The sequence below is a fragment of the Actinacidiphila guanduensis genome (genome assembly GCF_900103985.1).
Taxonomy (GTDB): Bacteria; Actinomycetota; Actinomycetes; order Streptomycetales; family Streptomycetaceae; genus Actinacidiphila; species Actinacidiphila guanduensis.
The window spans coordinates 1-57,671 of the sequence record NZ_FNIE01000010.1 but is presented as its reverse complement, the minus strand read 5'-3'; the positions used below and the strand labels follow the sequence as shown (position 1 = coordinate 57,671).

45 protein-coding genes (1 of these 45 running past the window's edge) are annotated in these 57,671 nt (G+C 74.8%); 24 read left to right on the top strand and 21 right to left on the bottom strand.

The features are described 5' to 3' along the window. Positions 1–890, top strand: the 3' end of a protein-coding gene (locus BLR33_RS22095; RefSeq protein WP_322987180.1) for an MFS transporter. Its footprint begins 1,729 nt before the window's first position; the window shows 890 of its 2,619 coding nt (coding positions 1,730–2,619); its start codon lies beyond the left edge, outside the window; its stop codon occupies positions 888–890. Between the two features lie 181 nt (positions 891–1,071). Here the strand turns inward: BLR33_RS22095 and BLR33_RS22090 are convergent, their stop codons facing one another. Next, complete coding sequence (locus BLR33_RS22090) at positions 1,072–2,766, bottom strand: MFS transporter (RefSeq protein ID WP_245771582.1); 1,695 nt, start codon at positions 2,764–2,766, stop codon at positions 1,072–1,074. A 533-nt stretch (positions 2,767–3,299) separates the two neighbouring features. On the opposite strand from BLR33_RS22090, the gene BLR33_RS22085 reads away from it, so the two are divergent. The 4 genes from BLR33_RS22085 to BLR33_RS22070 are packed head-to-tail and all read left to right on the top strand — an operon-like array spanning position 3,300 to position 8,515. Continuing rightward, positions 3,300–4,136 (top strand): M55 family metallopeptidase, encoded by an 837-nt coding sequence (locus BLR33_RS22085; RefSeq protein WP_093786306.1) that lies wholly within the window; start codon positions 3,300–3,302, stop codon positions 4,134–4,136. Then, the gene (locus BLR33_RS22080) at positions 4,129–5,535 is read left to right on the top strand and encodes a M20/M25/M40 family metallo-hydrolase (protein ID WP_093786305.1); all 1,407 of its coding nucleotides are present in this window, start codon (positions 4,129–4,131) and stop codon (positions 5,533–5,535) included. Before BLR33_RS22085 ends, BLR33_RS22080 begins: the two co-directional genes overlap by 8 nt. After that, complete coding sequence (locus BLR33_RS22075; protein WP_093786304.1) at positions 5,532–7,535, top strand: S9 family peptidase; 2,004 nt, start codon at positions 5,532–5,534, stop codon at positions 7,533–7,535. Before BLR33_RS22080 ends, BLR33_RS22075 begins: the two co-directional genes overlap by 4 nt. Then, complete coding sequence (locus BLR33_RS22070) at positions 7,532–8,515, top strand: S66 peptidase family protein (RefSeq protein WP_093786303.1); 984 nt, start codon at positions 7,532–7,534, stop codon at positions 8,513–8,515. The genes BLR33_RS22075 and BLR33_RS22070 overlap by 4 nt, the downstream gene beginning before the upstream one ends. A 416-nt stretch (positions 8,516–8,931) precedes the next feature. Here BLR33_RS22070 and BLR33_RS22065 read toward each other — a convergent pair whose 3' ends face one another. Both BLR33_RS22065 and BLR33_RS22060 read right to left on the bottom strand, forming a co-directional pair. Further along, positions 8,932–10,056: a sensor histidine kinase gene (locus BLR33_RS22065; RefSeq protein WP_093786302.1), complete on the bottom strand. Its 1,125-nt coding sequence runs from the start codon at positions 10,054–10,056 to the stop codon at positions 8,932–8,934. Beyond that, positions 10,049–10,912: a response regulator transcription factor gene (locus BLR33_RS22060; RefSeq protein WP_093786301.1), complete on the bottom strand. Its 864-nt coding sequence runs from the start codon at positions 10,910–10,912 to the stop codon at positions 10,049–10,051. Before BLR33_RS22060 ends, BLR33_RS22065 begins: the two co-directional genes overlap by 8 nt. 948 nt (positions 10,913–11,860) lie before the next feature. Between BLR33_RS22060 and BLR33_RS22055 the strand changes: the two genes are divergently transcribed. Beyond that, positions 11,861–13,099: a M14 family zinc carboxypeptidase gene (locus tag BLR33_RS22055; RefSeq protein ID WP_245771581.1), complete on the top strand. Its 1,239-nt coding sequence runs from the start codon at positions 11,861–11,863 to the stop codon at positions 13,097–13,099. A gap of 62 nt (positions 13,100–13,161) precedes the next feature. On the opposite strand, the gene BLR33_RS22050 is transcribed toward BLR33_RS22055, so the two are convergent. Beyond that, on the bottom strand, positions 13,162–14,604 hold the full coding sequence (locus BLR33_RS22050; protein ID WP_093786300.1) for an MFS transporter: 1,443 nt from the start codon (positions 14,602–14,604) through the stop codon (positions 13,162–13,164). Positions 14,605–14,664: 60 nt separating this feature from the next. Between BLR33_RS22050 and BLR33_RS22045 the strand changes: the two genes are divergently transcribed. Further along, positions 14,665–15,165 carry a winged helix-turn-helix transcriptional regulator gene (locus BLR33_RS22045; RefSeq protein WP_093786299.1) on the top strand — a complete coding sequence of 167 codons (501 nt, stop codon included), beginning with the start codon at positions 14,665–14,667 and terminating at the stop codon, positions 15,163–15,165. Between the two features lie 166 nt (positions 15,166–15,331). Here the strand turns inward: BLR33_RS22045 and BLR33_RS22040 are convergent, their stop codons facing one another. Next, positions 15,332–15,808: a GNAT family N-acetyltransferase gene (locus tag BLR33_RS22040; RefSeq protein WP_176930379.1), complete on the bottom strand. Its 477-nt coding sequence runs from the start codon at positions 15,806–15,808 to the stop codon at positions 15,332–15,334. A 101-nt stretch (positions 15,809–15,909) separates the two neighbouring features. Here BLR33_RS22040 and BLR33_RS22035 point away from each other — a divergent pair, with 101 nt between their 5' ends. Continuing rightward, positions 15,910–16,710 carry an exodeoxyribonuclease III gene (locus tag BLR33_RS22035; RefSeq protein ID WP_245771580.1) on the top strand — a complete coding sequence of 267 codons (801 nt, stop codon included), beginning with the start codon at positions 15,910–15,912 and terminating at the stop codon, positions 16,708–16,710. A gap of 237 nt (positions 16,711–16,947) precedes the next feature. Continuing rightward, entirely contained in the window at positions 16,948–17,706 is a 759-nt protein-coding gene (locus tag BLR33_RS22030) for a Mut7-C ubiquitin/RNAse domain-containing protein (RefSeq protein ID WP_245771579.1), read from the top strand. Positions 17,707–18,118: 412 nt separating this feature from the next. On the opposite strand, the gene BLR33_RS34420 is transcribed toward BLR33_RS22030, so the two are convergent. The 3 genes from BLR33_RS34420 to BLR33_RS22020 form a co-directional block, all read right to left on the bottom strand. Further along, positions 18,119–21,070 (bottom strand): hypothetical protein, encoded by a 2,952-nt coding sequence (locus tag BLR33_RS34420; RefSeq protein ID WP_245771578.1) that lies wholly within the window; start codon positions 21,068–21,070, stop codon positions 18,119–18,121. Further along, positions 21,070–22,905: an HSP90 family protein gene (locus tag BLR33_RS22025; protein WP_107408907.1), complete on the bottom strand. Its 1,836-nt coding sequence runs from the start codon at positions 22,903–22,905 to the stop codon at positions 21,070–21,072. The genes BLR33_RS34420 and BLR33_RS22025 overlap by 1 nt, the downstream gene beginning before the upstream one ends. Positions 22,906–23,066: 161 nt before the next feature. Beyond that, a complete protein-coding gene (locus tag BLR33_RS22020) occupies positions 23,067–23,990 on the bottom strand; it encodes a hypothetical protein (protein ID WP_093786500.1) in 924 nt (307 codons plus the stop codon). A 321-nt stretch (positions 23,991–24,311) separates the two neighbouring features. Here BLR33_RS22020 and BLR33_RS22015 point away from each other — a divergent pair, with 321 nt between their 5' ends. After that, positions 24,312–25,028: a winged helix-turn-helix domain-containing protein gene (locus BLR33_RS22015; protein WP_093786297.1), complete on the top strand. Its 717-nt coding sequence runs from the start codon at positions 24,312–24,314 to the stop codon at positions 25,026–25,028. Next, positions 25,021–25,752 (top strand): SRPBCC family protein, encoded by a 732-nt coding sequence (locus tag BLR33_RS22010; RefSeq protein WP_093786296.1) that lies wholly within the window; start codon positions 25,021–25,023, stop codon positions 25,750–25,752. Before BLR33_RS22015 ends, BLR33_RS22010 begins: the two co-directional genes overlap by 8 nt. Positions 25,753–25,839: 87 nt before the next feature. Here BLR33_RS22010 and BLR33_RS22005 read toward each other — a convergent pair whose 3' ends face one another. Next, positions 25,840–26,643, bottom strand: a complete 804-nt coding sequence (locus BLR33_RS22005) for a polysaccharide deacetylase family protein (protein ID WP_093786295.1) — start codon at positions 26,641–26,643, stop codon at positions 25,840–25,842. Between the two features lie 344 nt (positions 26,644–26,987). Here BLR33_RS22005 and BLR33_RS22000 point away from each other — a divergent pair, with 344 nt between their 5' ends. After that, positions 26,988–28,040 carry a glycoside hydrolase family 11 protein gene (locus BLR33_RS22000; RefSeq protein WP_093786294.1) on the top strand — a complete coding sequence of 351 codons (1,053 nt, stop codon included), beginning with the start codon at positions 26,988–26,990 and terminating at the stop codon, positions 28,038–28,040. A gap of 306 nt (positions 28,041–28,346) precedes the next feature. Next, positions 28,347–29,183, top strand: a complete 837-nt coding sequence (locus BLR33_RS21995) for a L,D-transpeptidase family protein (protein WP_093786293.1) — start codon at positions 28,347–28,349, stop codon at positions 29,181–29,183. 99 nt (positions 29,184–29,282) lie between these two features. Here the strand turns inward: BLR33_RS21995 and BLR33_RS21990 are convergent, their stop codons facing one another. Then, positions 29,283–30,371 (bottom strand): phosphatidylinositol-specific phospholipase C domain-containing protein, encoded by a 1,089-nt coding sequence (locus BLR33_RS21990; protein WP_093786292.1) that lies wholly within the window; start codon positions 30,369–30,371, stop codon positions 29,283–29,285. 435 nt (positions 30,372–30,806) lie between these two features. On the opposite strand from BLR33_RS21990, the gene BLR33_RS21985 reads away from it, so the two are divergent. The 3 genes from BLR33_RS21985 to alc all read left to right on the top strand — a co-directional run bounded on the left by BLR33_RS21985 (position 30,807) and on the right by alc (position 34,009). After that, positions 30,807–31,586, top strand: a complete 780-nt coding sequence (locus BLR33_RS21985) for a crotonase/enoyl-CoA hydratase family protein (protein ID WP_093786291.1) — start codon at positions 30,807–30,809, stop codon at positions 31,584–31,586. A gap of 117 nt (positions 31,587–31,703) precedes the next feature. Next, on the top strand, positions 31,704–32,663 hold the full coding sequence (locus tag BLR33_RS21980) for a LysR family transcriptional regulator (RefSeq protein WP_093786290.1): 960 nt from the start codon (positions 31,704–31,706) through the stop codon (positions 32,661–32,663). A 170-nt stretch (positions 32,664–32,833) separates the two neighbouring features. Beyond that, entirely contained in the window at positions 32,834–34,009 is a 1,176-nt protein-coding gene (gene alc, locus BLR33_RS21975) for an allantoicase (RefSeq protein WP_407639710.1), read from the top strand. A 170-nt stretch (positions 34,010–34,179) separates the two neighbouring features. Here alc and BLR33_RS21970 read toward each other — a convergent pair whose 3' ends face one another. The 3 genes from BLR33_RS21970 to BLR33_RS21960 form a co-directional block, all read right to left on the bottom strand. After that, the gene (locus BLR33_RS21970) at positions 34,180–34,605 is read right to left on the bottom strand and encodes an ankyrin repeat domain-containing protein (protein ID WP_093786289.1); all 426 of its coding nucleotides are present in this window, start codon (positions 34,603–34,605) and stop codon (positions 34,180–34,182) included. Positions 34,606–34,614: 9 nt separating this feature from the next. After that, a complete protein-coding gene (locus BLR33_RS21965) occupies positions 34,615–35,220 on the bottom strand; it encodes a hypothetical protein (RefSeq protein WP_093786288.1) in 606 nt (201 codons plus the stop codon). A 209-nt stretch (positions 35,221–35,429) separates the two neighbouring features. Then, positions 35,430–36,353, bottom strand: a complete 924-nt coding sequence (locus BLR33_RS21960; RefSeq protein ID WP_093786287.1) for a maleylpyruvate isomerase N-terminal domain-containing protein — start codon at positions 36,351–36,353, stop codon at positions 35,430–35,432. Positions 36,354–36,716: 363 nt separating this feature from the next. Here BLR33_RS21960 and BLR33_RS21955 point away from each other — a divergent pair, with 363 nt between their 5' ends. After that, positions 36,717–38,828, top strand: coding sequence for a DUF5107 domain-containing protein (locus tag BLR33_RS21955; protein ID WP_093786286.1), 2,112 nt, complete (start codon positions 36,717–36,719; stop codon positions 38,826–38,828). A 398-nt stretch (positions 38,829–39,226) separates the two neighbouring features. Here the strand turns inward: BLR33_RS21955 and BLR33_RS21950 are convergent, their stop codons facing one another. Then, on the bottom strand, positions 39,227–40,213 hold the full coding sequence (locus BLR33_RS21950; protein ID WP_093786285.1) for a ketopantoate reductase family protein: 987 nt from the start codon (positions 40,211–40,213) through the stop codon (positions 39,227–39,229). Positions 40,214–41,142: 929 nt separating this feature from the next. Here BLR33_RS21950 and BLR33_RS21945 point away from each other — a divergent pair. Further along, positions 41,143–41,565 (top strand): SseB family protein, encoded by a 423-nt coding sequence (locus tag BLR33_RS21945; protein ID WP_093786284.1) that lies wholly within the window; start codon positions 41,143–41,145, stop codon positions 41,563–41,565. 411 nt (positions 41,566–41,976) lie between these two features. Here the strand turns inward: BLR33_RS21945 and BLR33_RS21940 are convergent, their stop codons facing one another. After that, positions 41,977–43,428, bottom strand: coding sequence for a bifunctional phosphatase PAP2/diacylglycerol kinase family protein (locus BLR33_RS21940; protein WP_093786498.1), 1,452 nt, complete (start codon positions 43,426–43,428; stop codon positions 41,977–41,979). A 621-nt stretch (positions 43,429–44,049) separates the two neighbouring features. On the opposite strand from BLR33_RS21940, the gene BLR33_RS21935 reads away from it, so the two are divergent. Further along, on the top strand, positions 44,050–45,270 hold the full coding sequence (locus BLR33_RS21935; protein WP_093786283.1) for an aminotransferase class I/II-fold pyridoxal phosphate-dependent enzyme: 1,221 nt from the start codon (positions 44,050–44,052) through the stop codon (positions 45,268–45,270). A 115-nt stretch (positions 45,271–45,385) separates the two neighbouring features. After that, positions 45,386–46,450, top strand: a complete 1,065-nt coding sequence (locus BLR33_RS21930; RefSeq protein ID WP_093786282.1) for an MBL fold metallo-hydrolase — start codon at positions 45,386–45,388, stop codon at positions 46,448–46,450. Between the two features lie 209 nt (positions 46,451–46,659). Here the strand turns inward: BLR33_RS21930 and BLR33_RS21925 are convergent, their stop codons facing one another. Together BLR33_RS21925 and BLR33_RS21920 are read right to left on the bottom strand one after the other, a co-directional pair. Next, the gene (locus BLR33_RS21925; protein WP_093786281.1) at positions 46,660–47,298 is read right to left on the bottom strand and encodes a DedA family protein; all 639 of its coding nucleotides are present in this window, start codon (positions 47,296–47,298) and stop codon (positions 46,660–46,662) included. Beyond that, positions 47,295–48,113: an MBL fold metallo-hydrolase gene (locus BLR33_RS21920; protein ID WP_093786280.1), complete on the bottom strand. Its 819-nt coding sequence runs from the start codon at positions 48,111–48,113 to the stop codon at positions 47,295–47,297. The genes BLR33_RS21925 and BLR33_RS21920 overlap by 4 nt, the downstream gene beginning before the upstream one ends. Before the next feature lie 160 nt (positions 48,114–48,273). Between BLR33_RS21920 and BLR33_RS21915 the strand changes: the two genes are divergently transcribed. Next, positions 48,274–50,412, top strand: a complete 2,139-nt coding sequence (locus BLR33_RS21915) for a phage holin family protein (RefSeq protein WP_245771607.1) — start codon at positions 48,274–48,276, stop codon at positions 50,410–50,412. A gap of 50 nt (positions 50,413–50,462) precedes the next feature. Beyond that, a complete protein-coding gene (locus tag BLR33_RS21910) occupies positions 50,463–51,188 on the top strand; it encodes a Clp protease N-terminal domain-containing protein (RefSeq protein ID WP_093786278.1) in 726 nt (241 codons plus the stop codon). Positions 51,189–51,215: 27 nt separating this feature from the next. On the opposite strand, the gene BLR33_RS21905 is transcribed toward BLR33_RS21910, so the two are convergent. Next, the gene (locus tag BLR33_RS21905; protein ID WP_093786277.1) at positions 51,216–51,947 is read right to left on the bottom strand and encodes a class I SAM-dependent methyltransferase; all 732 of its coding nucleotides are present in this window, start codon (positions 51,945–51,947) and stop codon (positions 51,216–51,218) included. Positions 51,948–52,317: 370 nt separating this feature from the next. Here BLR33_RS21905 and BLR33_RS21900 point away from each other — a divergent pair, with 370 nt between their 5' ends. Then, positions 52,318–52,962, top strand: a complete 645-nt coding sequence (locus BLR33_RS21900) for an SLATT domain-containing protein (protein WP_143031733.1) — start codon at positions 52,318–52,320, stop codon at positions 52,960–52,962. Between the two features lie 88 nt (positions 52,963–53,050). Here the strand turns inward: BLR33_RS21900 and BLR33_RS21895 are convergent, their stop codons facing one another. Together BLR33_RS21895 and BLR33_RS21890 are read right to left on the bottom strand one after the other, a co-directional pair. Then, the gene (locus BLR33_RS21895; protein ID WP_093786276.1) at positions 53,051–54,877 is read right to left on the bottom strand and encodes an AMP-dependent synthetase/ligase; all 1,827 of its coding nucleotides are present in this window, start codon (positions 54,875–54,877) and stop codon (positions 53,051–53,053) included. A gap of 471 nt (positions 54,878–55,348) precedes the next feature. Beyond that, positions 55,349–56,218 carry a LysR substrate-binding domain-containing protein gene (locus tag BLR33_RS21890; RefSeq protein WP_107408906.1) on the bottom strand — a complete coding sequence of 290 codons (870 nt, stop codon included), beginning with the start codon at positions 56,216–56,218 and terminating at the stop codon, positions 55,349–55,351. Between the two features lie 34 nt (positions 56,219–56,252). Between BLR33_RS21890 and BLR33_RS21885 the strand changes: the two genes are divergently transcribed. Further along, positions 56,253–57,374, top strand: coding sequence for a bile acid:sodium symporter family protein (locus BLR33_RS21885; RefSeq protein ID WP_093786274.1), 1,122 nt, complete (start codon positions 56,253–56,255; stop codon positions 57,372–57,374). Between the two features lie 76 nt (positions 57,375–57,450). Here BLR33_RS21885 and BLR33_RS21880 read toward each other — a convergent pair. Continuing rightward, the coding region (locus BLR33_RS21880) for a formate dehydrogenase accessory sulfurtransferase FdhD (RefSeq protein WP_176930377.1) at positions 57,451–57,671 on the bottom strand (221 nt) is incomplete at its 5' end.

Here is a 57,671-nt window from a genome sequence, read left to right as displayed (position 1 = left end):
TCGAACCCGGCTACGAGCCCGGCCACGACCCCGGCACCGGCCGCGACCCGGTGTACGGATCGGCCGGCCCGGCCACCGCCACCCTCACCGCGCCCCCGCACGACGCGGGCGTCCCCGGCGCCCGTCGCGGCGGCGGCGTACCGGTGTGCGGCACCGTCCAGCACTCCGACGGCACCTCCGTCGGCCGCGCCGCCCTCACCCTCATCGACGGCTCCGGCCACCAGGTCGGCCGCGGCGCCACCGCCGAGGACGGCCGCTACGCGCTGAGCACCCCCGGCGCCGGCAGCTACGTGCTGATCGCCGCGGCCGGGGGCCACCAGCCGCAGGCCGTCAGCGTCACCGTCGCCGACCACCCGGTCGAGCTCGACGTGGTGCTCGGCGGCGCCGGGCGGCTGGCCGGCAGCGTCCAGACCGCCGACGGCACCCCGGTACGGGACGCGATCGTCACCCTCACCGACGTGCGTGGCGATGTCGTGGGCACCTCCCGCAGCGACCGCGAGGGCGGCTACGCGCTGACCGACCTGGTGGCGGGCGAGTACACCCTGGCCGCCAGCGCGCCCGGCTTCCGCCCGGCCGCCCTGCCGGTCTCCGTGCAGGCCTCGCGGGAGACCCGCCAGGACGTCGAACTGGCCGGCGGCGCGGTGCTGCGCGGCACCGTGCGGGCCCCCGGCGGCCGCCTGGTGGAGGACGCGCGGGTGACGCTGCTGGACGCGGCGGGCAACGTCGTGGACTCCGTGACCACCGGCCCCGACGGCCACTTCCGCTTCGTCGACCTGGCGGCGGGCGAGTACACCGTCATCGCCGCCGGCTACCCGCCGGTCGCGACCGTGCTCCAGGTCGCCGGCGGCGGCCGCACGGAGCGCGACCTGCAACTCGGGCACGCGGACTAGCCACTGCGGCACGCCGTTTTGCGGACGGGCCCCGGATTCGGGCCCTTCGCGCTCCGGGGCTCCTCCCCCCGGCTGCTCCGCGGGAAGTCCCCTCACGCCCCGGCGGCGGGCCCGCACCACCCATGGGTGCGGGCCCGCCGCCGGGGTCTTCGCCGTCTGCCTGCCGCCGTTCGGGCGGGGCTCAGTGCTTGGCGGGCTCGCGCCCGGTGCCGTCCTGGATCTGCGCCTTGTCGCACTGGGTGCCGCGGATCAGGGCGTAGGAGCCGCCGATCCGGTAGGTGCCGCCCTCGGGGGCGTACAGCCGGGTCCAGTCGCCGTCCGGCGCCAGGCAGCCGTGCTTGCTGTCGGTGACGCCCTCGATGCCCAGGACCGGCGACCACGGGATGCGCAGCAGCACCGAGCCGCTGTGCGGCATGGTGACCGTCAGCTCCGCGGGCCCGGCCTGCTCCACCCGGGCCGGGTGGTCGGCCATCGGCAGCGGGTCGGCGACGCGGTACACCTGCCAGTCGGCGTCCTCCCAGACCAGGCTCAGCCACGGCGGCTGGGCGGCCACCAGCTTCGCCTCGGCGACCGCCGCGGTGTCCGGCTGGGCGGAGGGGAGCACCACGTAGTCGACGCTCCAGCGGCGCAGCCAGTCGTGGTAGGTGTCGGCGGTCAGGGTGCCGTCGTAGAAGAGGGGGTTGCGCTCGACGTCTGCCTGCCGGTTCCAGCCGCGGGCCAGGTTGACGTAGGGGGACAGGCCCGAGGCCTCCCAGTGCGAGCGCAAGGGGACCACCTCGACCCGGCCGCGGTCGGCGTGCAGGTCCTTCAACTCGTCGATCAGCGGGGCCGCGTGGTAGCTGGCGACCGAGGCGGAGGAGGTGTTCACCTGGTCGACGATCGGCGTGGCGATCTGCCAGGCGGCGGCGCCGGCGAAGGCCAGCCACAGCAGGACCGAGCGCTTGGTGCCCCAGGTGGTGGCCATGGCCACGATCAGCAGCACGGTGCCGCCGAAGAGCAGCGCGAGGCGCTCGACGTTGCTGCCGATGGGGGAGGGGATCACGAAGGTGAGCACCACGCCCAGGGCGTACGCCCAGGAGCCCAGGTGCACCGCCTTCCAGGCGCGTGGCACGGCGAGCGCGCAGGCCACCGCCACCGCGAACGGGATGATCGCGAAGTACCAGGCGAAGGGCTGCACTCCGTAGAACGGGAAGAGCAGCGAGGTCGCGCCGACCACCACCGGCGGGGCGGCGGCCACCAGGTAGGCCTCCTTGCGGCGGCCGGTCAGGAAGAGGGCGGCGGCCACCACCATCAGGAACAGGCCGGCCACGGGGCTGCACATCGTCGCCAGCGCGGCCATCGCGGTGACCGTCAGCAGCCGTGGCGGGCGCCCGCGCTCGGCCTTGCGGGCCGGGAAGAGCAGCACCGTGCCGGCCATGGCGAAGAGCATGCCGAGCTCGAAGGTCACCCGGCCGGAGACGGCGTCACACCAAAGAGCGAACGTCGTCCACAGCACCGGGATCATGGGGCGCCGGACCCGGGCGCGGACGATCAGCGCGGCCCCGAGGGTGGCCGACAGGGTGCCGGCGAGCACGCCGGTGGCGCGGACCCCGAGCGCGGCCATGACATAGGGCGAGAGGATGCTGTAGGAGGCGGGGTGCATGCCGCCGTACCACGACAGGTTGTACGTGGCGGAGGGGTGCGCCTTTATGAACTCCGTCCAGGCGTACTGGGCGGCCATGTCGCCGGAGTCCTTGGCGAGGAAGAACGCCCACAGCACGTGCAGCACCGCGGAGAGGGCGGTGGCGACCACCAGGGGGCTGCGCAGGTCCACTCGCTGGAGGAGGGCCCTGGGGCCGCGGACGGCGGCGAGGCGCGCAGGCTGCCAGGTGGTCACGTGCCCTCTTCCGATAGCGGGTGCGGATTCCCGGCCGGGTCCCGTCCGGCGGGATCGGACCCGGGCCCGCCCGTCCGCACGGGGAGGTCAGAGTCCGAACACAGGGTTTGGACGCTAGCACGGCGGGAGTGGTTGCTCCCGCGCGGGCGCATGCCGGCGAGCGGCGCCGCGGACGGCCGCCGGACGGCACTGCACCGAGCACAACGAACCACGGACGGCGCCGATCCGCCACGCATTTACCGCCGGGCAGGCCCGCCGTATCCGCGTCTTCCCCGGCCGCGCGGGATCGAACCTGCCGCGACGGCAGGGCAGTTCGGGCCGCGCCGGGTCAGGGCGGCGGCAGGGCGGCCCCGACGTGCGCGGGGAGTCCGACCGGGCGGTGGCCCGCCGCCGCTGCCCCCGGGGAAAAGGCAGGTCGCAAGGGGTTTCCCCGGTCTCCGGGGCAATCTTGACCGGTCTAGACCTCTGAAGTTGTCCACAGGGCGGATGGGGCTCTGGCACGGCGCGGTCCGGGCCGCGTAACGTGACGTGCCATGACGAAGATCCTGATCTCGGCGGACATGGAGGGCGCGACCGGTGTCACGTGGCCGGCCGACGTCCTGCCGGGCAGCGAGCAGTGGCAGCGCTGCCGCCACATGTTCACCTCGGACGTGAACGCCGCGATCGCCGGCCTCTTCGACGGCGGTGCCACCGAGGTGCTGGTCAACGAGGCGCACTGGACCATGCGCAACCTCCTGCTGGAGCAGCTCGACGAGCGGGCGCAGATGCTCACCGGGCGGCACAAGGAGCTGTCCATGGTCGAGGGCGTCCAGCACGGTGATGTGGACGGCATCGCCTTCGTCGGCTACCACACCGGCGCCGGCACCGAGGGCGTCCTCGCCCACACCTACCTCGCCAACTCCATCACCGGCGTGTGGGTCAACGGACAGCAGGCGAGCGAGGGCCGGCTCAACGCGCTGGTCGTCGCCGAGTACGGGGTCCCCGTCGTCCTGGTCACCGGTGACGACCGCACCGTGGTTGACGCGCGTGGATACGCACCGGGGGCCAAGGGCGTCGCCGTCAAGGACTACGTCTCGCGGTACGCGGCGATCTGCCGCCCGCCGGCCCGCACCGCGGCCGACATCCGGGCCGCCGCCACCGAGGCCGCCGCCCTCGCGGTGCGCCACGAGCCCGCGCAGGGCGGGCCGTTCACCGTGGAGCTGGAGTTCGACGCGGTGCACCTGGCCGGCGCCGCGACCGCGGTACCCGGCGTGGCGCACTCCGGCGAGCGCCGGGTCGCCTACACCCTGCCGACGATGTACGAGGCCATCCGGGCCTTCAAGGCGGTCACCACCCTCGTCTCCCAGGCCGTGGAGGAGCAGTATGGCTGAGCAGATCCCCGGCGCCGCCGGGCAGGACAGCGCCGCGGGCACCGACGCGCAGGCGCTGGATGAGGTCGTCCGCTTCACCTCCGACCTCATCCGCATCGACACCACCAACCGCGGCGGCGGCGACGGCCTGGAGCGCCCCGCGGCCGAATATGTCGCCGAGCAGCTCGCCGGCGCCGACATCGAGCCGCGGATCCTGGAGTCCGCGCCCGGCCGGGCCAACGTGGTGGCCCGCATCGCCGGCACCGATGCGGCCGCCGACGCGCTGCTCGTCCACGGCCACCTGGACGTCGTGCCCGCCGAGGCCGCCGACTGGAGCGTGCACCCCTTCTCCGGCGAGGTGCGCGACGGTGTGGTGTGGGGTCGCGGCGCCATCGACATGAAGAACATGGACGCGATGGTGCTCGCCGCTGTCCGCGCCTGGGCCCGCACCGGCCGCCGCCCGGCCCGCGACATCGTGCTCGCCTTCACCGCCGACGAGGAGGACAGCGCCTCCTACGGCTCGGGCTTCCTCGCCGACAAGCACCCCGAGCTCTTCGAGGGCTGCACCGAGGGCATCAGCGAGTCCGGCGCGTACACCTTCCACGCGAGCGACACCCTGCGGATCTACCCCGTCGCGGCCGGCGAGCGCGGCACCGCCTGGCTGCGGCTGACCGCCCGCGGCAAGGCCGGCCACGGCTCGAAGGTCAACGGGGACAACGCGGTCAGCCACCTGGCCGCCGCCGTCGCCCGCATCGGCGAGCACCGCTGGCCGCTGCGGCTGACCCCCACCGTGCGCGCCAGTCTCACCGCGCTGGCCGAACTGCACGGCCTGCCCGCCGACCTGGAGACGCCCGAGGGCGTGGACGCGCTGGTCGACGCCCTCGGCCCGGCCGCGACCTTCGTGCGCCCCACGGTCCGCAACAGCGCCAACCCCACCATGCTGGACGCCGGTTACAAGGTGAACGTCATCCCCGGCTCGGCCACCGCCTTCGTCGACGGGCGCGTACTGCCCGGCGGCGAGCAGGAGTTCACCACCACCCTGGACGCCCTGACCGGCCCCCACGTCAGCTGGGAGTACCACCACAAGGAGGTCGCCCTCCAGGCCCCCGTGGACTCCCCGTCCTTCGCCGCGATGCGCGAGGCGCTGGAGCACTTCGACCCCGGGGCGCACGTGGTGCCGTACTGCATGTCCGGCGGCACCGACGCCAAGCAGTTCTCCCGGCTCGGCATCACCGGCTACGGCTTCTCGCCGCTGAAGCTGCCGCCCGGCTTCGACTACAACGCGCTCTTCCACGGGGTGGACGAGCGGGTGCCGGTCGAGGCCCTGCACTTCGGCGTCCGCGTCCTGGACCGTTTCCTGCTGCGCACCGGCACCGCCGGGAGCCCCGCCGGCCCGACCCGCCAGGAGGCGGCCCGATGACCACCCCCGCCATCTCCCGCGCCCCCTACGGCACCTGGCCCTCGCCGATCGACGCGGCCACCGCCGCCGCGCACGACGGCAGTCCCGAGTACGTGGGCACCATCGGCGACGAGGTGTGGTGGACCGCGCCCCGCCCCGCCGAGGGCGGCAGGCGCGCCCTGGTCCGGCTGCTGCCCGACGGCACCGAGCAGGTCCCGCTGCCCGCCCCGTGGAACGTGCGCAGCCGCGTCATCGAGTACGGCGGCACGCCCTGGGCCGGCGCCGTGGTCGACGGCTCCCTGCTGGTCGTCTTCGTTCACCACGCCGACCAGCGCCTGTACGCCTTCCGCCCGGACGCGCCGGACGCCGCGGGGCGGGAGCCGCGCCCCCTCACCCCGCTCTCGGCGGTCGGCGGCGGCCTGCGCTGGGCCGACCTGAGCGTGGACGCCGACCGCGGCGAGGTCTGGGCCGTGATGGAGGAGTTCACCGGCGAGGGGCCCAGCGACTGCCGCCGGGTGGCCGCCGCCGTGCCGCTGGACGGCTCCGCCGCCGAGGACCGGGCCGCCGTGCGCGAACTGGCTGCCGCCGGGCACCGCTTCGTCACCGCCCCGCGGCTCTCCCCGGACGGCACCCGGGCGGTCTGGCTCGCCTGGGACCACCCGCTCATGCCGTGGGACGGCACCGAGTTGCGGATCGCCGAGGTGGGCCCCGACGGCCGCCTGGGCGCGGCCCGCACCCTCATCGGCGGCCCCGAGGAGTCGGTGGCGCAGGCCGAGTGGGCGCCCGACGGCACCCTGCTCGCCGCCACCGACCGCACCGGCTGGTGGAACCTGCACCGGGTGGACCCCGTCACCGGCGAGGCCGTCAACCTCTGCCCGCGGGCCGAGGAGTTCGCCGGCGCGCTGTGGCGGCTCGGCCAGCGCTGGTTCCGCCCGCTCCCCGACGGCCTGGTCGCCGTGCTGCACGGGGTGGGCGGCCCGCGCCTGGGGCTGCTCGACCCGGTCACCGGCGAGGTCACCGACGCGGTGGGGCCCTGGACGGAGTGGAGCCCGACGCTTGCCGCCACGGGCCACCGCGTCGTCGGGGTCGCCGCGAGCGCCCGCACCTCGCACGAGATCGTCGAGCTGGACACCGCCACCGGCCGCACCCGCGTGATCGGCAGCGCCCACCACGACACCGTGGACCCCGCCTACCTGCCCGAGGCCCACGCCCGCACCTTCACCGGACCCGGCGGCCGCGAAGTTCACGCCCACGTCTACCCGCCGCGCAACCCCGCGATCCGGGGCGAGGGCCCGGCCCCCTACGTGATCTGGGTGCACGGCGGCCCCACCAGCCGCGCCGCCATGGTCCTCGACCTGGAGATCGCCTACTTCACCTCCCGCGGCATCGGCGTCGCCGAGGTCAACTACGGCGGCTCCACCGGCTACGGCCGCGCCTACCGCAACCGGCTGCGGGAGCAGTGGGGCGTGGTGGACGTCGAGGACTGCGGGGCCGTCGCCGAGGGACTGGTCGCCGAGGGCGCCGCCGACCCCGCGCGGCTGGCGATCCGCGGCGGCAGCGCGGGCGGCTGGACGAGCGCGGCCGCCCTGACCGGCACCTCCACCTACGCCTGCGGCACCGTCCTCTACCCGATCCTGGACCTGACCGGCTGGTCGAAGAACGGCGGGGAGACCCACGACTTCGAGTCCCAGTACCTGGAGTCCCTGGTCGGCCCGGTGGACGAGGTGCCGCAGCGCTACCACGACCGCTCGCCGGTCAACCAGGCGGCCGGCATCAGCGTCCCCTTCCTGCTGCTCCAGGGGCTGGACGACGTGATCTGCCCGCCCGTGCAGTGCGAGCGGTTCCTGGCCGCGGTCGCCGGGCGCGGAGTGCCGCACGCGTACCTCACCTTCGCCGGCGAGAGCCACGGCTTCCGCCGGCTGGAGACGATGGTGACCTGCCTGGAGTCCGAACTCGCCCTGTACGGGCGGGTGTTCGGCTTCACTGCCGAGGGCGTCCCGGAGCTGGAGCTGACCGTATGACCGAGCGGCTGCGCCGGGTCTCCGACGTCGTCGGGGTGCCCGTGCCCGCACTGATCCGGCCGCCGCGGCTCACCCCCGGCGACCGGGTCTCGATCGTCGCCCCCAGCGGGCCGGTGCCGCGCGAGCGGCTGGAGGCGGGTCTGGCCGTCCTGCGCGGCTGGGGACTGGAGCCGGACGTCGCCCCGCACGTGCTGGACGGCCACCCCTCGGGATACCTGGCGGCCACCGACCAGGCCAGGGCCGACGACCTGCAGGACGCCTGGTGCGACCCCGACACCTCCGCGGTGCTGTGCGCCCGCGGCGGCTACGGGGTGCAGCGCATGGTGGACCTGCTGGACTGGGACGAGATGCGCGCGGTGCCGCCGAAGGCGTTCGTCGGCTACAGCGACATCACCGCCCTGCACGAGGCGTTCGCCACCCGCCTGGGCCTGGCCACGCTGCACGGGCCGATGACCGCCGCCGAGACCTTCCTCACCGACGGCCCCACCCGGCAGGGCCTGCACGACGTGCTGTTCACCCCCGAGGACACCCTGCGCCTGACCTCGGCCACCGCCCGCACCCTGGTGCCCGGCCGCGCGCAGGGCGTCACCCTCGGCGGCTGCGTCAGCCTGCTCGCCGCCGACCTCGGCACCCCCTGGGCCCGCCCCTCGGCCGGCGGCGGCCTGCTCGCCATCGAGGACGTCGGCGAGGAGCCCTACCGGCTGGACCGCATCCTCACCCAACTGCTGCGGGCCGGCTGGTTCGAGGGCGTCTGCGGCATCCTCCTCGGCTCCTGGGCCGACTGCGGGCCCTACGAGGAGGTGCGCGCCCTCTTCCTCGACCTGCTCGGGCCGCTCGGCGTGCCGATCGTCGAGGAGTTCGGCTTCGGGCACAGCCCGTCCACGCTCACCATCCCACTCGGCGTCCCGGCGGTGCTGGACGCACCCGCCGACCCTTCCGTGCCCCCGAGCCTGACCCTGGAGACCCCGGCCCTGCGCTGACCACTCCCGGCGCCGCCTCACCGCCCACCCCGGCCCTCCCGGTCCCGCCCGCGAGGGCGGGCCGGAGCCCGTCCGCCGGGCAGTCCGTGGAAACGAGCGGCACTGCGGGCGCGAGGGCACCACGCCCGACGGCAGGAGGGTGGGGCCCCTGCCGAGGGCAGGCGGAGCCTCCACCGCCCATGGCGGGGCCGGGCGCCCCCCTATAGGGCGCCCCCGGGTACTGCGGGCGTGCGGGGCACCACCGCCGAGAGCAGGGGGTGGTTGGCCTGTGCCCGGCAGCGGCGGCGTGCGGGACTCTGCCTATCGGACGGGACCTATCGGACGGGACCTCCCGGACGGGCGCCGGCTCACTGGGGCCGCCCGTGGACGGTGGGCCGGGCCCGGCCGAACACGCGGGACCCTGCCGGACAGGACCGTCAGCGCACCGGGGACGCCGCCGGGAGGGCGACCTCGAAGCGGCAGCCGCCGGGGACGTTCCGCACCGTGGCGCGGCCGTGGTGGGCCTCCACGATGCCGCGCACGATCGCCAGGCCCAGGCCCGCGCCGGCCGGAGGCGTACGGGCGCCCGTGCCGCGCCAGCCGGTGTCGAAGACGCGCGGCAGGTCGTCGGCGGGTATGCCGCCGCAGCCGTCGGTGACCGAGACCACGACCGAACCGTTCTCGGCGTCGTGCCGGGCGGAGACCGCGACGGTGCCGTCGGCGGGGGTGCGGTGGATCGCGTTCGTCAGCAGGTTCGCCAGCACCCGTGTCATCTCGCGCCCGTCGACCTCGATCGGCACCTGCTCGACGCCCTCGCCCACCAGGTGCACCCCGTGCTCGGCGGCCAGCGGGTTCGCGCCCGCAAGGGCGTCGCCGACCAGGTCGTACACCGACATGCGGGCGGGGGTCAGGGAGAGGCCGCCGGCCTGGATGCGCGAGAGCTCGAAGAGGTCGCCGACCATGCCGCTGAGCCGGTCCACCTCGGCCCGGATCTGCCGGTGGTAGCGCGCCGGGTCCTCCGCTATGCCGTCCTCCAGCGCCTCGGTCATCGCCCGCAGGCCCGCCAGCGGCGTGCGCAGGTCGTGCGAGATCCAGGCGACCAGTTCGCGCCTGGACGCCTCCAGGGCCCGCTCGCGCTGCGTGGCCGCGGCGAGCTTCGCGCTGGTGGCGGCGAGTTCCCGGCCCAGCTCGGCGAGTTCGGCCGTGGGCGCCTCGGCGGGCGGCGCGAAGGCGTCGCCGTCCCCGAAGGCGCGGGTGGCCGCGGCCAGCGCCCGGCTGCCCGCCACCACCTTGCGGCCCAGGACGAACGTCACCGCGAGGGAGACCACCGCGGCCATCGCGCACACCGTCGTCACCACGCCGAGATCGTGCTCGGACAGGAACATCGCCCAGGCCACCGACAAGGTGCCCGCGAGCATCGCCGCCACGGTGACCACCGCGACCACGGCGAGGGACAGCGCGACCGAGCGGTGCCGGAGCAGCCGCAGCACCCCGGCGCCGACCAGGCCGACGGCGACCGCGCCCACCGAGGCGTAGGCGGCGATCTGCAGCGTGCTATTCATGGCCCCTCCCGTCGGCCCGGCCGGTCCCGCCGGTCCCGCCGGCGCCCTCCGCGCCGCCCGGGGCCGGTTCGGCGGGAGCCTCCTCGGCCCGGGTCGCGCCGCCGGGCCCGGGCGGCTGCGGGTCGAAGCGGTAGCCGACGCCCCACACCGTGCTGATCATCCGCGGCCGGGCCGGATCGGACTCGATCTTCTCGCGCAGCCGGCGGACGTGCACCGTGACCGTGGACAGGTCGCCGAACTCCCAGCCCCACACCCTGCGCATCAGCTCCTCGCGGCCCAGCACCCGGCCCGGGTGCCGCAGGAAGAAGGCGAGCAGGTCGAACTCCCGGATGGTCAGCGCCAGCTCCGCGCCCTCGCGCAGGGCGCGCCGGGCCGCCGGGTCGAGCGCGAGCGGCCCCGAGCGCAGCCACGGGCCGGTGTCGGGCGGGCTGCCGGCCCGGCGCAGCACCGACTCCACCCGCAGCACCAGCTCGCGCGGGCTGAACGGCTTCGTCACGTAGTCGTCCGCGCCGACCTCCAGACCGAGGATGCGGTCGTCCTCGTCGCCACGCGCAGTGAGCATCACGACCGGCAGCGGGCCGGCCTCCCGTATCCGGCGGCACACCTCCAGCCCGTCCATACCGGGCAGCATCAGGTCGAGCACCACCAGGTCCGGCCGGCGGGCGGCCGCCCGCGCCACCGCGGCGGGGCCGTCCGCGACCCGGTCCACGGCGAATCCGGCCCGGTCGAGGTAGCCGGCGACGACCTCGGCGACGGTGGGGTCGTCGTCCACCACGAGGATCCGCCGCCGCGCCGGGTGCGGCGGCGCGGACGGTACGGCCGAGGGGCCCGGCCCGGATGCGGATGCGCTGCTCATGCACCCGAGTCTGACACCGACCACTGACAGTGACCATGGCCGCCCGGTCGGTACGGGCCTGCCGTCCCTGTTTCGTAAGGAACTCCGCATGGCAGCCGCGGGAGAATTGCCGGGCAACGCGTCGGCGGGCCGGGCGGGAACTCGGGAGGACTGTCGGCAGGGCCCCGGGCCGTGGTCGGGGCGTGGTCGGGCCATTGTCGGGGCCGCGGCAGGGTGCGGCAGGGTGCGGCCGCCGCCCGGTTCGGCCCGGTCGCGCGCCCTCGGGCGCATCGTGCTCCGGCGGTCCCAGCCGCCCCGGCGCGTAGCGCGGCCCCGCACGGGGAACAGGAGTTACGGCCTCCGGCCGGTGCGAGGTTTCGGAACGGCCGCCTGCCGTACAAGTGCGCGGGTCCGTCGGAAAACGGTCGAAACGGCGGGAAAGCGGCGGCCTCGGCGGGCGTACGGCGACGGGCTCGCGTCCTGGGGGGAGGGTCGGCGGACGTCATCGGGGATGCCGGGTGCGTCCGCGCGCGGGTGCGGGTCCTTCCTCCGGCGTACCGGATGTGCGGTGATCGCGGTCCGGAATGCGGGCCGACCGCCGTAGGCGATTCGGCGCCTGCCGGTGACCGCACGCGGACGCGGAAGTCCGCGGCAAGAACGTCCGGGCGTGCAGGTGTCGCCGGGAGTTCGGCCCATGGCGGGGCGTGACCGCAGACCGGGCGACCGGCTGTGCGGCTGCGGCACCGCCCGCTGTGCCGCTGGCAGTCCGGGTCCGCGCCGCCGCGTCCGATCCGGCGCGTCTGCTCGGATACGCACCGCCGCGACCTGGAGACCGAGCGTGTCCGGCCCAAGTGCGCGCGGGGCCAGGTAGCACCGTTGACACCCCCGCAGTGCCGTGACCTACTAACGGAACCGGCTCGAAAGTCGCGGGATGCGGGCACAGGGGGCCCGCTGTGCAGGGGGATTGCTGTGACGAGAGAGCGATATCCGTCGACCGTAGAAGTCACTGAACGTGCGCGTCTGCTCACATTGCGATATCCCGGAGTGTGCCGACTGGCGGAGGTCGGAAGGTCCCGGGCCGGACGGCCGCTGATGATGCTGACGGTGGGTCAGGGGCCCCGCAACATCCTGGTGGTGGCCGGTCCGCACGCCAACGAGGCCGCCGTGGGCGGCGCCACCGCCCTCCACCTCGCCGAGCGCCTGGCCGACGGGCGCGACCGCGGCATCGACGACGGCAGCGCATGGCACTTCCTGCTGTGCATCGACCCGGACGGCGCCGCGCTCAACGAGCCCTGGCTGCAGGGCCCTTACACCCTGCGCCGGCACTACGAGCACTTCTTCCGGCCGTGCGCGGCCGAGCAGCCCGAGTGGCTGCCGCACGACGGCGCCGTGCAGAGTGCCGCGCTCCCCGAGACGCGCGCGCTGGTGGGCCTGCTCGACGCGCTGCGGCCCGCGCTGCAGTGCTCGCTGCACGCCATAGACGTCGGCGGCAGCTTCGTGCAGCTGACCAGGGACGTGCCGGGGGTGCCCGAGCGGATCGGCAAGTCGGCCGCGGAGCTGGACATCCCATTGGAGTCCGGCTCCTCCGACGCCTTCCAGTGGCCGAGCCCGGGCCCCGGTGTCTACGTGATGCCGCCCGCCTCCGACCCGGCCGCCGGCGACGGCGCCCACTCCACCTGGACGCACGCCGAGCGCTACGACGGGGTGACCGCGATCGTCGAGGTGCCGATGTGGGCGTGCGACCGCTCCGCCGACACCACCCCGCACCCCGACGCCGACCACGCCCTGCGGACCGCGGGGGCCGCGCTGCGCCGTGATCTGCCCACCGTGGCGCGCGTGCTCGCCCGCGTCGATCCCGAACTGGTCGGCACCGACGGGCCGATCCTGCGCACCGTCCGCGAACTGGTTTCCATCGGCCCGCAGCTGTCGGCCGAGTGGGACCCGGCGCTGCGCCCGCCGGACGCCGCCCCGCTGCCCGAGATGACCACCGCGCGCGTCACCAGCATCGAGGTCTACGCCCAGCGCATCCCGCTGCGCGCGGCCGCGATGCTGCGCCGGGTCGCCGCCGTGCCCGCCGTGACCGAACTGGTCGACGCCTGGTGCGCGGCCTACGAGGCGGCCTACCGCCCCCGCTGGGTCCCCGTCGAGGACCAGGTGGAGCAGCAGGCCCGCAGCGTGCTGGCGGTGTACGAGGAACTCTGCGCGTGAGCCGGGCGAGCAAGGTGGGGCAGAGCAAGGTGGCCGACCTCCTTGCGCGCGGCTCGCCGTGCCTACTCCTTGCGGGCCAGCGGGCGTTCGGGCCGCGGCTGCCCGGCGGGGGGCGCGGCCGGCGCGGTGCGGGCCAGTTGCACGCCGAGGGCGGCCGTCGCCAGGGCCAGGCCCGCGGCGAGCGACCAGGCCAGCCGGAAGTCGTCCGTCGAGGAGGCGGTCACGCGCGAGCCCACGATCGTGACCAGCACCGCGACGCCCACCGTGGAGGAGACCTGCCGTACGGAGTTGACGAGCGCCGAACCGGTGGCGGCGCGGTCGCCCGGCAGCGACTGGACGCCGGCCGCGACCAGGGTGCCGAGCGCGAAGCCGACGCCCGCGCCGCCCAGCAGGATGCTCGGCAGGAGGTCGCGCACGTAGTCGGGCGACGCCGAGACGAAGCCGACCCGCCACAGCATCCCGCCGCTGAAGAGGACGCCGCCGACGGCGATGAGCGGCCCGTGGCCGAAGCGGTGCGCGGCCCGGGCGGTCAGGACGGTGACGACGGGGACCAGCGCGGGCCCGGGCACCAGGGCGAGGCCGGTGCGCAGGGCGCTCCACTGCCAGACGTCCTGGCACCACAGCACGTTGGACAGCAGCATGATCGCGAAGCCGGTGCCGAAGACCAGGGTGCCGGCGTTCGCGGTGCCGAAGCGCGGCAACCGCAGCAGGTGCAGCTCCAGCAGTGGCGCCTGGTGGCGTCCCGAGCGCCGCCAGAACCAGGCACCGGCCAGCACCGCGAGCACCAGCAGGCCGAGGGTGCGCGGCGCCGCCCAGCCCCAGTCCGGCGCCTGCACCAGCGCCCCCGACAGCGCCGCCACCGCCACGGTGACCAGCACCGCGCCCCACACGTCGGGCAGCGCCCCCGTCTCGCGGGCGGCGGGGCGCGGCAGCACGGCCAGGCCCGCCGCCAGGGTGGCCGCGCCGATCGGCACGTTGACCACGAAGACCCAGCGCCAGTCGACCTCGACCAGCAGGCCGCCCAGCACCGGTCCCGCCGCCGCGGCCAGTCCGCCCACGGCCGCCCAGCCGCGGGTCGCGCGGGTCCGGCGCTCGGCGGGCACCGCGGCCAGCAGCAGGGCCAGCGACGTGGGCAGCTGGGCCGCGGCCCCGATCGCCTGCACCACCCGCGCCACGACCAGCACCCACAGCGAGGGCGCCAGCGCGCAGCCGAGGGAGGCGAGCGAGAAGACGACCACGCCGGCCAGGAACACCGGGCGCTGGCCGATCCGGTCGCCGATCCGGCCGAGGACGACCAGGAGCGCGGCGAGCGTGATCGCGTAGGCGTTGAGCACCCAGGACAGGCTGCCCAGCGAGGCCGGGTGTCCTCCGGAGGAGAAGTCCGCGCCCATGGCCGGCAGCGCCACGTTCACGATCCACAGGTCGAGGTTGGTCATGAACACCGCGAGGACGACGACCAGCGAGGCCAGGCGGGTGCGCTTGGAAAATCCAAGTGTCGAGGGCATGGGTCCAGCGAAGCATGGCTCACTTTGGAAATCAAACCCCGACCGTGCGACTGTTGACCCATGACAGGAACGCGCATCGACCCGAGGACCCTTGCCGGGCGGCCCTGCTCGATCGCCTCGGCGCTGGAACTGGTGGGCGACCGCTGGGCGCTGCTCGCGGTCCGCGAGATCGGCTTCGGCAATCACCAGTTCGGGCAGATCGCCCGCAACACCGGCGCTCCCACGGACCGGTTGACCGCCCGGCTGAAGGGCCTGGTCGCGGCGGGGGTCCTGGAGCGCCGCCCGAACCCGGACAACCCGCGGTTCCAGGGCTACCACCTCACCCGGGCCGGCCGCGAACTCGCCCCCGTCATCCGCGAGTTGCTGCGCTGGGGCGACCGCTGGGCGGTCACCGAGCCGCCGCAGAAGCTCTGGCACACCGTCCCCGGCGACCCGCACGGCGACCACGAGCTGGACAGCGTGGCCCACTGCCGCACCTGCGGCCGCGAGGTCGGCACCGGCGAGGTCCGGGCCGAGTTCCTCGACCCGGACTGGGACCTGTCGGGCCCGACCGACGCCTGAACCCGGCCCGGGTCCCCTCAAGAGCCTGCTGGTGGCGTCAGACGCGGCGGGGCCCGCCACCAGCAGGGTGCCGCTCGCGCCACGGCCCACCCGCCCCGGCGCGCCCGGGGCGAGGGGCCGGAACGGCTTCGTACCCGGCTTCGTACCCGGCGACCGGACCGGTGGCTCAGCCGCGCAGCGCCTTGCCCAGGTGGACGCTCAGCTCGGCGTCGCGGTAGTAGCCGAAGGGGGCGATCGACTCGTACCCGCAGCTCTCGTAGAGGGCGATGGCCTCCGGCTGCATCTGCCCCGTCTCCAGGACCATCCGGGTGCGGCCGGCAGCGGCGGCCGTGGCCTCCAGCTCGGCGAGCACCGCCCGCGCGAAGCCCCGCCCGCGGGCCTCGGGTATGACGAACATCCGCTTGATCTCCGCGTCGCCGTCCGCGAAACCCTCCTCCGAGGCGTCCTGCAGCCGCCAGCCGCCGCTGGCCACCGGGGAGTCCCCGTCGTACGCGACCAGGTAGAGGCCCAGCGGCGGTTCGAAGTGCTCGGCCGCCATGGGCGTGAGGTCCATGTCCCCGTACCGCACGGTGTACTCCTGCTGCACCATGCCGTCGAGCAGCACCGCGTCGGGATGGTCGTAGCGCGTCTTCCTGATCTCCACGCAGCCATCGTAAGCGGGCCCGCCGACAGTGCCTCCGCAGGTGGTGTGACCTGCGACGCAGCCGGGCCGGGCGCCGATCGCGGGCGGGTAGGGTCCCTGGGGTGAGCTTCAGCGTCGCCACCGTGAACGTCAACGGCCTGCGGGCCGCCGCCAAGAAGGGCTTCGGCGCCTGGCTGGAGGAGTGCACCGCCGACGTGGTGTGCCTCCAGGAGGTGCGGGCCGAGCCCGACCAGCTCCCCGACGAGCTGCGCGAGCCCGCCGGCTGGCACGCCTACCACGCGCCCGCCGCCGCGAAGGGCCGCGCCGGGGTGTCCGTGCTGACCCGCCGCAGGCCCGCCGCGGTGCGGGTCGGCTTCGGCGCCGCTGAGTTCGACGCCGCCGGGCGCTACCTGAAGGTCGAGCTGGCCGAGCCCGCCGTCACCGTGGCCAGCCTCTACCTGCCCTCGGGCGAGGCCGGCACCGAGCGGCAGGACGAGAAGTACCGCTTCATGACCGCCTTCGGCGCCCACCTGGCCGACCTGCACGCGCGCGCCGCCGAGGACGGCCGGCACGCCCTGGTCTGCGGCGACTGGAACATCGCCCACCGCGAGGCCGACATCAGGAACTGGCGGGCCAATCGCACGAAGGCCGGCTTCCTGCCCGAGGAGCGCGAGTGGCTGTCCGGCGTGCTCGGCAGCTGGCACGACGTGGTGCGCGAGCTGCACCCCGGGGCCGAGGGCCCGTACTCGTGGTGGTCCTACCGCGGCCGGGCCTTCGACAACGACGCCGGGTGGCGCATCGACTACCACGTGGCCACGCCCGGCCTGGCCAAGACCGCGCTGTCCGCCCATGTCGGCCGCGCCCCCTCCTACGACACCCGCTGGTCCGACCATGCGCCGGTGACGGTCGTCTACGACCTCTGAGCGGCAGGGCGGGGGCCGGGTACGGCCTTTCGGGGCAGGGCGTGTCGCGGGGCGCGGGCCTTCGGCGGGTCCGTGGTGGCGCCTTCGGCGGGTCCGCGACCGGTCGCCGTGGGATCGGCGGGCTTCGCAGCGCGGCCGACGGGGGCCGACCGGGGCGGCCAGAAGCGGGCAGAAGCCGGCTCTGCCGTGGCCTTATGGCGTGGAAGCCGCCCGCCCGGCGGTGGCATGCTGGGCCCCGTGAGCGCAGTCGCACAGAACCGGCCCCGCATCACCGTGCACGTGCCGGAGCCGTTGCAGGTCTTCCTGGCCGCGGGCCGGCGGGCCGGCACCGTCGAGGCGGTGACCGACGGGGTCTCCTCGCTCGGCCACGTCGTGGAGTCGCTCGGCATCCCCCTCACCGAGGTCGGCGCGCTGCTGGTCGACGGGCGCGATGCGGCCTACGCCCATGTGCCCGCGGCCGGCGAGGTGGTGGACGTACGCGCGGTCGCGCGGCCGCAGGAGGTGCCCGGGGCGCCGCTGCGTTTCCTGCTCGACGTCCATCTGGGCACGCTGGCCCGCCGGTTGCGCCTGCTCGGCGTCGACGCCGCCTACGAGAACGAGGACATCGGCGACCCCGCGCTCGCCGCCCTGTCCGCCCGCGAGAAGCGGGTGATGCTCTCGCGGGACCGCGGGCTGCTGCGGCGGCGCGAGATCTGGGCCGGCGGCTATGTCTACAGTGACCGCCCCGAGGAGCAACTGCGTGACGTGCTGGGCCGGTTCGCGCCCGCGCTCGCCCCCTGGACCCGCTGCGTCGCGTGCAACGGCGCCCTCGCGCCCGCCGACAAGGAGACCGTGCGCGACAGCCTGGAGCACGGCACCCGTGCCTCCTACGACGTCTTCGCCCGCTGCACCGCCTGCGATCGCGTCTACTGGAAGGGCGCCCACCACGCCCACTTGGAGTCGGTCGTGGAGTGGGCGGTCCGCGAATACGGCCCGGCGGGCGCGGGCCGCGGCTGAACGGGCGGGCGGGGGGCAGCGGGAGTACGCCGCCGCGCCCGTGGGGTCTACGGGACGGGCAGAGCCCACTCCTGGGTGGGTTCGAGGCGTAGGCGGTCGGAGCTTTCGCGAGCAGGCACCGATGTCCCGGCGGTTCGGCGGCGGTAGCGGTCGGTGGCAGGAACCGGCCGCAGCGGTTGACGGCAGGGGCGGACGGAGGTGCCGGGCGGCACCAGCGGGTGGCGGCGCCCTCTCCACCGAGCCGCAAGCCGAGCAGGCAGCGCAAGCCGAGCGGACCGCGCAAGCCGAGCCGGCCGCGCGCGCCGAGCCCCAATCGTGCCCGCCGCCCCGGCCGGTTCCGAGCCCGCCCCGGGCCGCATCGGTCCCCGGGGCGGGCTCCGTCCTTCCTGTCCTTCCAGGCGCCGTCTCCTCGTCAGCCCCCTTGCGCGCTCTTCTTGGCGTTCGCCTGGAGCCGGGTCCGCAGGGCGGTCAGGGTCTGTGCCGCCGCGGGGAGTTGGGCCGCCTCGCAGCGGGCGATGGTCTCGGTGAGGCGGGCGGTGGCCGCAGCGGGGTCGTGGAGGCCGTTCGCCTCGATGAGGGCGGCGATGCGGACCGCCTCCGCGCGCGGTTCCTCGCCGGGCGTGCCGCCCGACTCGTAGGCGGCGATGGCGCGTTCGATCTCGGCGAGCGCCTCGGGGTAGGACGCGGCGTCGGCGTAGGCGCGCGAGCGCTGGTAGTGCGTGGCGCCGGCCTGGTACCAGCGGGCGATGTCGGGGCTGTCGGCGGGGACTTCGGTGAGCAGCGCGTCGGCCTCCGCGAGGTGCCCGAGTGCGGCGTCGAGCCCTTCGGCCTCCCGTGCGGCCATCGTCAGGCGGGCGAACGTCCGCATCATCTGCAGGACAGCGCCCGGCCGCGGAGCCTGCCGGTGCGAGGCGACGGCCCGCGCGTACGCGGCCGCCGCGGCCTCCCACTGCCCGGCCTCCGCGAGGGCGACGGCGGCCTCGGAGGCCACCAGGGTGTGGGTGACCTGCTCGTCGGTCCACGCGGCCACGGTGTCGGCGAGGCCGATGAACTCCTCGGCGGCGGCGCGGTGTTCGCCCAGCGCGGCAAGGCCGCGGCCGAGGTTCAGCCGGATCTGCGCGACCAGCCGCGGGTCGAGCCCCGAGGTGTCGCCCAGCACCACCGACTCCAGGACGGCGACCGCGTCGGCCGTACGGTCCTGCGCGCCCAGCATGTCGGCGAGTTCGAGCCGCACCTGCGCGGCCTGGCCGGCGCTGCCCAGGGCCGGGGAGCGGTCGAACCGGTCGGCGGCCTCCGACAGGTGCCGTACCGCGGCCGCGGTGTCCCCGGCGGCGGCGCTCGCGTGGCCGAGCAGCGCGTGGAAGGGGGCGAGCGCCAGCGATTGGTCCGGCCAGCGGGCCGCGGCGGCAAGGGCCCGGTGACACAGTGCCACGGCCTCCTCCGGCCGGCCCCGGAACAGCTCGATCTGGGCGAGCAGGGCCAGCGGGCGCGGCGCGCGCCAGGGCTGGTCCGCCTCCTCCACCAGCTCCAGGGCCGCGCCGAGTTCGGCGGTGGCCCGCGTGAAGTCGCCACTGCGGGCGGCGACATCACCGGCGTACTGGCGGGCGGCACTGGCCCGCTGCGGGGAGCCGAGCCGCCCGGCCTCGTCGAGCAGCCGGTCCGCGGCGGCCTCGAATGCCGTCCGCACCTCCTCGCCGGCGTCCGGGAGTTCGGCGATCAGCCGGTGCCGGGCCACCATGGCGTCGCACTGCAGGACCGCCAGGTAGCGGTCGGGTTCGATCCGTTCCTCGGCCAGCAGCTCTTCGGCCGCGGCGAGTTGGGCCGCCAGCTCGGCGAGCGGTTCGGTGAGGTCGGCCGCCGGGTCGTCCTCGGCCGAGGCGACCACCGCGGTGGCGGCCCTGGCGCGTGCGGCGGCCGCACGGCCGGCGAGCCCGGCCTCGTCGTAGAGTCCGGCCGCCGTCAGCATCGCGGCGCGGGCCTGCGGCCACTCCTCGCGCTCGAAGCCCTCGAAGGCGGCCCGTTCGGCGAGTTCGGCGCGCAGCACCGCGAGCGGGCCGAGCGCGTCCTCGTCGTGCGTGTAGCCGTCGGCCTGCGTGCGGGCACGCACCAGGTCCCACAGCGGATCGGCGTCGGGACGGCCGATCCGCGTCAACTCCCGTGCGCGAGCCACCAGGTCGCCCAGCTCCTGCGGAACGGGCTCGGCGCCGGCGCCCGTTGCGGCGGCGGGGACCGCGCCCTCCGCGGCGCCCTCGGCGGAGGGCAGCACCGCCCGGATGCCCAGCACGAGCGGCTCGTCCAGCAACGGCTGCCGCGCCAGGCGTTCGCGTCGCCCCGCGCTCACCGCCGAGGTGCCATTGCGCGCGTCGAAGGCGCCCGCCAGGCGGTCGCCCTCGCCGGCGACGAAGGCCAGCAGCGCCTCCACCGTCCAGTTGCGGCCGGGCGGACCGGCCACCGCCAGGTCGCCGTGGCCCTGCGCGGCCAGCCGGCCGAGCAGCACCTGCACGCCTGTCATCCACTCCAGCCGGTCCAGTGGCGCGCCGACCACGTCGAACGTGGCCCGGTTCTCCGCCAGGATCTCCAGCCCGCGGGCCTCGTTGCGGGTCAGCGCGCAGAACTCCGCGTGCAGGCCCAGCACATGCGGCAGGTCCGGTTTGCCGCGCGCGAAGCGGTAGCCGGTCAGGTGGTGCGAGCGCGCCTCGTCCAGCCGGCCCGAACGCACCAGCGGCAGCAGCGCGTACGCCTTGCTGACGTACGGCTCCTCCAGGCACGTCTGGCCGCCTTCGAGCACCGGCTGCCACTCGCGCAGCGCCCGCGCGTCATCGCCCTCGGCGACGTGGAAGAGCGCCCGGTGCCGCGTCTCGCACGCCTCGCAGTCGCTGAGTTCCGTGCGCCCCCTGGTCGCCCACAGGTCGTACGCGGCCGCGCGGCCCACACCGGTGTGCGTGGCGATGTGGTGCCGCATCGCGTACACCGGCTGGAGGTCGTGGCCCGCCTTCTGGTACCGCTCGCGCATCTCGCCGAGCCAGCGCTCGATCGCGGTCAGCGGCACGTCGGGCACCTGGAGCAGCGCGGTGGCCACCCACTTGAAGCGCCAGTAGAACTGGTGCGCCTCCCACTCGCTGAACTCCTTGGGATGGCTGTCCCACAGCTGGGCGATGCGCGCGAACACCACCGGCGACTTGCGGTCCTCGCCGGAGTACGTGTAGGCCGACATCAGCTCGAAGAGCGCCGTGACCAGCGCGCCCTTCTCCTCGAACTGCTCGGCGGCCTCGACCAGTTCCTCGGCGCGCACGGTGCGCTGCCGCCCGTAATGCCGGTCGCTGTTCTCGCGCAGCGCCTCGAACACCGCGTCGGGGCTCTCCATCACCGCTCCTCGTGCATCGCGTGGTCCAGCAGGCCGATGAAGGCCCGGTTCAGCAGGGCGCTCTCCGAGGCCCGCAGCGGCCTCCTGGTCAGCAGCAGCGCCTGCCCGTACAGCGCCTCCACCGCTGTGACCGCAAGGCCGCGCTCGGTGATCGAGGCGGCCCTGCGCACCAGCGGGTTGAGGTGGTTGAGCACCAACTGGGCGCGCGGCGCCTCCGCACGCAGCGAGCCGAGGATGTCGGCCCACATCCCGTCGGCCTGCCCGGCCAGTTCGCTGCGCGAACGCTCGTGCCTGGCCTCCCTGTTGTCGAGCAGCAGCGCGGGCGCGCTGACCGGGTGGAAGGAGCGCAGCACCACGTCGCAGTCGAACTGCTCGACCACCTCGCGCGCGGTGTGCAGGAAGGCGGCCGCGGCCAGTTCCGCGGCCGGGTCCACCGCGTCCAGGTGCGCGGTCACCGTGGCCGGGTCGAGGTCCACCACCGAACTGCCCGGGCGGATCTCGGGCAGCCGGTGCACCAGGTCGCGGTCGTAGGCGTAGCCGCCGTTGACGACGCCGAGGCCGGCCGCCGCCGCGATCGGCGCCACCTGCCGGAACTCCTCGACGGTCTGCGTGACCAGCAGCACCGGGTGCGCGCGGGCGAACTCCTCCAGCGTGACATTGCCGTCGGTGGTCTCGAACGGCAGCCAGGGCAGCAGGAGTTTCAGCAGGTCGTCGTCGTAGCGGGCCAGAGCCTTGACGGCCAGGTGGTGGGTGGCGATGAAGCGGTGCAGCAGCGCCGGGTCGCTGGCCGACAGGCCGGTCAGCCAGTCGCGGATGCGGGCGCCCAGCGCGTCGCGGATCGCGGCCAGCGTCTCGTCCTCGTAGAGCGCCTCGCGCGAGGCGGTGGGCCGCAGGCTGTCGGCGTCCACCACGCAGCGGACGAAGAACGCCCATTCCGGCAGGAGTTCGTGCGCCTGGTCGGAGAGCAGCATGCCCTTCAGGTGCACCCGGTGGCCCGCCTGCCGCGAGGGGTGCACCGAGGTCGGCAGGACATAGGCGACACCGCGCAACCCCACCAGCGGCAGGTCGAGTTCGATGGTGTCCAGCGGGGTGAAGTCGAAAGTGGTGCGGCAGTGCTCGGCCAGCGCCTCGCGGCGGGCCGCCGGTGTGGCGTGCCGGACTTCCCACGGCGGCGGGGTGCCGTTGATCCGCTCGCCGTGCCCGTCCTCGTCGGCGACCGCGACCTCGTACCGGAGCAGGCTGCCGTAGTGGGCGGCCAGTTGGCGCACCCGCCCCGGCGTCGTCCACTCGGCGGCGTCCGCGCGGGGCACCAGGGTGACCGTCGTGCCGGGCTCCGGGCGGGCCGAGGCGGGCAGCGTGCGGATCGTGTAGCGGCCGTCGGAGCTGCCGCGCCACTCCACCGCGGGCGCGGCCGGGTCGGCGGCCGAGCGGGTGAGCACGGTGATGTCGTCGGCGACCACGAAACAGGCCAGCAGGCCGATGCCGAACTGGCCGATGAAGTCCGTGCGGGCGGAGGCCAATTGCTCGCCGTCCAGGCCGCTGCCGCCCGCGGCCCGCTTGGAGCTGCGGCCGATCGTGGCCAGGAAGCGGTGCACGTCCTGTTCGGTCAGGCCGACACCGCTGTCGGTGACGGTGAGCCGGCCGGGGCCGGTGCGGATCTCGATCCGCGCGGGCGCGCCCGCGTCGAGCGCGCGCCGGGCGGTGATGGCGTCCACCGCGTTCTGCATCAACTCGCGCAGGTAGACGCGGGGGCTGGAGTACAGGTGGTGCGAGAGGAGGTCCACCAGGCCGCGCAGGTCGACCTGGAACGTGTGCGTCGTTGAGGCGTCTGACACCGTGAAGCGGCTTTCCTGTCGGGCCGTCCGCCCGGGCGCGGGCGGACGGGGAGGGGCGCCCGGGCGTCATCCGGAGGAAGGCCGGGCCGGGTTCGGGCGGTTCAGGCGTACGGGCGCGGGCAGCCGACGGGGCTGCGGGCTTGCGGGCGGGCTGCCGCGGGTCAGCCCTTGGCGGCCCGGTTCCGGTGCAGTGTGAACGCCGCCACGGGGTCGGCGCTGAGGTACATCCACGGGAACTCGGTGACGGCGCCGTCGAGCACGTCGAACAGGTCGGCGGCCGCCGCGCGTTCACCGGCGAGCGAGAAGGCCATGGCGAAGGTGTTGAAGCCGCGCGTCCAGTCCTGCTCGCGCGGGTGGTCCGGGTGGTGCACCGAGCGCTCGGCGGCCTCGTACAGGTCCAGCACCACCTGCGGGTCGCGGAAGTAGCGCTCCTGCGCCTCGCGCGACTCGTCGAGCCAGTGCTCCAGGTGCGCCACGGCGACGAGTTCGCCGAGCCTGCCGCCCTCGGGAGCGGCCAGCATCGCCTCGCGGGCGAAGGCGTGCATCTGCTCGTGGGAGCCGCCCCACTTGCGGCACACCTGCTGCAACTGCTGCCGGTGCGCGGGCAGATGGAAGGGGGCGCGCCGTACCGTCGCCTCGAACCGCCGCTCGGCGATCACCGGCCCGACCTGGAGACCGCGCCCGGCGATCTGCAGGAAGTACCAGGGCGCGGCCCACTGCGGGGCGCGCTCGGCGGCCTCGTACAAGTGCCCCTGGGCCAGGGCCAGCCGCTGGTGGAAGAGCTCGAACTGCTCCCGGCTGACGTACTTGGCCATCTTGCGGGTGCGCGCCTCCCAGGCCCACTCGACCTGCCGGGCGCCCAGCGCCAGCAGGGCGAGCGCCGAGTCGGGTTCGGCGGCGACGGCGGCCGACAGGCACCGCTCCGCGCCGGGCACCAGCATCACGCCCTCGGCCAGCCAGGTCAGCAGCTCGTCGTCCCCCGCGTCGGCCGCGGCGGCCAGCGGGCCGCGTATGCCGGGCCAGTCGCCTGCCTGGGCGGCGGCGCGTACGGCGGCCAGCTGCGGATCGCCGTACGTGGGATCCATCCGCGGCTGCGCCGCCCGTCTGAACCAGGGCTTCCGATCGGCCGTACGGCGGCGGATCAGCGGCATACGGCACCCCCCTTCCTCTTCCCCCAGGGCCCGTGCCGGTACGTGCCCCCCGAACGGAGTACATATCACGGGTCCCTGACAGGACGATCACCGGTACGCCACCGGGTGATCAAGGTGTGCCGATGGTGTGCCGGCCCGGCTCCGCGCCGCACCGCTGGGCCCGGACGACCCCTCGCAGCCCTTGGCTGGTACCGCTCCGCCACCGACAATAAATGCGTGCTGGACAAAAAAAGTGTTCGGTGCGAGGGTGGGGACATGCTGGATGTGACCGTGATCGAGGACTCCGCGGCGGCCGCCGCCTCGCTCGACCCTGTACGGGCCGGGCTGCTTGCCGAACTGGCCGCGGGCCCCGCCTCGGCGGCGATGCTCGCCGCCCGCGTGGACCTGCCGCGCCAGAAGGTGAACTACCACCTGAAGGCCCTGGAGCGGCACGGCCTGGTCGAACTCGCGGGGGAGCGGCGCAAGGGCAACGTCACCGAGCGGCTGATGCGGGCGACCGCGGCCTCGTACGTGATCTCGCCCGCCGCACTGGCCGCCGTGCAGCCCGACCCGGACCGCTTCCGCGACCAGGCGTCGGCCCGCTGGCTGCTCGCGCTCGCCGCCCGTCTGGTGCGGGACGTGGGCGTGCTGATCACCGGCGCAGCCCGCGCCCGGCAGCGGGTGGCGACCTACGCCCTGGACGGCGAGGTGCGCTTCGCCTCCGCCGCCGAGCGGGCCGCGTTCGTCGCGGAGCTGACGCAGGGCGTGAGCGCGCTGATCGCGAAATACCACGCGGCCGGGGCCGAGGGCGGCCGCCCGCACCGGGTCGTCGTGGGCCTGCACCCGAGCGTGCGGCCGGAGACGCTCGCGGAACTCGGCGCCGCCCCTTCGCAGGGCGCCGCAGGTACCGGCGCGCGGGGCGCTGCCGTCACGCCCGGACCGGCCGCCGAGGAGACCACCACCGAGGAAGAAGGAGAGGGCAGCGATGTCTGAGCACGAGTTCGAGATCGTCCGGGAGTTCGAGGTCGAGCAGAGCCCGGAGCAGGTGTGGGCGGCGATCACCACCGGCACCGCCGGGTGGCTGTGGCCGATGGAGTACGAGCCGAAGGAGGGCGGCGCGGCCCCGTTCGGCGGCGTCGTGGCCGTCTGGGACCCGCCGCACCGGCTGGTCGCGCGGGCGTACGACCTGGAGGGCGTCCCGCAGACCTTCAACCAGCTCGACCACACCGTCGAGCCCGGCCCGGACGGCGGCAGCCGGGTGCGCTACGTGCACAGCGGGATCTTCGTCGAGAACTGGGAGGACCAGTACGACGGAGCGGACAAGCACACCGACTTCTACCTGCACACCCTGCGCGAGTACCTGCGCCACTTCGCCGGCCGGCCGGCGGCGTTCGCCACCGCGGACGGGCCCGCGGCGGCCGGTGCGGGCGACGCCCTCGCGGTGGCCGAGCGCGCGCTGCGGCTGCCGGCGGACGCCGCGGCCGGCGACACCGTCTCCGTGCTGCTGCCGGGCGCCGCGGCACAGGCGCCCGCCGTCCTGGACTTCCGCACCGACGACTTCGTCGGCCTGCGCACCCCGGACGCCATGTACCGGATCTTCGCCCGCAACAACTTCGGGGCGGTGCTGGGCCTTTCGATCCACGACTTCGCACCGGGCGCCGACTCCGCGCGGCTGGACCGGGACGCGCGCGAATGGCTCACGGCGACCTACGCGTGAGGCCGCTCGGGCGTGGGTCCATCTCCAAGTGGGGCCGCCCGCGCGTGAGGCGGCCCGTGCGCGAGCCGGCGCCCGGTGCGGGCGGGGCTACTTGTAGACCTTGCCCGGCACCGGCTTGCCGGGTGCGAGCAGCTGCTCGACGGTGACGAAGGTGTAACCGCGCTTCTGCAGCGTGGAGATGATCGGCGCCACTGACGCCACCGTGCCGTTGTAGCCCCGGTTCGTCGGGTCGACCAGGTCGTGCAGCAGGATGATCCCGTCCGGCTTGGTCTGCTTCAGTATCCGGCTGGCGATCAGCTTGGAGTCGGTGGTCCTGTAGTCGGCCCCGTTGGCGCTCCAGACCACCTCCGCCATCCCCAGCTCCTTGGCGATCCTGGTGACCTTGTCGCTGGTGCGGCCCTGCGGCGGGCGCAGCAGCATCGGGCGGACCCCGGTGACCTTCTGCACCGCGTCGCGGCCTTCGGTGATCTCCTTGCGCACCTCGTCCGAGCCGATCTTCGTCAGGATCTGGTGGCTCCAGGTCAGCGTCTCGACCTCGTGGCCCTGCGCGACCATGTCCCGGACCATCTGCGGGTGGACCATCACATGGTTCTTGCCGAGGGTGAAGAAGGTCGCGTGCACGTGGTACCGCGCGAGTATCGCCAGTATCTGAGGGGTGCGCACGCTGGGTCCCGCGTCGAAGGTGAGCGCCACGCACTTGGTCTTCCGGCAGTCCACGGGGCCGCCGGGGCCGGGCGCGAAGGCGGCGGCCCCGACGGCGGACACGTGCTGCCGCGCGGTCGCCGGCGACGTGCTGTGGTAGCCGTTGCAGCCGCTCAGCCCGAAGGTGAGGGCGGCCGCGGCCGCGAGCGTCGTCAGTGCGCGGGCGCGTCGCCTCAGGGTCGTGCGCATGCGGGAGTCCCCCCTGTCGGTTCACAGGGCCCGCACGCACGAGCCCGGAGGGCACTGTACACAGTGGGTATACAGGCTTCGCACACCTGTCCCCATTCATCCGGAAGAGGATCGAAAGTTTCGAGATTTTGCCCTGCTTGTATGGATCCTCCCATCCCTGAGACCCTCGGAAGTGACGAGTTTTCAGCGCCTGTACTCCTTGTCTGACGTGCGCAATTCGGCGGTCGACCGTCCTTGCCGGTCGGCGATCCTTTCGGAATCGTTGCCGAAAGTGTTGACAGTGTGACAGGGCGGTTCAACACTGTTCGGGCACCCGCCAGCCACCACAAGGAGGAAGTGCGCACATGACCGCCCTCGCCCCACCGAAGGGCCGCAGACCCGGCACCCTCAGGCTGCTGCTCAGCGCTGTCTGCACCATCGCACTGGTCGCCGTCGCGGCGCTGATCCTGCCCGGCACCGCCAACGCGGACACGGTCGTCTCGTCCAACCAGACCGGCACCAACAACGGCTACTTCTACTCGTTCTGGAGCGACGGCAACGGCTCGTCCTCCATGTCCCTGGGTTCCGGCGGCAGTTACAGCACCCAGTGGAACAACGTCGGCAACTTCGTGGCCGGCAAGGGCTGGAGCACCGGCTCGCGCCAGGCCGTGTCGTACTCCGGCAGCTTCAACACCTCGGGCAACGCCTACCTGTCGCTGTACGGGTGGACCACGAATCCGCTGGTCGAGTACTACATCGTGGACAACTACGGTTCGTACCGCCCCACCGGTACGTACAAGGGCACCGTCACCAGCGACGGCGGCACGTACGACATCTACGAGACGCAGCGGGTCAACGCGCCCTCGATCCAGGGCACCGCGACCTTCAACCAGTACTGGAGCGTCCGGCAGTCCAAGCGGACCGGCGGCACCATCACCGTCGGCAACCACTTCGACGCCTGGGCCTCCCACGGCATGAACCTCGGCAACTTCAACTACGAGATCCTCGCCACCGAGGGGTACCAGAGCAGCGGCAGTTCCAGCATCACCGTCGGCAGCGGCGGTGGCGGGACCGGCGGTACGACGGGTGGCAGTACCACCGGTGGGACGACCGGGAGTACGACCGGTGGGACCACCGGCGGCGGGGGCACCGGCTCCTGCACGGCGACCCTGTCGGCGGGCGAGCAGTGGAGCGACCGCTACAACCTCAACGTCGCCGTCACCGGCTCCAGCAACTGGACCGTCACCATGAACGTCCCCTCGCCCGAGAAGATCATCGCCACCTGGAACGTCTCCGCCAATTGGCCCAGCGCCCAGGTCCTGGTCGCCAAACCCAACGGCAACGGCAACAACTGGGGCGTCACCCTCCAGACCAACGGCACCTGGACCTGGCCTACCGTCTCCTGCTCGACAAGCTGACCGTCCGATCACCGCACCACCCGGCGCGGCGGCCTCCACGGGGCCGCCGCGCCCTCGGCGTGCCGGGCGCCGTTCGCGTTCCCCGGCCGGCCGCGTGCCGGGGTGCCGCGTCCGTGGTGCCCGGGCGCCGTAAACCTCGCGCCGCCGACCGTCCCCCTCGGACTCCCTCGCGCGGGGCTGCACAATCGTCCACGCGTGTGTTCCGCTCGCACGACCGTGCGCCACGAAGGTGACGTCAGGGACGAAACGGGCGGCCCCGGGGGTTGGGTGCGGGAGTTGGCCGCCAGGTTTGCAAGGATCGTCTCGATGACTGCCGCCCCCACCGACGCTCTCGACGAGCGCACCAGCCCACCCGACCCCGGACGCCGCCGGCACCGGGCGCCCCGACGTGCGGTGAAACGGACCGTGATCGCGACCTCCGTCGTCGCCGCGGCCCTCGCGCTGCTCGGCGCCGGTTACGTGGTCACCGGGGGCATCAGCGGCAGGTCCGCCGCCGACAACAACCGGGACGCCGTCCGCGGGAGCAGCGCCGCCGCCCCGGCCGACCCGCTGCCCACCGCCATCCCCGGCCTTGGCCCCAAGTTCCTCGCCCAAGTGCCCAGGAACAGCAGCCAGGTGCTGGTCGCGGTCGGCGCGGCCAAGGACTCCTCCGACGCGCTGGTCACCCTGTGGTCGCGCCGCCCCGACGGCCACTGGCACCCGGGCCCGGCCTGGCGCGGGCACAACGCGAAGGACGGCTGGACCACCGACCACCACGCCGGCGACCTGCACAGCCCGATCGGCGTCTTCACCCTCCACGACGCCGGCGGCTTCGACGCGGACCCGGGCACCAAGCTGCCCTACCACCACTCCGACGCCTTCCACGCCGGCGGCGTCGGTTTCGACGGCGAACCGCTGGACGACGCCTTCGACTACGTCATCGCGATCGACTACAACCGCGTCCCCGGCACCTCCCCGCTCGACGGCACGCAGCCGCTCGGCGCGGACAAGGGCGGCGGCATCTGGGTGCACGTCGACCACGGCGGGCCCACCCACGGCTGCGTCAGCGTGCCCGCCGACGACATGGTGGAGCTGCTGCGCACCCTCGACCCCGGCGACCACCCGGTGATCGTCATGGGCGACGGCGACTCGCTCGCCGAATAGCCCCTCCCTCCCGCCCGTACAACGCGGTCGAGGTGGTCACCCGCCGGACGCGGCAGGTGACCACCTCGACTGCTTCTCACCGTGCGGGCGCGGCCGGCATCAACCGCGCGGGAGCACCAGGGACTGCACGTCGCTCAGACCGCGCCAGTCGTTCGAGGCGATCGTCGCGTGGGCCTTGGCCAGTTGGGCGACCCGGGCCTGCGCGTCGGCCGACGACGGATTGACGTCGTCGAGCGTCGGCGCCACGTTCTGCGCGTCGGTCATGATCAGCAGGTAGTGGTGCGTGTCGTACCAGGAGGTGTCGATGCTGCCGTTGAGGTAGGTGGCGGCGTCACCGTCGAACACCACGAACCACGGCCGGATCGAGGTGTCGGAGTAGCGGGTGCGCGGGTCGCCGGACTGCGCGTTGTGCACCGCGGGGAAGATGTTCGCCTGGGACAGCTTGCCCTGGCTCTTCAGCGAGTTGAGGTACTGCGCGTACTCCTGGTCGGTCCACAGCGTGTCGGTGGGGTTGTTCTCCTCCACCGTGCCGGGGATGACCTCGATCAGCACCTTGCCCGCGAGCTGCTGGCGGGTGGGCCAGTTGCCCGCGGTGGCCGCCGCGTCCAGCGACGCGTACTGGCCGCCGCCGGGCTTGTTGAGCAGGTCGGAGGGCTTGTAGACGAGGTTGCCCAGGTGGCTGCTGATCGACTGGTCCAGCTTGGCCGGGCTCATGCCGAGGCTGGCCTGGAAACCGGCCTTCATCTCCAGCTTGATGATCAGCGGGCCGTGGCCGGGGTGGGCGCCGAGCCACACCCGCACGTCGTCCAGGCAGCTCTCCAGGTCCTTGTTCGCGCCGCCGGTGTAGAGGTCGGCGGGCGAGGACGCGTTGACGCAGTTGTTGCCGTTGCTGGTCAGGCTGTCGTGGCTGACCTTCCACTCCTGGGTGAACACGTCGTCCCAGACGTCGAGTTCGATCATCGACGTACCCGTGTCCAGCGCCTGCGCCAGGTACGGGAACGTGGACGGGTCGTAGGTGTTGTGCAGTCCGGAACCGGTGGTCCCGGAGAAGGGGAGCGAGTCGGTGTCCGCGGCGGCGGACGTGCCGCCCGCGGCACCGGCGGCCGTGATGGCCAGGCATGCGGTCAACAGGCCGAGCAGCGCGGCGCGAAGCCGGGACGGAACTCGGCGGAAGAGCGGACCGGTCACGTGTCCTCCTGTGGGGGTGTCTCTCCGTCAGGACGGTGACGGGCACGCGTGAATCGACGGAGACATGACACGTAACACGATCTGTCTTCCCTCTGTCACCTCCTCTTTCCAGCCGTCCCACACGAAATGGCGACCCCCGCGGAGGCAGTTGTCCGGGTTGCGGGGGATGGGGCCGGAGTGCGGGCGGAGGTTCGGTGCGGGTTCCGTGCGGTGCGGGTGCGGTGCCGGCCCGGTCGGTGGGGGTCCGGGCGGGTCGGGTGCGGGTCTGCTCCGGTGCGGGCCCGGTTGGGGGTGCCCGTTCCGTACGGTCGGGGATGCGCTGCAAGGTGGATGCGTCCGGATGCGGGCGCCAGTCCAGGGCGCAGGCTTCGACGGGGGCCCGGTGGCCGGATGCCCGGCCCATCCAAGGCCCCTTCCCTACCGAGGAGTTCACCGATGCCGCAGACCCAGCCGCCCGTCGTGCGGACCGAACGCAACGGCCCGGTCAGCACCGTTGTGCTGTCACGCCCTCAGGTGCGCAATGCCGTGGACGGGCCGACCGCCCGGGCACTCGCCGACGCCTTCCGGGAGTTCGATGCCGACGACGGGGCGTCCGTCGCCGTGCTGTGGGGCGAGGGCGGCACCTTCTGCGCCGGTGCCGATCTGAAGGTGATCGGCACCAAGCGCGGCAACCGGGTGTCGGCGGAAGGCGACGGGCCGATGGGCCCCACCCGGATGCGGCTGGGCAAGCCGGTGATCGCCGCCGTCGCCGGCCACGCGGTGGCCGGTGGGCTGGAGTTGGCGCTCTGGTGCGACCTGCGAGTGGTGGAGGAGGACGCGGTCCTCGGTGTCTTCTGCCGCCGCTGGGGCGTCCCGCTCATCGACGGCGGCACCGTCCGCCTGCCCCGGCTGATCGGCGCCGGCCGGGCCATGGATCTGGTGCTCACCGGCCGCCCCGTGGCCGCGGCCGAGGCGCTGGCCATCGGCCTGGCCGACCGCGTGGTCCCGCCCGGAACCGCCCGGGCCGCCGCCGAACAACTCGCCGCGCAGATCGCGGACTTCCCGCAGACCTGCCTGCGCGAGGACCGGCTCTCGCTCCTCGACCAGGAAGGCCGCTCCGAAGCCGACGCGCTCGCCGCCGAGTTGGCCCACGGGTGCATCTCGCTGCGCGAAGCCGCCGCGGGAGCGGCCCGGTTCGCCTCGGGTGAGGGAAGGCACGGCGCCCATCCGGCGTGAAAGGGGCTTGTGCGAAGGGAGGCGGTGTGAAGGGAGGCGGACTCGGCCGGGACGGCGCGCCGAGCTGTCCATGCAGGCAAAACGGAAAATCGTCTTGCGAATGTTTAGAGTGGCTGCATGAAGGATTGGGACTTCCGGAAGCTGCAGATCCTGCGCGCCCTGCACGAGGCAGGCACCGTGACGGCCGCCGCGGCCGCGCTGCGCATGACGCCCTCGGCGGTCTCGCAGCAACTGGCCGCGCTCTCCAAGCAGATAGGAGCACCTGTGCTGGAGGCGCGGGGGCGGGGCGTGCGGCTGACCGGGGCCGCGCACGTGCTGCTCCGCCACGCCGAGGTCGTGTTCGCCCAGCTGGAACGCGCCGGAGCCGAGTTGGACGGCTACGCGCGCGGGGACTCCGGACAGGTCACCGTCGGCACCATCGCCAGCGCGATCAGCCGGCTGGTCGTCCCGGCCGCCGAACTGCTGCGCGGGTCGGCACCCGGCATCACGGTGACCGTCCGCGAGGCCGAGGCGGCCGCGGTCTTCGAGGACCTGGCGGCGGGTGAGATCGACATCGCCGTCTCGCTCGTTGTGGACGCCCCCTCCGCGCGCGACCCGCGCTTCGCGCTGTCCCCGCTGCTGGTCGACCCCCTGGACGCGGCACTTCCCGCCGATCACCCGCTCGCCTCCGTCCCGGGACTGCGCCTGTCCCAACTCGCCCGCGAGCCTTGGATCTTCGGTGCCCGCGGCCCCTGGCGCGAGATCACCCTCGCCGCGTGCGCCGAGGCCGGGTTCGTCCCCGAGCAGGCGCACTCCGCCACCGACTGGCCGGCGATCCTCGCGCTCGTCGCCGGCGGGATGGGCGTCGCGCTCGTGCCGCGCATGGTGACGGCCCGCGGCTCGCGCGGCATGGCGGTGCGCCCGCTGGACGCCGACCGGCCGCGGCGCCGGATCGTCGGCGCCGTGCGCGCGGGCGCGGAGGACGCGCCCCTGCCGCGCCGGGTCCTGGCCGCGATGCGGCAGGCAGCGGAACTCACCTATGTCGACGATCTTGAAGATCCACTGAATGAAGAGTTCAGAAGTTTTCGATGGACGTGAATGGTGGGTGGGGCGGAGAGTGGAGGCACGAAAGGACGTGTGAGGCAGGGACGGGCATGCGGCGGGCGGACCGGGCGTTCGCGGTGCCGCAGACAGACGGGGAGGTGGACGGGATGGGGCGTGCGGTGGGGCCTCGGAGCGAGGGTGCGGGGCGGCCGACGAGCGGTGTCGTGGGTGCGGATGCCTCGGGCGAGGCAGGTGACGCAGGCGAGGGCGGTGAGGCGGCGTGCACGGCGCTGACCGACTTCACCGGCGACGCGCTGCCGTACGGCGGGGGGAACCCCTTCGCGGACTACCGGCGGGCCGAGCTGCCGTTCGCGGGCCTGACCGAGCTGACGGACCGCAGGCTCGGCGCCGGCGTCGTGGCGGCTGACGACGAGTTCTTCGCCGAGCGGGAAAATCTGCTGGTGCCAGGCCCCGCCGTCTTCGACCCCGAGCGGTTCGGTCACAAGGGCAAGGTGATGGACGGCTGGGAGACCCGCAGGCGGCGTGGCGCCTCGGCCGCCCACCCGCACCCGCTGGAAGGGGACCACGACTGGGCCCTGGTCCGGCTCGCGGTCCCGGGTGTGGTCCGAGGGATCGTCGTGGACACCGCCCACTTCCGCGGCAACTACCCGCACTCGGTCTCGGTGGAAGCCGCCACCCTGCCCTCCTCGGCATCCCCTGCCGAGCTGCTCGACGCGGCGGTGCCGTGGACGCCGCTCGTGCCGCGCACCCGAGTCGGCGGCCATGCGGAGAACGCCTTCGCGACCCGCCTGGAGCGCCGCTTCTCCCACGTCCGGCTGCGCCAGTACCCCGACGGCGGAGTGGCCCGGCTGCGCGTCTACGGCGAGGTGGCCCCCGACCCCGTATGGCTCGCCGCCCTCGGCACCTTCGACCTGGCGGCCCTGGAGCACGGCGGCAGTGTCGAGGACGCCTCCGACCGCTTCTACTCCCCGCCCGAGCACACCATCCTGCCCGGTCGCTCGCAGCAGATGGACGACGGCTGGGAGACCCGCAGGCGCCGCGACCAGGGCCACGACTGGATCCGGTACCGGCTGGCGGAGCAGGGTGTCATCCGGGCGATAGAGATCGACACGGCCTACCTGAAGGGCAATTCCGCGGGATGGGCCGAACTGTGGATACGCGATGGCGTGGACGGCCCCTGGACGCCGCTGCTGGAGCGGGTCCGGTTGCAGCCGGACACCCTCCACCGCTTCCTGGTCGCACCTGAGGCGCAGCACCCGGCCACCCATGTACGGCTCGACGTCTTCCCGGACGGCGGGATATCCCGGCTGCGGCTGCACGGTTCGCTCACCGAGGAGGGTGCCGCCCGGCTGGCCGCGCGGACGCGGGCGATCAGCTGAGGGTGGTCGCCCGGGAGCGGTGGTGCTGCTGCCCGGGCGAGCGCGGGACGCGCGGGCGTGAGGTGGGCGAAGGGTGATGGGCGCAGGCGGAAGGGTGGGCGCCGGGGCCTGTCAGGGGCATCATCAGGTGGCCTCTCAGGGGCGCCCACCAAGTGGGCCTGTTGCTGGGTCTATTGGGCGCCGAAGAGCTTGAGCAGATCGGTCTTGCCGAAGATGCGGGCGGTGTCGATCGCGGAGGGCCGCCCTGCCGCGGGGTTGGCGCCGCTGTCGAGGAGGGCGGCGATGATCTCCTGCTCGCCCTTGAACACCGCGCCGGCGAGCGGGGTCTGGCCGTGGTCGTTGGCGCGGTCCGCCTCGGCGCCGCGGTGCAGCAGGGCGCGGACGGTGTCCACATGGCCGTGGTAGGCGGCGAGCATCAGCAGGGTGTCGCCGCGGTCGTTGGTGAGGTTCGCCGGCACACCGGCATCGACATAGGCGGCCAGCTTGTCGGTGTCGCCCTGCCGGGCCAGGTCGAAGACCTGGGCGGCGAGTTGGAGGACCTCCGGGTCGTGCGCGGGCTCGGGCTCTGCGGCGGGATCGGGGGAGTGCTCGCTCATGCGGCCACCCTACGCAGGGCAGCGGCCGTTGAAGAAGGAGATCACCACATGCCGCGCCGGGCCGTTGCCGACGCGGACGTCGATGGGGACGCAGGCCCGGCCGTCCCCGGCGACGAAGAAGGCACCGAGGAAGGAGGTGGCGCCGTCGGGACAGGCGTGGAAGGTGACCGCCGGGGTGGGCGCGCCGTACTCGCCGCCGAACTCCAGCCCGGCGCGGGCTCGTTCTGTGGCGCCGACGGTCACGGTGACGACGGAGTCGGGCTGCACCAGGGAGTCGACGCGGTAGTGCCAGCCGCCGCCGTTCTCGATCCCGTGGTCGTGCTGGTCGCCGCCGGTCAGGTCGGCCAGCCCGTGCCAGGTGAGCGGGCCGACGACGATGTCGCCGGCACCGGAGGACGGCGAGGCGGTGCCGGAGGTCCGCGGGTGCGAGGTGCGCGAGGGAGCGCCGGAGGCGTGGCCCGAAGGAGAGGAGGGAGTGGCACGGCGCGGGGAGGCGGAAGCTGTGCCGGAGTTCGGGGAGTCAGTCGGAGAGTCGGGAGGTGCGCTGGTGGAGGTAGCGGAGTTCGGCGACGGGGTGAAACCGCGGAGCGGGTCGGGGCGGTCCCGGAAGGTCATGCCGTCCGCGCAAGGCACCGGCCGGGGGTGGTCGATACTCCCGACCGGTGGGGGAGCGGACGCGCCCGAGGGGGCGGCGGTGGCCTTCGCGTCCGAATGAGAACCGATGGAGCAACCGGCGAGCAACGCCAGAGCCGCGGTCGCGGCCCACGGGAATCGCCATGCTCGTCCTGACATGGGCATCACTCCTCAGTCAGGACGGTACGTCGTCAATCGAACGGCTGCCAGACCACCAGTTGCCGTACCAACTCCTCGTCACCGGAGACCCGCAGGGCACGGGCGCCCCACGGGACCCGTCGGAAGAGGGTGAGCAGGAGGTCGCCGGCCGGGCCCGCGACCACAGCGCCGGGTTCGAGCCCCTCGCCGGGACCGACGCGGACGGCGGAGGCCCCGGTGGCGTCGAGGACGAGCGTCCAGGCCGGCCCCTCGTCGCTGACCAGGGCGACCCGCGCGGGCGCGTGCGGCCAGCCGTCCGTGGAGCCGAGGCCGATGTGCAGGAACTCGTCCACGGCCTCCAGAGCGAGGTCGGGCGGCACCGGGAGCGGGGTGCCCGCAGCGGCCTGGGCGTCACGGGCGAGGACGACCACTTCCTGCAGGTGGTGCCGGGCGACGGCGCCACTGGTGGCAGGGCTGCCGGTCTCGGCCCACCAGGTCCAGCACTCGGCGTCGGGCCCGGCCGTACGCAGGGCGTCGAGCAGGAGCCGGGTGGAGCGGGCGGACTGCTCGGCGAGGAGGGCGAGGTCGGGACGGCCGTCCGGGGTGTCGGGACGGTTCGTGCGGTCAGGGCCGTAGGAGCCGTGTGGGCCGTTCGCGCTGTCGGGGCGGTCCGGTTGGTCGGTGTCGTCCGCGCTGTCCTGGTTCTTCGGGTGGTCCGGGTCGGCGTGGGCGGGTTCGGTGGGCGGGTGGGTCGCGGGGCCGGCGGCGACGGTGGCCGCCCAGAAGCGTTGGACCTCGCTGAGGTGGCGGAGCAGGTCCCGGGCGGTCCAGTCCGGGCAGCCCGGCACGCGTGCGTCGGCGGGGGCGTTCAGCGCGGCGGTCCGCAGCACGGCCGAGCGCTCCTCGATCGACTCCAGGCGTTCGGCGAACCCCGGCGCCCGGAACGGTACGGGCGACGGGGAGGGCGAAGTCGTCATGGCCACCGTTCTAGCAGCGCCCGCCACCGACATGCGGGGGATCGCGCGGGACTTCGCCGCAGCCGCTAAGCTGGCACGTTCGCCGGCGGGCCGGGTGGGGCGGTTGGGGCCCAAGTGGCCGTGTGCCGGCGGCAGACGGCCTGCGCGGGAGCCGCGGAGGGGCAGATGGCTGACGCATGGGGCAGTGGCCGGCTGGGAGTCCCGAGCGCCTGCGCGGCATCGGGCAAACAAGGATTCTGCCCGGTCGCGGGGGCGGGCAATCGGGTGGGCGGGGTATCTGGAAAAGGCGGGCGGGAGGTTGTTCCATGGTCATCACAGGGCCGCTGGCGGGGCGGCCACCTGCGGCGGATGAGGTGGCCGGACGTGGCAACGACGGTGCGACGCAGTGCGGTGACGCTTCCGGCCGCGCCCCTGGGTCCGGAGAACCCGCTGCCCGCGCTGCGGCCGCTGGACGAGGCGCACCGGGTCGAGTCCGCCGAACTGCGCGGGCTGCCCCCGGACATGGCCCGGCAGATCGGGTACGGGGCGCTGCGTTCGGTGCTGCCGGTGCGGTTGCGCGACGGGTACGGGCGGGACCGGGCGCCGGCGGAGTTCGAGGCGCTGGTCGTGGAGAACGAGCGGCTGCGGGCCACGGTGCTGCCCGGCCTCGGCGGCCGGCTGTACTCGCTGCTGCACAAGCCGAGCGGCCGCGAACTGCTCTACCGCAACCCGGTGTTCCAGCCCGCCGACTTCGGCCTGGCCGGGGCCTGGTTCTCCGGCGGGGTGGAGTGGAACCTGGGGGCCACCGGCCACGCCGCCCACACCTGCGCTCCCGTGCACGCCGCCCGCGTACCGGCTCCCGACGGCGGGGAGATGCTGCGGCTGTGGGAGTGGGAACGGCTGCGCGACCTGCCCTTCCAGGTCGACCTGTGGCTGCCGGCCGACTCCGACTTCCTCTACGTCGGCATCCGGGTGCGCAACCCGCACGACCGCACGGTGCCGGCCTACTGGTGGTCCAACACCGCGGTCCCCGAGACGCCCGGCACACGGGTGCTCGCCCCGGCCGAGGCCGCCTGGCACTTCGACTACCGCCGCTCGCTGAGCCGGGTCCGGTTCCCCGAGGGCCGCGACGACGGGCCGGAGGCCGACGCGAGCCGTCCGGCGCGGGCCGAGTACGCCGCCGACTACTTCTTCGACGTTCCCGAGGGCGAGCGGCCCTGGATCACCGCGCTGGACGCCGAGGGCCGCGGCCTGGTGCAGACCTCCACCGATCGGCTGCGCGGCCGCAAGCTGTTCCTCTGGGGCGCGGGCAGCGGCGGCCGACGCTGGCAGGAGTGGCTGACCGAGCCCGGCAGCGGCGGGTATCTGGAGATCCAGGCCGGCCTGGCCCGCACCCAGCTGGAGCACATCCCGATGCCGGCCGAGTCCGAGTTCGGCTGGTTGGAGGCGTATGGGCCGCTGAGCGCGGACCCCGCCGTCGTGCACGGCGCCGACTGGGCCGCCGCGCGGGCCGAGGTGGCGCGGCGGCTGGCAGCCGGGCTGCCGCGTGCGGCGGTGGAGGAGGCGTACACCGCCTGGCGTGCGCATGCCGACGCGGACCCCGAGGAGATCCTGGCGGCCGGCAGCGGGTGGGGCGCCCTGGAGGTCGAGCGCGGCCCGTTCGACCTGCCGGGCACACCGTTCCCCGCGGCCACGATGGGGCCCGAGCAGAAGCCGTGGCTGGAACTGCTCGTCGCCGGAGTGGTCCCGCGGCCCGCGCCCGCGGCGCCGCCCGGACCCTGCCCGGTCTCCCCGCCGTGGCGCGAGCTGCTGGAGGCCGCGGACACCTTCCGCGGCAGCGAGTGGCACCGCGACTACCAGCTCGGCATCGCCCAATGGGCCGCCGGTGACCGGGCGCAGGCCGTCCGCAGCTGGCAGCGCGCCCAGGCCGCGCACCCGACCCCCTGGGCGCTGCGCGCCCTCGCCGTCGCCGAGGCCGCCGAGGGGGAGGCGAAGCGCGCCGCCGAACTGTACGCGGCGGCGTTCGAGGCACTGGCCGGCAGCGTGCTCGCCCCCGCCGCGGAGCCCGGACAACCCGACGCCGTACGGGAGTCGGCGCGCACGGTGCAGCGCGCCCTGGCGCTGGAGGCGGTGTCCGCGCTGCTCGCCGCCGACCGCCCCGACGACGCCGCCCGCGTCCTGGACCACCCTGTACCGCCCGGCACCGCGCCCCTGGACGACGGCCGTTTCCGGCTGCTGCGGGCCCGTACCGCCCTCGCCCAGGGCGAACCGGCCCGTGCCCGCGCCCTCTTCGACGAGGGCATCGAGGTCGCCGACCTGCGCGAGGGCGCCGAGGAACTTTCCGACACCTGGTACGCCGTAGCCGAGGCACTACTCGCCGCCGGGGCGCCCGTGGACGACGCGGTACGAGCCCGCGCCCGCCGCGAGCACCCGCTGCCCGCCCGCTACGACTTCGCCATGCGCCCACAGAACCCGCCCCCGCCGCAGGCGGGTTGACCCGCGCGACCCAGTACGGTCCGGCCCGCTGGCCGGAGAGCTGTGGTGCCGTACCACGCGGGCCGTGCGCCTGCGGCGCAGCCGCCGGTCACCGGAGTGGTGCTGCAGAATCCGCCTGCGCCATGGGCTGGTTGACTCGCGCGTGCCAGTAGGGTCCGGCCTGCTGGCTGGAGAGCTGTGGTGTCGTGCCAGGCGGGCCGTGTGCCTGCGGCGCAGCCGCCGGTCAGCGGAGTGGTGCCGCAGAACCCGCCCCCGCCGCAGGCGGGTTGACTCGCACGGCCCAGTACGGTCCGGCCTGCCGGCCGGAGAGCTGAGGCGTCGTACCACCGGGCCGTGCGGCGCCTGCCTGCCGCCGTAAGCCGCCGGTCAGCGACGCGGCGCCTCGGTCACGGCCGTGGTCAACGCCCCTGGCCTGCCGCGGCCAGGAGTTCCGCGCGCTCGGCGGGGGTGAGGGTGCCGGGGGAGCGGTGTTCGCGGGCGAAGCGGGTGGCGGTGCGCTGCAGGGCCTCGTTGACTGGGGTCGGCAGGCCCAACCGGCGGCCGAGCAGGACGACTTCGCCGTTGAGGTAGTCCGACTCGATCGAGCCGGTGTCGCGGGCCAGGCTCTGCCAGGACGAACTGCGCCCGCCTGGGCGCCCATTGACCGTAGGGAGCTGCACCTTGTCCCCGCGTACCCGGGCCTGCTCCTCGGCGCTCACGTAGCCGATGCCGGCCGCGTCGAGCACGGCCGCTCCCTCGGCAGTCGCCCGGGGCGCGAGGGCCCGCAGGTCGTCGTCGGCGTCCGGGCCGCACACCGCGTCCACGGCGTTGCCGAGGTTCGACAGCAGTTTGGCGTACTTCCACGCCATGACGTCGTCGCTGACCGGTGCCTCGAACCCGGCGCTCACGAGGTCGGCGGCGATCGCGCGCACCCGCTCGTCACGGCCCGAGGGGTAGCGGCCCAGCGTGAGGATCCCCGACAGGGGCGCGCCCGCGGCCCGCACCACGCCGGGCTCCAGGTACGAGGCGGGCAGCCACACGCACATGCCGTAGACCTCGCGGAAGCGGCGCAGCGCCAGCCGCTCGTTCTCCACGCCGTTCTGCGCGCACACCACCGCGGGCCCGGACCCGAAGCCGGACCAGGCGTCCAGCACCGCCGCGGTGTCCTGCGTCTTGACGGCGAGCACCAGCACGTCGTCCGCACGCGGCTCCAACTCCTGCGGCCCCGACACGGCCGGGATCGCCAACTGGGATGCCCCCTCGGCGACTTCGAGCCGCAGCCCGCCGCCCCGCAGCGCTTCCAGGTGCGGCCCGCGCGCCACCAGGACGACCTCGTGCCCGGCCGCGAAGAGCCGCCCGCCGATCGTCCCGCCCACCGCACCCGCGCCGATGATCACATATCGCATACCGGCACCCTCGCACACCCCCCACGGAACCCACCCGCCGGACCGTACGGCGCCCCCCGGAACGCGGGAACGCCAGCACGCGATTCCGCTCCCGGCGCTCCATCAATTGCTTGCGCCGAACGCCGTTTCTGAACCCCGGCCGCCCAATCGACTGGCCGGGCGCGGTTCCGCTGGCGCGAGCGGTGAGCTGTAAAGGGGCGCGGGGAACTGCGCGGGAGGGGGCCACTGTCCTGCGGTCGGGAGTGGTGCGGGTGGGGCAGACGGGTTTCCGTAGGGGCGCGGGGAACTGCGCGCTCAGCCGTCCACGGGTGGAGGGTCCGGCCAGGTCCGGTGTGCCCCTCCGGGGCGGTGAGGGTGCGTGGCCGGGCGCGGTGCTGCTGGTACGAGCGGTGAGCTGTAAAGGGGCGCGGGGAACTGCGCGGGAGGGGGCTACTGTCCTGCGGTCGGGAGTGGCGGGGGTGGGCAGACGGGTTTCCGTAGGGGCGCGGGGAACTGCGCGCCCAGCCCTCGACCGGCGGAGGGTCCGGCGAGGTGCGGTGCGCCCCTCCGGGGCGGTGAGGGTGCGTGGCCGGGCGCGGTGCCGCTGGCACGAGCGGCGAGCCGTGAAGGGGCGCGGGGAACTGCGCGCCGAGCCCTCGACCGCCGGAGGGTCTGGCGTGAGAGGGGCCGCCCCTCCGGGGCGGGGGGCAACCGTCCGCACGGCCGGCGAGCCGGGACCGCGGGGGGACCCCGCGAGAAGCCGTGCGGCCCGGCGGCCGGGGAAGAGCCGGTCCGTCCGGGGTCGCGCCCGGCGGCGCCCCAGCCGCAAGGGGACTACACCCCGTAAAACCCCCGGAGGGACCCGCATGGACCGCCCCCGAAGGGGTACGCGCCGGGTTCAGCCACCAGGAAGCGACGAGGCGCAGACGCCGCGAGAGGAACCCACCACGATGACCGACATCAACCCGAACGGCGCCCTTCCGCCGGCGCAACGCGCACTGCACGAGATCGCCCACGGGAGCGAGAACGTCATCGCCCTGAGCACCCTCGCCGTGAGCGAGGTGCTGCTGCCCGTGCCGGGCACCGAGGAGCAGCCCCCGGACGCGCCCGCCCCGGATGCCGCGCGCGAGATCCAGCTGCCGGTGTACGAGCAGGAGGACGGCCGCCAGCTCGTCCCCGTCTTCACCTCCGAGAGCCGGATGGCCGACGCCCTGCCCGCCACCCGGCGCTACCGCCTGGTCCAGCTCGCCGTCCTCAGCGGCGCCTGGCCCTCCGACGAACTGATCCTGTCCATCGACACCGGTAGCGAGGACGCACTCAGCATCTCCGGCGAGGGGGTCCGCGCGCTGGCCGGCCTCGTCGGCGGCAACTGAGCGCAAGCCGCACCGAGCGCGACCTCAGCACAAGGGGCCGGGCGGGACGCGTTCCCGCCCGGCCCCTGCCGTACGCCCGCACGCGGCCGTGTCTTACGTCCCTACCGGTGCCGCGTATGCCGTACCCCGTGTCCGGCGCCGTCGCCGACCGCGCAGCCCTGCCGTGTGCCAACACGGCGCCGCCGTGCGTCGTACGCGGCGCCCGCGCCGGTTGTATGCCGTACGCCGTATCCGGCAGCCTCGCCGACCGCGCGGCCCCGCCTGCCATGTGCCGTACGGGTGCCGCCGTATGCCGTATGCCGTACGTCGGCGCCCTCGCCGACCCGGACCGTACGTCGTACGCCGTGCCCGCCACCCCGCCGACCGGATGCCGTATGCGGTACGCCATGAACCGGCCGGTGGCCGGCCCGCTCATGCCCCGCGGTACACGACCAGCCCCTCCGGCACCTTCTCCAGGAGCAGCCCCTCAGGCGCCCGCGCCACCTCACCGTCCCGCGCCAGGTGCACCCCCTCGCCCGGCACCCGCAGTCGCAGCTTCGGCACGCTCGCGGAGACGTAGACGGGCGAGGAGGTCAGCACACCGGTGAGCGCGGCGCCGAGCATGCGGGTACGGGCGAAGGGCCCGCCGTCGACGTAGCGGACGTCGAGCAGGCCGTCGGCCAGGTCGCGCCGCCGCACCGGCGCGGGTCCCCAACTGGAGTAGCGGCAGTTGCCCGCGAAGAGCAGCCACAGCCGGCGCCGCCGTCCGTTGAGTTCCACCTCCACCGGCGAGCAGTGCCGCAGTACGTGCACGGCCGCGAGGACGCTCGCCGGCCAGCTGCCCACCCGCCGCGACCAGCGCTCACGCACCCGTACCAGGTCCGGGTAGGCGCCGATGCTGAAGGTGTTGAGGAACACCTCGTTCCCCTCGGCGGCGGCGGCGCGGGCCACGTCCACCCGCGACGCCCGGCCCGCGGTCACGGCGTCGGCGGTGGCGTCCACGGTGTCCAGGCCCAGGTCCAGCGCGAAGTGGTTGCGGGAGCCGCCGGGGAAGACGGCGAGCGGCAGGCCGTGGCGCAGTGCGATCCCGGCCGCCTCGCGGACCGTGCCGTCCCCGCCGCACACACCGAGCGCGCCGCCCTCGTCCGCCGCCGCGCGAGCGGCCTGCTCCAGCTGCTCGGTCAGGTCGTCGTCCTCGGTGCTCTCCACCACCTCCGCCGCCGGCAGGCAGGCGCGGATGCGGGCGGCGGGCGTGCTGAGCAGCGCGGGCGGGCCGGAGGCGGCGTTGGCCACGACGTGCAGGCCGCGGCCGTCCGGCAGCGCGGGGGCTTCGGCGGGCGGCCCGGGCTCGGGGCGCCGCCGCGGCGGCGGCACCATCGCGCGGACCACGAGTGCGGCCCCGACACCCAGGGCGCACCCCGCGAGGACGTCGCTCGGGTAGTGGGCGCCGGTGTAGACCCGGGAGAACGCCACGCTCGCGGCGATCGGCGCGACGGCCGCGCCGAGCGGCCCGGACTGAATCGCCACGCCCGCGGCGAAGGCGGCCGCCGAGGCCGAGTGGCCCGAGGGGAAGGACGAAGTCACGGGCTGGCGGTGCAGCCGCCGTATCACCGGCACCACGTCGATCAGCGGCCGCGCCCGGCCCACCGTGCCCTTGGCGACGGTGTTCACGGCGAGCGAGGCCACGGCGAGCGAACCGAGACCGCGCAGAGCCGCGCGCCTGCCGTCCCGGCCCCCCGCCACCGCCATGCCCGCAGCGATCGCGCCCCACAGCCGCCCGTAGTCCGCCGCCCGGCTCAACCGCGGCAGCACGGGCTCGGCTCCCGCCCAGTGCCGCCCCGCCACCTGCCCGAACAGCTCCCGATCCCACTGCCTCCACCCCATCTTCATGCCGACCTGCTACCCCGCCCCGCCGCACCAACTCCGCCCATGCCGCCGCCGAGTAGTCCGGGGCGGAGGGTGCCGCCCCGGCGGGGCCCGTTGCCGGCTGGGCGGGGTGTGACGCCTGAGGGGGCGCGGGGAACTGCGCGCCTCAGCCGTCCACGGGCGGCTGGTCCGGGACGGACGGTGCCGGCCCCGCGGGGCGGTGGCGGAGCCCGATGCGGCTCGTCGCCGACTGGACGAGGTGTGACGCCTGAGGGGGCGCCGGGAACTGCGGGCCTCAGCCGTCCACGGGCGGCTGATCCGGGACGGACGGTGCCGGCCCCGCGGGGCGGTGGCGGAGCCCGCCATGGCCCGTTGCCCGACAGGGCGAGTCGTGACGCCTGAGGGGGCGCGGGGAACTGCGCGCCCAGCCCCCCACCAGCCGGTGGTCCGGGACGGACGCGGCCCGCCCCCGCGAGGCGGCGGCGAAGCCCAAGAAGCGAACCGCTCGCTCGCACGGTCCCCAACCCCACCGTTAAAAAACCTCGCCGTGCGCCCGCGCGGGACTCGGGGGAAGGTGGACCCGTAGGACAACCGTGCGGCCGCCGTGGGACGGGACCGGTGCGAGAGAGGAGCCGTGGGATGCCGTGGGTGTGGGACGTCAGGCCGGACCCGGGGCTGCCGGTGCCCGCGTACTGGGCGGGGCAGATCCTCGCCGCGGGAGCGGAGGGCGCCGGCGCGGAGGTGCCCGGCGGCGGCCCCGTACTGCTGGAGGCCGCGGACGGCTACTGGACCAGGCGCGGCCTGCCCGGCGGCCCCGGCCAGCTGCTGGCGGCACCCGGCGCGGAGCCGCTGCTGCTCGCCGTCCTGTCGGCCAGCGGCGGCGACCCCGTGCTCGCCCGGCCCGCGGCCGCCTGGCAGGCCCCCGTCGCCCACCTGCTGGGGCGCAACGTGCACACCGTCCCCACCGCGGCCGAGGGCGGCGGCGTCCCCGACCCCTTCGCCCTGCTGGAGACCGTCCGCCGCGCCCGCGCCGACGGCGCCGACCCGCGGCTGCTGGTCCTGTCCGCCGCGGACGACCCGACCGGCACCGTCACCGCCCCGGAACTGCTGCACGAGACGTGCGAGGCCGCGGCCGAGGCCGGGCTGCTGATCGTGTCCGACGAGACGTACGCCGACACGCTGCACCACCGCGAGACGGTGATGCTCAGCCCGGCCGAGATGCTGCCCGAGCACACCGTGGTCCTCACCGACCTCGGTGCCACCCTCGTCCCCTCGGACGTCCCCGCCGCCCTGGCCCGCTTCCCCGGCACCGACCACGGCAGGTCCTGGCGGGCCCGCGCCGAGCGGGTGCTCGCCTCGATCCGGGCGGTGCTGCCCGCGCCGGTGGCGGGTGCGACGGCGTACGTGCTCACCGAGCCGCCCGAGGTCACCGCGCACACCGCGGCCGCGGTCCGGCTGCACGCGCGGACGGCTGCGGCCGCGTACCGGGCGATCACCGAATCCGGCGGGGTTTGCCGGCCGCCCAAGGCGGGCTTCCAGCTCTACCCGACGGCCGGCTCTCCCGGCCCGAACGCCGCCGCCCTCGCCGAGGAGCACCTGACCGCCGCCCTGGGTCACCGCGTCCTGGGCGGCCACCGCTTCGGCGACGACCCGCAGGAGCCTCGCGTCCGCATCGACATCGGCGCCCTCCACGGCTCCACCGAGGCCGAACGGCGTACGGCGCTGGCCGCCGCCGACCCGGCCGCGGTCCCCCACGTCGCGGCCGCGCTGGCCGCCTTGCGCACGGCGTTCACCACGCTCACCGGCGTGGCGGCCGTCAGCGGCTCGGCGGACACCGGGACGCGGGGAAGCGGCGTGTGAGCCGCCCGCCGCAGCCCGGGCCGTACGGGCGATCCGAGCGGGCACGCAGCCGGCCGACCCGTCCGGCCGGAACAGGGGGCCGCGCAGGGGGCAGCCGAAGGCGAGGCAGCAACCGATGACCGAACCCCGCGACCGCACCTTCGCCGCCCCGGCACCCGCCACCCGGTCCCGCCGGTACGACGGCTCCGCCGCGCTGCACCCCGCCGGCACCGTCCCGGTGCGGATCCCGCCCGGCCCGCGCCCCTGGCCGCGCACCTTCGCCGACCGCCTCACCGACCCGCTGCCACTGCCCGGCGCGCGCGACATCGTGCGGCTGGTGCGGGAGTGGGCGGTGCGCCCGCCCGCGCACACCCTGGCCGACGTCCCGAAGCTGCCCGTCGCGCCGGGGCCCGTCCCGGACGTCGGGCCCGAGGGCGTGAGCATCACCTGGGCCGGGCACGCCAGTTGGGTGGTGCGGATCGGCGGGCTGACCGTCCTCACCGACCCGGTCTGGTCCGCGCGCATCCCGGGAACTCCCCGCCGGATCACACCCGTCGGCGTCCCCTGGTCCCAACTGCCGCCGGTGGACGCGGTGGTGATCAGCCACAACCACTACGACCACCTGGACGCCCCCACCGTCAAACGCCTCCCGCGCACCACGCCCTGCTACGTCCCGGCCGGCCTCGGCGTCTGGTTCCGCCGCCGCGGCTTCCTGCGGGTGACCGAACTCGACTGGTGGGAGGGCGCCGAACTGGACGGCGTACGGCTGGACTTCGTCCCCGCCCATCACTGGAGCCGGCGCACCCTCACCGACACCTGCCGCACCCTGTGGGGCGGTTGGGTGCTCACCGACGGCGCCGGGCGGCGGGTCTACTTCGCCGGCGACACCGGCTACGGCCCCTTCTTCGGCGAGATCGCCCGCGCCCACCCCGGCATCGACATCGCCCTGCTGCCGATCGGCGCGTACGCGCCCCGCTGGATGCTGCGGCCCGTCCACACCGACCCCGAGGAGGCGGTGCGGGCCTTCACCGACCTCGGCGCCGCCGCCATGGCGCCCATGCACTGGGCGACCTTCCTGCTCTCGGGCGAGCCCCCGCTCGAACCGCTGACCCGGCTGCGCGCGGCCTGGACGGCGGCCGGGCTGCCCCGCGAGGCGCTGTGGGACCTGCCGGTGGGGTCCTCGCGAGTGCTGGTGCCGTGACGGGGGCCCTGTGCTGTGGGGCTGCCGGGCGCTGAGCCCCCCGTCCTCGGAGGTGGGCGTACGGCTCGCGGGCCGCGCGGTCCGTACCGCTCGGAGGGGGCCGCACGGCTCGGCCGCAAGCTCGTACGACGCCGCCCGCAGGCCCGTACGGGTCGTGTCCGAGCCGCGTGACGCGGCCCGTACGGGGAGCCGTCCCCCGATCAGGACCGTCAGCCGGCCGTACGCTCCTGCCACGCCCTGCGGACGTGCCGGGCCGCCGTCGGCCCCGCGGCGATCACGAAGGTCAGGCCCACCGCGAGGGCCACGCCCTGCCACGGCTCGGGGAAGAGCGAGCCGCCCACGATGCCGATCAGCTCGTACGCCGCCGCCCACGCCAGGCACGCCGCCACGTCGCCGCGGGCGAAGCGGCGCATCGGCATCTCCCCGAGCAGACAGGCCACCATCACCGGGATGCGGCCGGCCGGTACCAGGCGGGAGAGCACCAGCACCGCGGAGCCGTGCTCGTCCAGCCGCCGCTCGGCCGCCGCCAGGGTGTGCGGGTCGGCCCGCTGCTGGAGCCGGTGCAGCCAGCGCGAACCGTTGCGCGAGCGGACCCCGCGCAGGCCCAGCCAGTACAGCGCCACATCGCCGAGGAAGGCGGCCAGCGCCGCCACCGCGAAGACCATGGCGGGCGCCACCGGGTCGCTCTGGTGGAAGGCGACGACCGCCGCACCGGAGACCAGCGCGCCCGTCGGCACCACCGGCACCAGCGACCCGAGCGCGACGAGCAGGAAAAGCGTCGGGTAGCCGACGGCCTGCTGGGTGCTCTGCGAGGAGGTCTGGTGGGCGGCGGCGAGTATCGCGATCATCCGCCGGACTCCTCGCCTGCGCGGGGGGCTTCTTCCCGGGCGGCCGGCTCCCGGTCCGGTACGCGCACGCTCCCGCCGTGGGCGAGGCGGTGCACCGCGACCTGCGGGGCGAGCCGGGCGGCCGCACGGACGAACTCCGCGCCCGGCGCGTGGAACTCGTGCGGGCGCACGGCGTCCATGCCGTACGGCCAGTAGGTGCCGTAGTGCACGGGCACGGCCGCGCGCGGGGCGAGCCGGGCCAGCGCCTGGGCCGCGCGGGCGGCGTCGAGGTGGCCGTGGCCGAGGAAGGGGCCCCAGCCGCCCACCGGCAGCAGCGCGACATCGCACGGCCCGACGGCGTCGGCCATCCCGTCGTAGAGCCCGGTGTCACCCGCGAAGTACGTCACGGCCCGCCCGGTCACGACGTAGCCGAGCGCGGCCGCCTTCTGCGGCCCGACCGCGAGCCGCCGCCCGTCATGCGCTGCGGGCACGGCCCGTACCGCCATGTCCCCGAACTCCCGCACGTCCCCTGCCCCCACTTCCACCAGCCGCAGCCGCCCCCGCAGTCGCCGCAGCCCCGGCACGGCCGCCTGCGCGCCCTTGGGCAGCACCACGGTCGTCCCCGGGGCGAGCTTCTTCAGCGACCCGACGTGCAGGTGGTCGGCGTGCAGGTGCGAGACGAGCACGAGGTCGGCCCGCGCCGCCTCGGGCGGCGGTACGGCCCCGGCCCGCCGCCGCAGATGCCCGAGCCGGGGTACGAGGAGCGGATCGGTGAGCACGCGCACGCCGGCGTCCTGGAGCGTGAGGGTCGCGTGCCCCCACCAGGTGATGTCCACTCGGGCTCCCTCTCCACGGACGTACGGGGGCACGGTAGCCCGTACGGGGGCACGGTAGCCGAGCCCGGTGCTCACGTGCGCCGCCGGGTGTGGCTCTTGGCGACCCCCCGCGCTGCTCGTCAGGGCGTATGGCAAGGTGGCCCCCGTGGAGAGGCGCGGGGTGGGTGGCGGGCGGGGGGTTGCTGCGGGGTGGGGGCGGCGGGGGGTTCGCGGGGTCGGGCGGGTGCTGGCCGTGTGGGGGGTCGGGTCTGCGACGCTGGCCGTGCTCGCGGCCCTGCTGCCCGGGTTCCGGATCGAGGCCGCCGGCGGGGACAGCCCCACGCAGATCGCCGTGACCGCCGCGATCGGCGCCGGGGCGTTCGGTGTGCTGAGCGCGCTCGTGTGGCCGTTGATCGTACGGGCGCTGCTGCTGGTGCCCGCCCTCGTGCTGGGCGGGCTCGTGTTCTTCCTCAACGGTTCGCTGCTGCTGGTCGCGATGCGCTTCACGCCGGACGGGCGCGGGGAGGTGACCCCCGCGACGGCCGTGGTGATCGCCGCGGTGATGTCGGCCACGTCCTCGGCGACGAGCACGGCCCTGGCGGTGCGCGACGACGCCGCGTACGGGCGGCGGCTCGCCCGGCTGGCCGGGCGGCGGCGACGGCGTGCCGGGGACCCGCCGCTGCCGACCGGCCCCGGCACCGTGTTCCTGCAGCTGGACGGCCTCGGGCACGACGTGCTGTGCGACGCGCTGGCCGCGCGGCCGCCGGTGATGCCCACCCTCGCCGCATGGCTCGGGCACACCCACACCCTCACCCCGTGGCGCACGGACTGGAGCAGCCAGACCGGTGCCAGCCAGCTGGCGATCCTGCACGGCAGCAACGAGGACGTGCCCGCCTTCCGCTGGTACGAGAAGGAGACCGGGCAGGTCATGGTCTGCAACCACCCCTCCAGCGCGGCCGAACTGGAGCGGCGGGCGGTGGCGCGGACGGGCTCGCCCGGCCTGCTCGCGGACGGCGGGGCCAGCCGCGGCAACCTCTTCACCGGCGGCGCCGCGCAGTCCGCGCTGGTGATGTCGGTGGCCGCGCAGCGCGGCAAGCTGTCCCGCTCGCGCTCGGGGTACTTCGCGTACTTCTCCGACCCCGCGCACGCGGTCCGCACCGCGTGGTCGTTCGCCGCCGAGGTGCTGCGCGAGATCGGCGAGGCGACGGCGGCGAGGGCGCGCCGGGAGCGGCCGCGGGTAGGGCGCGGCGGGCTGTACCCGCTGGTGCGGGCGTTCGCCACGGTGGTGGAGCGGGACGTGGCGGTGGCCGCGGTGATGGGCGACATGCTCGCCGGGCGATCCGCGGTCTACGCGGACCTGGTCGCCTACGACGAGGTGGCGCACCACTCGGGCCCGCACGGCTCGGACGCCCGCAAGGTGCTGCGGCGGCTGGACCGTTCGGTGCGGCTGATCGCGGACACCGCCCGCTACGCCCCGCGGCCGTACCGGTTCGTGCTGCTGTCGGACCACGGGCAGAGCGGGGGCGAGACGTTCGAGGCCGCGTACGGCGTGGGGCTGCGCGAACTGGTGCGGACCGGCTGCGGGCTGGCGCCCGGCGGGCGGCGGGCCCGGCGCAAGGGCGGCGCGGAGGCGCGGACGGCGGCCCGCGCGGCGCTGCGGCGCTCCGAGCGGGGCCGCAGGGCGGAGGACGCGGAGTGCGAGGGGCCGCCCGAGGAGCCGGTGGTGCTCGCCTCGGGCAACCTGGGCCTGGTGGCCTTCCCCGACATCGAGGGACGGGCCACGCTGGAGGAGTTGTCCCGGCGCTGCCCGGACCTGCTGCCGACACTGACCGCGCACCCGGGCATCGGGTTCGTGCTGGTGCGCAGCGCCGAGCGCGGGCCGGTGGTGCTGGGCGCGGGCGGCAGCCGCGAATTGGCGACCGGCCGGGTGGAAGGAGCCGACCCGCTGGCGGTGTTCGGTCCGCACGCGGCAGCCGCGGTGCTCCGCGCGGACGCCTTCCCGCACACCGCCGACCTGATGGTCAACTCCCGCTACGACCCGGCGACCGGGCAGGTGCACGCCTTCGAGCACCAGGTCGGCTCGCACGGCGGCCTCGGCGGGTCGCAGTCGCACCCGTTCCTGCTCCACCCGGTGGAACTGCCGCTTCCGGCGGGGGAGCTGGCGGGCGCCGAAGCGGTGCACGCGCTTTTCCGCGACTGGCTGGCGGGACCGTGCGCCGCCGCGCTGCCACGGCAGACGGTGCCCTTGGCGGCAGCGGGGAGCCCGCAACCGGCCGTCCCGGACCGGCGCCGCCCCGCGGGGGCCCACCACGCCGAGTAGTTCGTCAACCAAGGGTTGACGACCGAGGATCGTCAACCTAGAGTTGACCCATGACCGAGCAACCGCACCCCGTGCGCCTCGACGACCTGATCGCGTACGTGAAGCAGCTCCATCCCGACCCCGACCCGCTCGCCGACCTCGAGCACGCGGTGGGCATCGCGGGCCACCTCGGCGACATCGCCGACCATCTCATCGGACACTTCGTGGACCAGGCGCGCCGGGCCGGCGCCTCCTGGACCGACATCGGTCAGCACATGGGCGTCACCAAGCAGGCCGCCCAGAAGCGCTTCGTGCCCAAGGTCCCCGAGGACCTGGAGTTCCTCGCCTCCGCCGAGCCCTTCTCCCGCTTCACCCCGCGCGCCCGCAAGGCGGTGGCCGCGGCACAGGAGGAGGCCCGCAACGGGCTGCACGGCGAGGTGGCGCCCGAGCACCTGGTCCTCGGGCTGCTGGAGCGCACCGACACCCTGGCCGCCATGGCCCTGGCCGCGACCGGCCCGGCACCCGAGCAGATCCGGCGGGCCGTCGCCACACCCGGCGATCGGCAGGAGCCGGTCGAAGGGCTCGTGCCGGTGGCCGCCGCGACCAAGAGGGTGTTCCAGCTGGTGCTGCGCGAGGCGCTGCGCCTGGGCCACAACTACATCGGCACCGAGCACATCCTGCTCGGCGTCCTCAGCGACGACCAGGAGCCCGCGGCCGTCGCCCTGACCTCGCTCGGGGTGACCCACCAGGCCGTCGAGGAGTGGGTGCTCGCCCAGCTCGCCGCCATGACCACGTGACCGCTCCCGGCCGCCCCGCGGCCGGGCTCACCCCTCCTTGCGCAGCGCCAGCAGGCGGAAGACCGGGTCCGCCCGCGGCACGTCCTGGTCCGGCAGCAGCGACAACTGCCGGACCAGCGTGCCTGACTGCTCGCTGCTCAGCGCCAGCGACGAGGCGAAGGTGCCCCGTTCGACATCGACCGCCACCCGGGCGGGCGAGCGCCCCTGCCCGTGGCCGGTGAAGCGGGCCTCGCCGGCCCGGCGCAGCCCGTGCTCGGCCGCCACCGCCTGCACCCGCACCTGCGCGTCGTAGGCCCGCCGCACCCGGAAGGGCGCCAGCAACTCGTTGACGTCGCTGTCCATGTCGTGCCCGGCGTCCTTGTCCACGGTGGTCACGAAGACCCCGCCGGGCCGCAGCACCCGCGCGCACTCGGCCACCACCGCGGCCGCGTCCGGCAGCAGGTGCAGCACCCACACCGCGCTCACCGCGTCCAGCGCGTCGTCGGCGAAGGGCAGGTGCCGGCAGTCGCCCAGCACCAGGCGCGGGCCCATCCGCGAGGCCGCCACCCGGGCCATTCCCGGGGAGGCGTCCACCCCGTACACGCGCAGGCCCGGCCGGTCCATCCGCTCGGTGACCAGTCCGGTGCCGCAGCCCACGTCCAGCAGGGTGCGCGCCCGTTCGGGGACCAGGGCCAGCACCGCGCGCGCCGCCGAGCCCGCCCGGGGCACGCCCCCGCGGGTCGCGTCGTACCGCTCCGCCTCGACGTCGTAGTCCAGCATACGGACGATGCTAGGGGGCCCAGGTGAACACGGGTTCACCCGTGAGCTTGCGCGCCGGTTACACATCCGGGCCCCGTGTCACAGGCGGCCGCAGGCACGGGCATATGCCCACCCCGGCCGCCGTGCGGGCCCAGCAGCGGTCATGGCGCCGCCCGCCCGGCCCCGCGAGGTGGGTCCACCACGCAATTCGCCGCGTCCCGGGTGTTTCCGTATACACGCCCCTTGCGTCACAGGGGTGCCGGGCCGTACGGACGGGCAGAGTCGGCGGGCGCCGGTACCCGCGCCCCTGCGCGCGGCGCGGCCCGGCCGCTAGGCTGCGCCCTCAGGCTTCGCACGGGGGTGCGGCGGGGCGCGGCAGGAGGGGCGGACCGTGGACGGCGGGCAGGAGAGCGGCGGCCGGCGGCGCCGGGACCTGCGGCTGCTGCCCTTCCCGCCGATCGACGCCGGCAGCCCGGCCGCCCAGCGCGAGTCGCTCGCGGCGCTGCGGGCCTGGGCCGAGCAGAGCGCCGAGGACGCCATCGCCTGGTACCTGCGGGACAAGAAGAACAAGCGGACCGCCTCGCGGCTGCTGCAGGGCCTGGCCATCGCCTTCGCGGTGGCCGGCACCGCGATCCCGCTCGGCACCGCCGCCACCGGCTCCTCCGGCCAGGGCTGGGGCTACGTGCTGCTGGCCGCCGCGGCGGGCTGCAAGGGCTTCGACCACTTCTTCGGCCTGTCCGCCGCCTGGATGCGCGACATCGCCGTCGCCCACGCGCTGCGCTTCGAACTCGGCGAGGTGCGGCTGGAGTGGGCCGCGGACGTGCTGCGGGCAGGACCCGCCGCCCGTACCGGCCCCGACACCCCGCTCGAACCGGCCGAGCTGGAACGGCAGTTGGCTTTGGTCTCCCGGCTGGTGACCGCTGTGCGCGGCCACATCGAGGCCGAGACGACCGCCTGGCAGGTCGAGTTCAGCGCGGCCACCCGCCAACTCAATGAGCAGGGCCCGCTGTCCGCCGACCGCCCGCCCGGAACCTGAGGGCGCGACTGTCGGGAGCGGGCCCATGCCCGGCGGCCGACTCCGCTACGATGACGGCTTGTTGCGGAGAGTCGGGAAGGAGGAACGCTCAGTGCCGGTACAGCGCCTCGACCTCCGCCGCGTAGAGCGTCTCGATCGCCCGCCGCTTCAGCTTCATCGACGGGGTCAGCGTGCCGCGCTCCTCGGTGAACTGCGTGGCCAAGATGCGGAAGGTGCGGATCGACTCGGCCTGCGAGACAAGGGTGTTGGCGGCCACCACCGCCCGGCGCACCTCGGCCTCCAGCTCCGGGTCGTCCACCAGCTCCGCGGCCGGCGAGGACGGACGGCCCAGCATCTTCAGCCAGTGCTCCACCGCGTCCTGATCGAGCGTGATCAGCGCCGCCACGTAGGGACGGTTGTTGCCCACCACGATGCACTGGCCGACCAGCGGATGGGCGCGCACCTTGTCCTCCAGCACGGTGGGGGACAGGCTCTTGCCGCCGCTGGTGACCAGGATCTCCTTCTTGCGCCCGGTGATCGTCAGGTAGCCGTCCTCGTCGAGCGAGCCGAGGTCGCCGGTGGCCAGCCAGCCCTCCCGCAGCACCTGCGCGGTGGCCGCCTCGTCGCCCAGGTAACCGGTGAAGACCTGGCCGCCGCTGAGCCATATCTCGCCGTCGTCGGCGATCAGCACGCTCGTGCCCGGCACCGGCAGGCCCACGGTGCCGAAGCGGGTCTGCTCCGGCGGGTTGGCCACTGCCGCGGCCGTGGTCTCGGTCAGCCCGTAGCCCTCGTAGATCGTCACGCCCGCGCCGGCGAAGAACAGGCCGAGCCGGCGCTCCATCGCCGAGCCGCCCGAGATGCCGTGCCGCACCCGCCCGCCCAGAGCCTCGCGGACCTTGCTGTAGACGAGCTTGTCGTAGAGCTGGTGCTGCATGCGCAGCGCCGCGCTCGGGCCCGGGCCGGTGCCGAACGCCTTGGCCTCCATCGCCTCCGCGTGCCGCACCGCGATGTCCACCGCCTTCTCGAACGGGCCGACCTTCCCGCCGAGTTCGGCCTTGCGGCGGGCGGCCTGGAAGACCTTCTCGAAGACGTAGGGCACCGCCAGCACGAAGGTGGGTCGGAAGGAGGCCATGGCCGGCAGCAGATCGGCGGCCGCCATGCTCGGCTGGTGGCCGAGCCGCACTCCGGCGCGTATGCAGCCCACCTCGACCATCCGGCCGAAGACGTGCGCCAGCGGCAGGAAGAGCAGCGTGGAGGGCTCCTCGCCGGGCCGGTTGGCGAACATCGGCTCCCAGCGGGCCACCACGTTGTCGGTCTCGGCCATGAAGTTGCTGTGGGTGAGCACGCAGCCCTTGGGGCGGCCGGTGGTGCCCGAGGTGTAGATCACCGTGGCGATCGCCTGCGGGGTCACCGCGTTGCGGTGCCGGTGCACCACCTCGTCGCTCATCGTCCGCCCGGCCGCCATCAGTTCGGTGACGCAGTCGGAGTCCAGCTGCCACAGCCGGGTCAGCCGGGGCAACTCGTCCACGGCCGCGCCGATCGTCATGGCGTGGTCCTCGTGCTCCACCACCGCGGCGACCGCCCCGCAGTCGCGGAGCATCCAGCGCACCTGCTCCGAGGACGAGGTCGGGTACACCGGCACCGGCTGGGCGCCGATGGACCACAGGGCGAAGTCGAAGAGCGTCCACTCGTAGCGGGTGCGGGACATGATCGCGACCCGGTCGCCGAAGCGCACGCCCTGCGAGAGCAGCCCCTTGGCCAGGGCGAGCACCTCGTCGCGGAACTCGGCGGCCGTCACGTCCAGCCAGCCGCCCTGCCCGTCGGCCCGGCCGAGGGCCACCCGGTGGGGCGCGGCCTCGGCGTTGGCGTAGACGGCATCCGCCAGGCCGCCCGCCTGCGGGGCGGTGACCATTGGGGGGACCGTGAACTGACGCAACGCATGTTCTCCTGGAGGGCCGGATCGGGCCCGTAAGCTACCCGATCCCTCGGTGGAGCGGGAGTGGTGGACAAACCGCCGGTACGCCGGACGTCGGTGCTGGTGAGACGGCGGTGTCCCGGTACGGCAAGGGTGCCGTGTTGCCGTATGGGCGGCAGACAGGGCCCGCCGCCTGCACGGATCTCCACCAAATCTGCCCCACGCGGTCACGCTCACTCCATCCGCGGCCCGCTTCCTGCGGTTTTACGTCACTGGCGGCGGACCGCCGCCACACCGGTCGCGAAAACGCCCCAACCGGGCAGTCGCGGAACCGGGTGAGGACCTGCGGCGGCGCGGCCGGTCGTGGCGGACGGGGTGCGGCGGACGGACGGGCTGGGGCGCGGCGGGCTGTCTCCGGGGCCGATGTGGAATTTTTGTCCCTGTTGTTCCCCGCCTGGCAACTGCCCGGCGTCGTCCGGCCCTTGTCCGGCGCTACGGCAGCGGGCGGTGGAGGCTGTCGCCGGCCGCCAGGATGGACTCGGCCAGCGCCTGCCCGGCCTCCTGCGCCTCCGGGCGGCCCCGGCCGTGCAGCAACACGAAGTCCACACCCCCGAGTTCAGGCAGCCCGGCGCGGGCCGGCAGCCGCACCAGGCCGGGCGGGATCAGCCCCTGCGCGTGCGCCATCACGCCGAGCCCGGCGCGGGCCGCGGCCACCAGCCCGCTCAGCGACGCGCTCGTGCACGCCACCCGCCAGGCCCTGCCGTGCCGTTCGAGGACGTCCAGTGCGCGGGCCCGGGTGATGCCCGGCGGCGGGAAGGCGATCAGCGGCACCGGGCGGTGCGGGTCCACTCGCACCCGCTCGCTGCCGATCCACACCAGTTTGTCCCGCCACACCAACTGCCCCGGCCCGTCCGGCCCGTAGCGCTTGGCCAGGCACAGGTCCACCCGCCCCGCGCCCAGCAGCTGGTGCAGGGTGCCGGACAGCTCGACGGTCAACTCCAAGTCGACCTCGGGGTGTTCGCGGCGGAAGGCGGCCAGGATCTCCGGCAGGCGGGTGAGCACGAAGTCCTCCGAGACGCCGAACCGCAGCCGCCCGCGCAGCCGGGTGCCGGCGAAGAAGCCGGCCGCCCGCTCGTTGGCCTCCAGGATGGTGCGGGCGAAACCGAGCATCGCCTCGCCGTCCTCGGTGAGGTCCACGCCGTGGGTGTCGCGGGCGAACAGCCGGCAGCCCGCGGCCTCCTCCAGCCGCCGCACGTGCTGGCTCACCGTCGACTGCCGCAGGCCCAGCCGCTGCGCGGCCCGGGTGAAGCTCAGCGTCTGCGCGACGGCCAGGAACGTCCGCAACTGCACCGGTTCGAACATGCCGCCCAGCCTACGCCGGTCATCGCGGGACGCGATGACAGTCAGAGCGGCGAGCGGGGTTCCCGATGTCCGCGAGGGCGGGCAGTCTGGCAGGGTGCTCCGCCTCGTACGACGCCTGCCCGTCGACCCCTACATCGCCGCACTGCTCGGCACCGTCCTGCTCGCGGCCCTGCTGCCCGCCACCGGCGGCGGTGCCCGGGTCGCCGACGGCGCCGCCAACACCGCGGTGGGCCTGCTCTTCTTCCTCTACGGCTCGCGCCTTTCCACCCGCGAGGCCCTCACCGGGCTGCGCCACTGGCGGCTGCACCTGACCGTCCTCGGCGCCACCTTCGTGCTCTTCCCGCTGCTCGGCCTGGCCGCCCGCGGCCTCGTGCCCTACGTACTCGCCCCGCAGCTCTACAACGGCTTCCTCTTCCTGTGCCTGCTGCCCTCGACCATCCAGTCCGCCATCGCCTTCACCTCCATCGCCCGCGGCAACGTGGCCGCGGCGATCTGCGCCGGCTCCTTCTCCTCCCTGGCCGGCATCGTGCTCACCCCGCTGCTCGCCGCCGCCCTTATCGGCGGCAGCGCCGGGATCAGCGGGCACGCGGTCACCGGCATCGCCCTGCAACTGCTCGCGCCCTTCGCCGCGGGCCAGGTGCTGCGCCGCTGGACGGCGCCGCTGCTCGCCCGCTACCGCAAGGCCCTCGGCCTGGTCGACCGCGGCTCGATCCTGCTCGTCGTCTACTCCGCTTTCAGCGCGGGCATGGCCGAGGGGATCTGGGGCCAGGTGCCGCTCAGCAGGCTGCTCGAACTGCTCGCCGCCGAGGCCGTGCTGCTCGCGGTGATGCTCGGCGCCACCTCGTGGGGCGCCCGCGTGCTCGGCTTCGGCCGCGCCGACCGGATCACCATCGTCTTCGCCGGCTCCAAGAAGAGCCTGGCCGCGGGCCTGCCCATGGCCACCGTCCTCTTCGGCGGCCAGGCGGGGCTGGCGGTGCTGCCGCTGATGCTCTTCCACCAGATGCAGCTGATGGTGTGCGCGGTGATCGCGAAGCGGTGGGCACGGGACGAAGGGGTGGCCGAGGCGGGGCCGCGTGCGGGCGGCGAGGGTGCCGCCGTCGAGGGTGCTGCGGGCCCGGGTAGGGCGGGGGCGCGCCTGCCGGAGACCTCGCGGTGAGCCGGGGCGATCATCGCCCCGGACAGGCGGGCCCTGCGCCCTCGCTTTCACCGACCCCCGGAGCCGTACGGCAGCCCTAGAGCCGGGCCGGTTCCAGCGCGATACGTTCCTCGCCCGCGTACACGTTCATGGAGGTGCCGCGGAGGAAGCCGATGAGGGTGAGGCCGGTTTCGTGGGCGAGGTCGACGGCGAGGGAGGAGGGGGCGGAGACGGCGGCGAGGGTGGGGATGCCGGCCATGACGGCTTTTTGGGCGAGTTCGAAGGAGGCGCGGCCGGAGACCATGAGGATGGTGTCGG

Coding starts and splice junctions, on each gene's coding strand:
- BLR33_RS22015 (WP_093786297.1), top strand. CDS start 24,312: ATGCTGGATGTGACCGTGATCGAGGACTCCGCGGCGGCCGCCGCCTCG.
- BLR33_RS21905 (WP_093786277.1), bottom strand. CDS start 51,947: ATGCTGGACTACGACGTCGAGGCGGAGCGGTACGACGCGACCCGCGGG.
- BLR33_RS22065 (WP_093786302.1), bottom strand. CDS start 10,056: ATGAATAGCACGCTGCAGATCGCCGCCTACGCCTCGGTGGGCGCGGTC.
- BLR33_RS21940 (WP_093786498.1), bottom strand. CDS start 43,428: ATGGGGTGGAGGCAGTGGGATCGGGAGCTGTTCGGGCAGGTGGCGGGG.
- BLR33_RS21885 (WP_093786274.1), top strand. CDS start 56,253: ATGACAGTCAGAGCGGCGAGCGGGGTTCCCGATGTCCGCGAGGGCGGG.
- BLR33_RS21970 (WP_093786289.1), bottom strand. CDS start 34,605: ATGAGCGAGCACTCCCCCGATCCCGCCGCAGAGCCCGAGCCCGCGCAC.
- BLR33_RS22070 (WP_093786303.1), top strand. CDS start 7,532: ATGACCGAGCGGCTGCGCCGGGTCTCCGACGTCGTCGGGGTGCCCGTG.
- BLR33_RS21925 (WP_093786281.1), bottom strand. CDS start 47,298: ATGATCGCGATACTCGCCGCCGCCCACCAGACCTCCTCGCAGAGCACC.
- BLR33_RS22050 (WP_093786300.1), bottom strand. CDS start 14,604: ATGCCCTCGACACTTGGATTTTCCAAGCGCACCCGCCTGGCCTCGCTG.
- BLR33_RS22075 (WP_093786304.1), top strand. CDS start 5,532: ATGACCACCCCCGCCATCTCCCGCGCCCCCTACGGCACCTGGCCCTCG.
- BLR33_RS21980 (WP_093786290.1), top strand. CDS start 31,704: ATGAAGGATTGGGACTTCCGGAAGCTGCAGATCCTGCGCGCCCTGCAC.
- BLR33_RS21965 (WP_093786288.1), bottom strand. CDS start 35,220: ATGACCTTCCGGGACCGCCCCGACCCGCTCCGCGGTTTCACCCCGTCG.
- BLR33_RS21985 (WP_093786291.1), top strand. CDS start 30,807: ATGCCGCAGACCCAGCCGCCCGTCGTGCGGACCGAACGCAACGGCCCG.
- BLR33_RS22080 (WP_093786305.1), top strand. CDS start 4,129: ATGGCTGAGCAGATCCCCGGCGCCGCCGGGCAGGACAGCGCCGCGGGC.
- BLR33_RS21930 (WP_093786282.1), top strand. CDS start 45,386: ATGACCGAACCCCGCGACCGCACCTTCGCCGCCCCGGCACCCGCCACC.
- BLR33_RS21935 (WP_093786283.1), top strand. CDS start 44,050: ATGCCGTGGGTGTGGGACGTCAGGCCGGACCCGGGGCTGCCGGTGCCC.
- BLR33_RS22000 (WP_093786294.1), top strand. CDS start 26,988: ATGACCGCCCTCGCCCCACCGAAGGGCCGCAGACCCGGCACCCTCAGG.
- BLR33_RS22085 (WP_093786306.1), top strand. CDS start 3,300: ATGACGAAGATCCTGATCTCGGCGGACATGGAGGGCGCGACCGGTGTC.
- BLR33_RS21945 (WP_093786284.1), top strand. CDS start 41,143: ATGACCGACATCAACCCGAACGGCGCCCTTCCGCCGGCGCAACGCGCA.
- BLR33_RS21890 (WP_107408906.1), bottom strand. CDS start 56,218: ATGTTCGAACCGGTGCAGTTGCGGACGTTCCTGGCCGTCGCGCAGACG.
- BLR33_RS22045 (WP_093786299.1), top strand. CDS start 14,665: ATGACAGGAACGCGCATCGACCCGAGGACCCTTGCCGGGCGGCCCTGC.
- BLR33_RS22010 (WP_093786296.1), top strand. CDS start 25,021: ATGTCTGAGCACGAGTTCGAGATCGTCCGGGAGTTCGAGGTCGAGCAG.
- BLR33_RS22020 (WP_093786500.1), bottom strand. CDS start 23,990: ATGGATCCCACGTACGGCGATCCGCAGCTGGCCGCCGTACGCGCCGCC.
- BLR33_RS21995 (WP_093786293.1), top strand. CDS start 28,347: ATGACTGCCGCCCCCACCGACGCTCTCGACGAGCGCACCAGCCCACCC.
- BLR33_RS21950 (WP_093786285.1), bottom strand. CDS start 40,213: ATGCGATATGTGATCATCGGCGCGGGTGCGGTGGGCGGGACGATCGGC.
- BLR33_RS34420 (WP_245771578.1), bottom strand. CDS start 21,070: ATGGAGAGCCCCGACGCGGTGTTCGAGGCGCTGCGCGAGAACAGCGAC.
- BLR33_RS21960 (WP_093786287.1), bottom strand. CDS start 36,353: ATGACGACTTCGCCCTCCCCGTCGCCCGTACCGTTCCGGGCGCCGGGG.
- BLR33_RS22005 (WP_093786295.1), bottom strand. CDS start 26,643: ATGCGCACGACCCTGAGGCGACGCGCCCGCGCACTGACGACGCTCGCG.
- BLR33_RS21910 (WP_093786278.1), top strand. CDS start 50,463: ATGACCGAGCAACCGCACCCCGTGCGCCTCGACGACCTGATCGCGTAC.
- BLR33_RS22060 (WP_093786301.1), bottom strand. CDS start 10,912: ATGAGCAGCGCATCCGCATCCGGGCCGGGCCCCTCGGCCGTACCGTCC.